At 56.1% G+C, this 57671-nt stretch carries 52 protein-coding genes and 1 pseudogene (2 of these 53 cut by a window edge); 28 read left to right on the top strand and 25 right to left on the bottom strand.

What is annotated here, in order from left to right:
* The 4 genes and pseudogenes from BM347_RS15595 to BM347_RS15580 all read right to left on the bottom strand — a co-directional run.
* A protein-coding gene (locus BM347_RS15595; protein WP_093917426.1) for a DUF2339 domain-containing protein crosses the window boundary here: on the bottom strand, window positions 1–385 show its beginning. Its footprint begins 2678 nt before the window's first position; the window shows 385 of its 3063 coding nt (coding positions 1–385); it begins with the start codon at window positions 383–385; the stop codon falls past the left edge of the window.
* Window positions 386–632: 247 nt separating this feature from the next.
* A pseudogene (locus tag BM347_RS15590) lies at window positions 633–1122 on the bottom strand (transposase); the annotation flags it as partial.
* On the bottom strand, window positions 1092–1328 hold the full coding sequence (locus BM347_RS15585; protein ID WP_093917425.1) for an FAD-binding oxidoreductase: 237 nt from the start codon (window positions 1326–1328) through the stop codon (window positions 1092–1094). The pseudogene BM347_RS15590 and the gene BM347_RS15585, both read right to left, overlap by 31 nt.
* 24 nt (window positions 1329–1352) lie before the next feature.
* Complete coding sequence (locus BM347_RS15580; protein ID WP_139226515.1) at window positions 1353–1706, bottom strand: FAD-binding oxidoreductase; 354 nt, start codon at window positions 1704–1706, stop codon at window positions 1353–1355.
* A gap of 592 nt (window positions 1707–2298) precedes the next feature.
* Between BM347_RS15580 and BM347_RS15575 the strand changes: the two genes are divergently transcribed.
* Window positions 2299–2739, top strand: coding sequence for a hypothetical protein (locus BM347_RS15575; protein ID WP_093917423.1), 441 nt, complete (start codon window positions 2299–2301; stop codon window positions 2737–2739).
* A 112-nt stretch (window positions 2740–2851) separates the two neighbouring features.
* Window positions 2852–3325 carry a Dps family protein gene (locus tag BM347_RS15570; protein WP_093917422.1) on the top strand — a complete coding sequence of 158 codons (474 nt, stop codon included), beginning with the start codon at window positions 2852–2854 and terminating at the stop codon, window positions 3323–3325.
* 30 nt (window positions 3326–3355) lie between these two features.
* Here the strand turns inward: BM347_RS15570 and BM347_RS15565 are convergent, their stop codons facing one another.
* The 3 genes from BM347_RS15565 to BM347_RS15555 all read right to left on the bottom strand — a co-directional run bounded on the left by BM347_RS15565 (window position 3356) and on the right by BM347_RS15555 (window position 5006).
* The gene (locus BM347_RS15565; RefSeq protein ID WP_093917421.1) at window positions 3356–3601 is read right to left on the bottom strand and encodes a DUF1289 domain-containing protein; all 246 of its coding nucleotides are present in this window, start codon (window positions 3599–3601) and stop codon (window positions 3356–3358) included.
* A gap of 152 nt (window positions 3602–3753) precedes the next feature.
* Window positions 3754–3945, bottom strand: coding sequence for a hypothetical protein (locus tag BM347_RS15560; RefSeq protein ID WP_093917420.1), 192 nt, complete (start codon window positions 3943–3945; stop codon window positions 3754–3756).
* A gap of 158 nt (window positions 3946–4103) precedes the next feature.
* Entirely contained in the window at window positions 4104–5006 is a 903-nt protein-coding gene (locus BM347_RS15555; RefSeq protein WP_093917419.1) for a hydrogen peroxide-inducible genes activator, read from the bottom strand.
* 103 nt (window positions 5007–5109) lie between these two features.
* Between BM347_RS15555 and BM347_RS15550 the strand changes: the two genes are divergently transcribed.
* Both BM347_RS15550 and BM347_RS15545 read left to right on the top strand, forming a co-directional pair.
* Entirely contained in the window at window positions 5110–5553 is a 444-nt protein-coding gene (locus BM347_RS15550; protein WP_093917481.1) for a Dps family protein, read from the top strand.
* Between the two features lie 62 nt (window positions 5554–5615).
* Window positions 5616–6485, top strand: a complete 870-nt coding sequence (locus BM347_RS15545; RefSeq protein ID WP_093917418.1) for an MBL fold metallo-hydrolase — start codon at window positions 5616–5618, stop codon at window positions 6483–6485.
* 85 nt (window positions 6486–6570) lie between these two features.
* Here BM347_RS15545 and BM347_RS15540 read toward each other — a convergent pair whose 3' ends face one another.
* The 6 genes from BM347_RS15540 to BM347_RS15515 form a co-directional block, all read right to left on the bottom strand.
* Entirely contained in the window at window positions 6571–7494 is a 924-nt protein-coding gene (locus BM347_RS15540) for a surface lipoprotein assembly modifier (protein WP_093917417.1), read from the bottom strand.
* A complete protein-coding gene (locus tag BM347_RS15535; RefSeq protein WP_093917416.1) occupies window positions 7491–9332 on the bottom strand; it encodes a glycosyltransferase family 2 protein in 1842 nt (613 codons plus the stop codon). Before BM347_RS15535 ends, BM347_RS15540 begins: the two co-directional genes overlap by 4 nt.
* Window positions 9329–10900: a cellulose biosynthesis cyclic di-GMP-binding regulatory protein BcsB gene (locus BM347_RS15530; protein ID WP_093917415.1), complete on the bottom strand. Its 1572-nt coding sequence runs from the start codon at window positions 10898–10900 to the stop codon at window positions 9329–9331. The genes BM347_RS15535 and BM347_RS15530 overlap by 4 nt, the downstream gene beginning before the upstream one ends.
* A gap of 73 nt (window positions 10901–10973) precedes the next feature.
* Complete coding sequence (locus BM347_RS15525; protein ID WP_093917480.1) at window positions 10974–12185, bottom strand: NAD-dependent epimerase/dehydratase family protein; 1212 nt, start codon at window positions 12183–12185, stop codon at window positions 10974–10976.
* Between the two features lie 352 nt (window positions 12186–12537).
* Window positions 12538–13662, bottom strand: a complete 1125-nt coding sequence (locus tag BM347_RS15520; RefSeq protein WP_093917414.1) for a Hint domain-containing protein — start codon at window positions 13660–13662, stop codon at window positions 12538–12540.
* A 119-nt stretch (window positions 13663–13781) separates the two neighbouring features.
* Complete coding sequence (locus BM347_RS15515) at window positions 13782–15068, bottom strand: ATP-binding protein (protein WP_093917479.1); 1287 nt, start codon at window positions 15066–15068, stop codon at window positions 13782–13784.
* 310 nt (window positions 15069–15378) lie between these two features.
* Between BM347_RS15515 and BM347_RS15510 the strand changes: the two genes are divergently transcribed.
* From BM347_RS15510 to tviB, 4 genes are all read left to right on the top strand, one after another.
* Window positions 15379–15783, top strand: coding sequence for a BLUF domain-containing protein (locus tag BM347_RS15510; protein WP_139226513.1), 405 nt, complete (start codon window positions 15379–15381; stop codon window positions 15781–15783).
* 183 nt (window positions 15784–15966) lie between these two features.
* Entirely contained in the window at window positions 15967–17502 is a 1536-nt protein-coding gene (locus BM347_RS15505) for an alkaline phosphatase D family protein (protein WP_245764296.1), read from the top strand.
* A 192-nt stretch (window positions 17503–17694) separates the two neighbouring features.
* A complete protein-coding gene (locus BM347_RS15500; protein ID WP_093917412.1) occupies window positions 17695–18705 on the top strand; it encodes a GDP-mannose 4,6-dehydratase in 1011 nt (336 codons plus the stop codon).
* A gap of 22 nt (window positions 18706–18727) precedes the next feature.
* On the top strand, window positions 18728–19999 hold the full coding sequence (gene tviB / locus BM347_RS15495; RefSeq protein WP_093917411.1) for a Vi polysaccharide biosynthesis UDP-N-acetylglucosamine C-6 dehydrogenase TviB: 1272 nt from the start codon (window positions 18728–18730) through the stop codon (window positions 19997–19999).
* On the opposite strand, the gene BM347_RS15490 is transcribed toward tviB, so the two are convergent.
* Together BM347_RS15490 and BM347_RS15485 are read right to left on the bottom strand one after the other, a co-directional pair.
* Window positions 19988–21367, bottom strand: coding sequence for a phosphomannomutase (locus BM347_RS15490; RefSeq protein ID WP_093917410.1), 1380 nt, complete (start codon window positions 21365–21367; stop codon window positions 19988–19990). The two genes, tviB and BM347_RS15490, sit on opposite strands and share 12 nt — an antisense overlap.
* A 16-nt stretch (window positions 21368–21383) precedes the next feature.
* On the bottom strand, window positions 21384–22064 hold the full coding sequence (locus tag BM347_RS15485; protein ID WP_093917409.1) for a hypothetical protein: 681 nt from the start codon (window positions 22062–22064) through the stop codon (window positions 21384–21386).
* Between the two features lie 508 nt (window positions 22065–22572).
* Between BM347_RS15485 and BM347_RS15480 the strand changes: the two genes are divergently transcribed.
* Both BM347_RS15480 and BM347_RS15475 read left to right on the top strand, forming a co-directional pair.
* Window positions 22573–23868: an AAA family ATPase gene (locus BM347_RS15480; RefSeq protein WP_093917408.1), complete on the top strand. Its 1296-nt coding sequence runs from the start codon at window positions 22573–22575 to the stop codon at window positions 23866–23868.
* Between the two features lie 3 nt (window positions 23869–23871).
* Window positions 23872–25002, top strand: a complete 1131-nt coding sequence (locus tag BM347_RS15475; protein WP_093917407.1) for a ParB/RepB/Spo0J family partition protein — start codon at window positions 23872–23874, stop codon at window positions 25000–25002.
* Between the two features lie 115 nt (window positions 25003–25117).
* Here BM347_RS15475 and BM347_RS15470 read toward each other — a convergent pair whose 3' ends face one another.
* The gene (locus BM347_RS15470; protein WP_093917406.1) at window positions 25118–26179 is read right to left on the bottom strand and encodes a tyrosine-type recombinase/integrase; all 1062 of its coding nucleotides are present in this window, start codon (window positions 26177–26179) and stop codon (window positions 25118–25120) included.
* 218 nt (window positions 26180–26397) lie between these two features.
* On the opposite strand from BM347_RS15470, the gene BM347_RS15465 reads away from it, so the two are divergent.
* The 3 genes from BM347_RS15465 to BM347_RS15455 all read left to right on the top strand — a co-directional run bounded on the left by BM347_RS15465 (window position 26398) and on the right by BM347_RS15455 (window position 28620).
* On the top strand, window positions 26398–27288 hold the full coding sequence (locus BM347_RS15465; RefSeq protein WP_093917405.1) for a DUF1403 family protein: 891 nt from the start codon (window positions 26398–26400) through the stop codon (window positions 27286–27288).
* Window position 27289: 1 nt separating this feature from the next.
* Complete coding sequence (scpB, locus tag BM347_RS15460; protein ID WP_093917404.1) at window positions 27290–27880, top strand: SMC-Scp complex subunit ScpB; 591 nt, start codon at window positions 27290–27292, stop codon at window positions 27878–27880.
* Between the two features lie 167 nt (window positions 27881–28047).
* Entirely contained in the window at window positions 28048–28620 is a 573-nt protein-coding gene (locus tag BM347_RS15455) for an MOSC domain-containing protein (RefSeq protein WP_093917403.1), read from the top strand.
* Between the two features lie 43 nt (window positions 28621–28663).
* On the opposite strand, the gene BM347_RS15450 is transcribed toward BM347_RS15455, so the two are convergent.
* Window positions 28664–29551, bottom strand: a complete 888-nt coding sequence (locus tag BM347_RS15450) for a DMT family transporter (protein WP_175498603.1) — start codon at window positions 29549–29551, stop codon at window positions 28664–28666.
* A 424-nt stretch (window positions 29552–29975) separates the two neighbouring features.
* Between BM347_RS15450 and BM347_RS15445 the strand changes: the two genes are divergently transcribed.
* Window positions 29976–30767 carry an HAD-IIB family hydrolase gene (locus tag BM347_RS15445; RefSeq protein ID WP_093917402.1) on the top strand — a complete coding sequence of 264 codons (792 nt, stop codon included), beginning with the start codon at window positions 29976–29978 and terminating at the stop codon, window positions 30765–30767.
* A 12-nt stretch (window positions 30768–30779) separates the two neighbouring features.
* Window positions 30780–32000, top strand: a complete 1221-nt coding sequence (locus BM347_RS15440; RefSeq protein ID WP_093917401.1) for a glycosyltransferase family protein — start codon at window positions 30780–30782, stop codon at window positions 31998–32000.
* Here BM347_RS15440 and BM347_RS15435 read toward each other — a convergent pair.
* The 3 genes from BM347_RS15435 to BM347_RS15425 form a co-directional block, all read right to left on the bottom strand.
* Entirely contained in the window at window positions 31993–33744 is a 1752-nt protein-coding gene (locus BM347_RS15435) for a sugar phosphorylase (RefSeq protein ID WP_093917400.1), read from the bottom strand. The two genes, BM347_RS15440 and BM347_RS15435, sit on opposite strands and share 8 nt — an antisense overlap.
* Before the next feature lie 148 nt (window positions 33745–33892).
* On the bottom strand, window positions 33893–34696 hold the full coding sequence (locus BM347_RS15430) for a CpsD/CapB family tyrosine-protein kinase (protein WP_139226511.1): 804 nt from the start codon (window positions 34694–34696) through the stop codon (window positions 33893–33895).
* 8 nt (window positions 34697–34704) lie between these two features.
* Window positions 34705–36219 (bottom strand): GumC family protein, encoded by a 1515-nt coding sequence (locus BM347_RS15425; RefSeq protein WP_093917398.1) that lies wholly within the window; start codon window positions 36217–36219, stop codon window positions 34705–34707.
* A gap of 330 nt (window positions 36220–36549) precedes the next feature.
* Here BM347_RS15425 and BM347_RS15420 point away from each other — a divergent pair, with 330 nt between their 5' ends.
* Window positions 36550–37251, top strand: a complete 702-nt coding sequence (locus BM347_RS15420; RefSeq protein ID WP_093917397.1) for a sugar transferase — start codon at window positions 36550–36552, stop codon at window positions 37249–37251.
* Window positions 37241–38179 (top strand): glycosyltransferase family 2 protein, encoded by a 939-nt coding sequence (locus BM347_RS15415; RefSeq protein WP_093917396.1) that lies wholly within the window; start codon window positions 37241–37243, stop codon window positions 38177–38179. The genes BM347_RS15420 and BM347_RS15415 overlap by 11 nt, the downstream gene beginning before the upstream one ends.
* Here the strand turns inward: BM347_RS15415 and BM347_RS15410 are convergent.
* Window positions 38170–39135, bottom strand: coding sequence for a NodZ family protein (locus BM347_RS15410; protein WP_093917395.1), 966 nt, complete (start codon window positions 39133–39135; stop codon window positions 38170–38172). The two genes, BM347_RS15415 and BM347_RS15410, sit on opposite strands and share 10 nt — an antisense overlap.
* Window positions 39136–39262: 127 nt before the next feature.
* On the opposite strand from BM347_RS15410, the gene BM347_RS15405 reads away from it, so the two are divergent.
* Together BM347_RS15405 and BM347_RS15400 are read left to right on the top strand one after the other, a co-directional pair.
* The gene (locus BM347_RS15405) at window positions 39263–39883 is read left to right on the top strand and encodes a polysaccharide biosynthesis/export family protein (RefSeq protein ID WP_093917394.1); all 621 of its coding nucleotides are present in this window, start codon (window positions 39263–39265) and stop codon (window positions 39881–39883) included.
* A gap of 97 nt (window positions 39884–39980) precedes the next feature.
* Window positions 39981–41135 carry a hypothetical protein gene (locus BM347_RS15400; RefSeq protein ID WP_093917393.1) on the top strand — a complete coding sequence of 385 codons (1155 nt, stop codon included), beginning with the start codon at window positions 39981–39983 and terminating at the stop codon, window positions 41133–41135.
* Here BM347_RS15400 and BM347_RS15395 read toward each other — a convergent pair.
* Window positions 41132–42298 carry a glycosyltransferase family 4 protein gene (locus tag BM347_RS15395; RefSeq protein WP_342742194.1) on the bottom strand — a complete coding sequence of 389 codons (1167 nt, stop codon included), beginning with the start codon at window positions 42296–42298 and terminating at the stop codon, window positions 41132–41134. The two genes, BM347_RS15400 and BM347_RS15395, sit on opposite strands and share 4 nt — an antisense overlap.
* A gap of 227 nt (window positions 42299–42525) precedes the next feature.
* Here BM347_RS15395 and BM347_RS15390 point away from each other — a divergent pair, with 227 nt between their 5' ends.
* The 4 genes from BM347_RS15390 (at window position 42526) to BM347_RS15375 (ending at window position 47388) form a co-directional block, all read left to right on the top strand.
* Window positions 42526–43845 carry an HlyD family type I secretion periplasmic adaptor subunit gene (locus tag BM347_RS15390; protein ID WP_093917391.1) on the top strand — a complete coding sequence of 440 codons (1320 nt, stop codon included), beginning with the start codon at window positions 42526–42528 and terminating at the stop codon, window positions 43843–43845.
* A 60-nt stretch (window positions 43846–43905) separates the two neighbouring features.
* On the top strand, window positions 43906–44829 hold the full coding sequence (locus BM347_RS15385) for a glycosyltransferase family 2 protein (RefSeq protein ID WP_093917390.1): 924 nt from the start codon (window positions 43906–43908) through the stop codon (window positions 44827–44829).
* Window positions 44830–44890: 61 nt separating this feature from the next.
* Window positions 44891–46288, top strand: coding sequence for an oligosaccharide flippase family protein (locus BM347_RS15380; RefSeq protein WP_093917389.1), 1398 nt, complete (start codon window positions 44891–44893; stop codon window positions 46286–46288).
* A complete protein-coding gene (locus tag BM347_RS15375) occupies window positions 46285–47388 on the top strand; it encodes an acyltransferase family protein (protein ID WP_245764294.1) in 1104 nt (367 codons plus the stop codon). Before BM347_RS15380 ends, BM347_RS15375 begins: the two co-directional genes overlap by 4 nt.
* Here the strand turns inward: BM347_RS15375 and BM347_RS15370 are convergent.
* Window positions 47372–49453 (bottom strand): hypothetical protein, encoded by a 2082-nt coding sequence (locus tag BM347_RS15370; RefSeq protein WP_175498602.1) that lies wholly within the window; start codon window positions 49451–49453, stop codon window positions 47372–47374. The two genes, BM347_RS15375 and BM347_RS15370, sit on opposite strands and share 17 nt — an antisense overlap.
* 178 nt (window positions 49454–49631) lie before the next feature.
* Between BM347_RS15370 and BM347_RS15365 the strand changes: the two genes are divergently transcribed.
* Both BM347_RS15365 and BM347_RS15360 read left to right on the top strand, forming a co-directional pair.
* A complete protein-coding gene (locus tag BM347_RS15365) occupies window positions 49632–51065 on the top strand; it encodes an O-antigen ligase family protein (RefSeq protein WP_093917387.1) in 1434 nt (477 codons plus the stop codon).
* 97 nt (window positions 51066–51162) lie between these two features.
* Complete coding sequence (locus BM347_RS15360; protein WP_093917386.1) at window positions 51163–52905, top strand: type I secretion system permease/ATPase; 1743 nt, start codon at window positions 51163–51165, stop codon at window positions 52903–52905.
* A 136-nt stretch (window positions 52906–53041) separates the two neighbouring features.
* On the opposite strand, the gene BM347_RS15355 is transcribed toward BM347_RS15360, so the two are convergent.
* Window positions 53042–53896, bottom strand: coding sequence for a universal stress protein (locus BM347_RS15355; protein ID WP_093917385.1), 855 nt, complete (start codon window positions 53894–53896; stop codon window positions 53042–53044).
* A 26-nt stretch (window positions 53897–53922) separates the two neighbouring features.
* The gene (locus tag BM347_RS15350) at window positions 53923–54267 is read right to left on the bottom strand and encodes a phasin family protein (RefSeq protein WP_175498601.1); all 345 of its coding nucleotides are present in this window, start codon (window positions 54265–54267) and stop codon (window positions 53923–53925) included.
* A 285-nt stretch (window positions 54268–54552) separates the two neighbouring features.
* Between BM347_RS15350 and arcD the strand changes: the two genes are divergently transcribed.
* The 3 genes in view from arcD to argF are tightly spaced (at most 27 nt apart) and all read left to right on the top strand, a layout consistent with a single transcriptional unit that may run on beyond the window.
* Window positions 54553–56022, top strand: a complete 1470-nt coding sequence (arcD, locus tag BM347_RS15345; RefSeq protein ID WP_093917383.1) for an arginine-ornithine antiporter — start codon at window positions 54553–54555, stop codon at window positions 56020–56022.
* A 27-nt stretch (window positions 56023–56049) separates the two neighbouring features.
* Window positions 56050–57282 carry an arginine deiminase gene (locus BM347_RS15340; protein WP_093917382.1) on the top strand — a complete coding sequence of 411 codons (1233 nt, stop codon included), beginning with the start codon at window positions 56050–56052 and terminating at the stop codon, window positions 57280–57282.
* Between the two features lie 17 nt (window positions 57283–57299).
* Window positions 57300–57671 carry the 5' end (the start) of an ornithine carbamoyltransferase gene (gene argF / locus BM347_RS15335; protein WP_093917381.1) on the top strand. 630 nt of this gene lie beyond the right edge of the window, so only the first 372 of its 1002 coding nucleotides appear in the window; its start codon is at window positions 57300–57302; the stop codon falls past the right edge of the window.

Genomic DNA, 57671 nt, shown 5'->3' with positions numbered 1-57671 from the left:
GGCTGCCGAAGAGAATTTGAGTCTGAAAAGACGCGCTATCGAGTGAGACAAGTTGTGCTACGGTCAAAAGGCCTGCCACTGCAAGTAGCGAAAAGAATACTCCTCGCCAAATGCCGTAACTCTGCCGCAGCAGTGCTGCGATTACTATCAGAGACGCCATTTGCCACGACAACATCCACCAAAGAAATCTAATATCGCGGTTTTTATCCGCATCTTCCAAAATACCGCCACCGACGGTTAGCTGCTCTACAAAGCCCGAGTGAATTATTTTAGGTTCGAAATATACTACTCCAAAAAGTGACAGCGAAACGAAAAAAAGAACGAAGAAACCACGGTGAAAGGTGAAGCTAAGTAGTCGCAAAATCTGTGGAGTGTTCGGTGTCATGATATGACCTGTGCAGTGGGGCTTGAGCCGACATTCCCCAAGTGGTCTGCCGTTTGAAAGCAACATCACCTAATTCTGGCCACTGAACAAGTGCTTTTCATCCCGAGCGGCATCTGCGGTCGCGCAAACGCTTTGATCTGAGCGGATCGAGCCGCGAACTCGCAACATCCTGATCCGGCAGCGAAATTCTCAGCGGGTCTGACGGACCTGTTGAACCGCTTTCGTTCAGTTTGGGTCGGGATTGCAGTCACACGCTGGTCGGGGGCGCTCGAAGGCGTTGGACGGTGATGGCGCGGGCGTCAATCTTGATCAACTTGAGTCGCGGGCTGGTGAGCGACCAGCCCAATATTTCCTCGGGCAGTGCGATGCAGCGCAAGAAGGTGGCGAGGTTGTAAGCCAGCGCGTGCAACTGCAGCCGCACCTCGTTGTCGCGGAACCGATTGCACGACAGGCGCGTCCAGCGGAAGGCGTATTTGCCATCCTTGATGTGCTGCTCGGCCGTGCCGCGCTGGTTGTAGAACCGCACCACCCAGTCGGGCTCCACGGGCAGGTTCGTGACGATGAAGCCCACACGGGGCACAACTCATCCAGATGCCACTCGATCTTGGCAATGCCCCGGCGGGCTTATCCTAGGATGCGGCCTGATACTGGAAGTCCTCGAAGAACCGCTTCACCTTGCTCTTTGAGGTGCGTCCCACCGGCCGCGTCAGCCGATGTGCGATGCTAGCGCCAAGAATCCTGTGGTTCGAACCAGCGGCTTAGGCGACAATTTGAAAACGGCAGCGGTGATAACGCCCAGCGTACCTTCCGCGCCGATCAGCAAGTCTTTGAGGTCATAGCCCGCGTTATCTTTGAGCAATCTGGTGAGCGCCTCGATGATTGACCCATCGGGCAAAACGGCCTCGATTCCGATCCCAAGCTCGCGCGTTGTGCCGTAGCGCACAACGTTGGAGCCGCGCGCATTGGTCTAAAGCCCGCCGCCGATCATAGCACTGCCCTGCGCTCCGAAGGTCAGCGGGAATATAAGATCGGCATCGCTCGCAGCCTCTTGCGCGGTCTGTAAGAACACGCCGGCTTCGACAGTTATGCTGCGCCCGCCTGAGGGCACCACGGAGATGCCTAACTTGGCACAGGTTTTAACAGTATCCGCGACCTCTTCCGTTGATTTAGGGCTCACGACGGCCAATGGAATTCCCTCGAACTGGTCCGTCCAATCCTCGCGATATGTTGCCGCAAGATCGCTGTCGCCAGCCATCACATGCCACGGCCCGACGACGTTCGCCAACTGCTGCAAAAGCTCCTCCCGAGCGTCTGCTGTCATTTCAGCAACCATATTCATTAGCTGGCTGCCTCCCACGATGTCCAGTCGATTCCAAAACTACCACGTTACATACTACATTGATTTATCGAACTAAATCTAACATGGTAAATCAAGGCCTTTGAGGCGTCACAGCCGATGGACAGTATCGTTGGTTCTGTCGTAAACTCTATCATAGGACGGAATAATCTGTACTGCTGACATATTTATCCAGCGAGTGCCGCAAATTGCTGGAACGCAGCTTGACCTGACGGCTTGAATTGTTATTTGCGGATCATGTGCGCCTCCAACGCAATCATCGGAGATGCAATTGATCACCCAACGTTTCAAGGCTGCATGATCCACAATGACACCGCGTACAGGATCACCGATTGGGGATATTGACTGCCTTTGCAATCAATCGTCACGCTCTAATACCCACCTTCTAATCCAACGTGCGGCGTCTATCACAGGTTCGCTCGCAGGCCCATATATTCCGAAACTTTGCGACAGACTAAATTTTCGCGCTTGAATATTTGCTAATACCTTATAACTATAGTCGGGAATAAGGGCGGGCGATTCACCTGCTCACCGGAACAAGCGGGCACCCCAGCATATGGCGCAACTTTCTACTCTGCACGTGATGGAGCAAACCGCGTTTGAGCGCCCTGCCCCAACGTTTGATATGACGTCTGGGCAACGCGCAATTCTGAACCAGTTGCGGTTGTCTGCAATGACGTGCCGCGCAGCCGCGCGCACCGACCTGTTTGAGGCATGCGCGCTATTGACCATGGATGGCGAAGACGCGAAGCGCACTTTTGTTGAAACTTTTATCAAATGCCTTCCCGCTGCTGCACAGAAGCAAATTACCTGGTTTGCCCCTGGCACGGCCGAGCTGTCGTTTGACGAATCATGGGTCATGCGCTGCCTGTTTTGCATTTGGGACAACGAAACCAGCAATCTCAGCTTTTTATTAAAGTCGCGGATTACCCCCGCAGACCGTAGATATATAGGTTTTCTGCTCGGTAGAATTTCCGATCAATTCTCTCAGATTTAGAATAATTCTAAAAAGACTTGGCAAACCGATTTTGGCGTCTATGTTAATGGTCAGGCAAGCAAGCTGCCCGCCAGCCAGCCACAAATTTTAACACCAAAATTGGGGTGAGCAGATGACTCAGACCGCAGCAGCGTTGACCACCGACGCGAAAACCGCCATCGCAGATGCATTGAACCAGTCCGTCGCAGAAACTGCCGTGACCACGATGCTTGCGCAAAATTTCCACTGGAATGTTAAAGGCATGGGTTTCGGCCCGCTTCATGATCTTTTCCAGAAGATTTACGAAGACCACTTTATCGGCCAGGACGATCTGGCCGAACGTGTCCGCGCGTTGGACGTCCATGCAGAAGGCACGCTTGCCGGTATGCTGAAGCGTTCCAAAGTCAGCGAACATGATGGGCACGCCACAGACAAAGAGATGATCCGCATCATGATGGAAGCGCAGCAAACGCTGGCCTCTACACTTGCGGGTGCCGGCGAATTGGCGGCCGAACATGGCGACACACTGACCGAAGATTTATGTATCTCGCGCGGTACGACACATGAAAAATTCGCTTGGTTCCTGCGCGCGCATCTCGCGGGCTGATAGAGACCAAGTTGCAAGACTAAATCGCGGCTAGAGAACCTTCTCGGCCGCGATTTTGCGTTTCGCCAGCTTTTTGCGATACGCGGCGTCCCAATGCGTATACTTTCCAAGCCGCTCTTGTTGCGCAGTTAACATTTGAATGAAACCGCTACGGTGTTCATCCTTTTTCAGCGACTTGAACAGCGATTTTTGAGCTTTTGTCATCGAACAACCGATGCAATGGCCTTCGCGTTTGAATTTGCACACATCGATGCAGGGGCTTGGGGTTTTAGCCATGAGACACCTTGCTGATCCGTGATCAAGCTGGGGGGGAAAGGTACAAGAGGGAGATTCTGCGGAGTTCTAGGCGGACAGGCACCGCTTGCCAAGGCACCACAGGGTAAATTGTCCCCTGCCCCGCGTTACTTTACCTCGACCACATGTTTGCATCATTGTTTGCGCTCATCCAGCCAATCAAACAGGGCTTCTAAGCAGGCCGTATCGCACACGCCTTCGCACAGCGCGTCATACATCACTTCGCGTCTGCAACATGTTGGTCTGGTCTCCGGATCCGCCGGATTGAACATCCGCTCGCCCTCGGAACGGTTGCGGAGCACCTGCGTTTGGATGATCTGTACCATATGTGCCTCCGGATTGACTGGGTGCCGGGCGGTCCCAATATGGGCGACGCGGGCGGCATAATAGGAGCAAAGTGTTTTCTTACTTAAATACTCAGATACTATCTTGGTCGACAGGTCAAGACATCTCGCCATTACTGGGGCAAATGTGAGACGGCCCGTTAGCCATCCTGATCAAGCAGCTGCTTTTCATAGGCTTGACGCAACAATACACCAAGCTCTTTGAAAACCGCGGCCCGCGCCGATCCCGGCCTCCAGACAAGGACCACCTGACGGGGGCAGGCATCGGGCAGCGGCGTAAGTTGCACCTGAGCATTGCCAATCACCCCCGCCTGAACAGCGAGATTTGGCAAAAGGGTAATCCCCAACCCCTCGGCCACCATGGCGATCAAGGTGGTCAAACTGGTCGCGGCAAAACTATCCTCGTCTGCGGATATGCGCCCGGGATAGGCCTCCAAAGCATGCCGTTGCAGACAGTGCCCCTTTTCAAGCAGCATCAGTTCTCCGCCCTGGGTCAATGCCTTGACCCCGTCAGACACGGGCCGCCCCGGCGGCGAAACGAGCTGATACCCGTCGTCAAAAAGCGGCAGTGTCTCTAGATTTCCGATCTCAAACGGCAACGCGATCAACAACAGATCAAGCCGCCCAGCGTTCAACCCTTCGATAAGGCTGTCGGTCATTTCTTCGCGCAGATACACGTGCAAATTCGGAAAGGCTTCGCGGATTGCCGGCATGGCACGGGGCAGAAGGTACGGACCAATGGTGGGGATCGCGCCCAGCTTTAGGTCACCGGCGAACGGATTTTTATGGGCCTGCGCTACCATCTCGATCTCGGCTGCGTCCAACAACAAGCGCCGTCCCCGTATGGCCAGCTCTTTACCTACGGGGGTCAGCATGACGCTGCGCCGGGTACGTTCGACCAACTGCACGCCCAGCCGGTCTTCAAGTTCTTTTATCCCGGCGCTTAACGTGGGTTGAGTGACGAAACAGATCTCGGCAGCGCGCGAAAAACTTAACGTATCAGCAACCGCTGTTAGATACCGCATTTGCCGAAGTGTGATCATTGATAGATTTCCTCTATATCAAAGAAAGATATATTCAATTTCTCATATCTATGTCCAGATGCTATCTGAATGTCATCGGAGCAAAGACAAAAGGACAGCAGACATGACAGCTTCAGCACAAAAGAATATCGATGCCCTGAACGACGTCTTGGGGAAAACATTCCGCTTGTATGTTCAAACCCACGGTTACCATTGGAATGTAGAAGGCCCGAATTTCCGCCAACTGCACGCCACGTTTGAACAGCAATATCAAAATCTGTGGGCCGCTCTGGATGAAATTGCCGAACGTATCCGCACCCAAGGGGCCTATGCGCCGGGAACCGTCGCGGCGCTTATGGCGCTTGCTGGACCAGAAGACCCACCTGCGCAATCTGCGGGCGATATGGTCAGCAAACTGATCGCCGCCCATGAGGCCCTTGCCACCACCCTGCGCGATGCCATCGCTGTCAGCGCTGATGCGGGCGACGAAGTTTCCGCCGGTATCTTGACCGACCGGCTGGAATGGCATGAAAAAGAGTTGTGGATGATGAAAGCGGGCACCCGTTGATCCACCCGGCCAAGCCACCAAGGCTTGGCCACCGCGTAACCCAATCAGTATGGAACAAGAATATGATCAATCCAGTCGTAAAAAGTTTCTGGGACGAACCAACCGGTAGTTGGCAATATGTTTTTCACGATCCCGACACCATGAAAGGGGCCGTCGTTGATCCCGTGCTTGATTTCGATCCTCTGGCCGGTGCAACGTCTACCAAAAACGCGGAGCAGATTTTGCGCTATATCCGCGAAACCGGGATTGATCTGGAATGGATCCTCGATACGCATCCCCATGCCGATCACTTTTCCGCCGGGCCGTGGCTGAAAGCCGAAACAGGTGCGAAAACTGCGATCGGCGAAAAGGTAACGGGCGTTCAAAACCTCTGGCAGGGCATCTATAATCTGCCCGATGATTTCCCCACCGACGGCAGTCAATGGGATAACCTGTTCGCCGACGGTGATACATTCATGGTGGGCAACGTGCCTGTGACCGTGATGTTTTCACCCGGTCATACGCTGGCCTCGATCACCTATGTTGCGGGCGATGCGGCCTTTGTTCATGACACGTTGATGATGCCCGACAGCGGCAGCTCGCGCGCCGATTTTCCGGGCGGCAACTCAGGCGAGCTCTACAACAGTATCGCCGCTATTCTGGCCCTGCCCGAACATACCCGCGTCTTTGTCGGCCACGACTATGCACCAGGCCGGCCCGCCGCCTGCGAGGCGACTGTCGCACAGCATCGCGCCAACAATATTCATTGGAAGGACAACCCGACCGAAGCTGAATATCGCGCCGTGCGGGACGCCCGTGATGCGACACTCGCCCTGCCAAAGTTGATGCTTGCCGCCCTACAGGTGAACATCCGAGGCGGCCGCGTCCCCGCACCCGAAGACAACGGACGGTCCTACCTGAAAGTGCCGCTTAACTACTTTGAAAGCAGATAAATCCCGCGGCATACGCCCATTGCCCTGACGCGTTATGCGATTGGGCAATGGGCCTGACCCGCCATCTGGGAGGATTGGCGGATTTCTAATCCCACGACATACGCAGGCCAAGCCCCGCCACCGGGCCGCCATAGGCGCGCGCCGCGATATTTGACTCGTTCCTCTCCCACCCGACATAGGCCGACCCACGCAAACGGTTGGAAAACCGCCGGTCAATTTGCACCTTCGCCGAAATACGTTTGTCCGCACGCGCGACGTTGAACTGGTTGGAAAACGCGCCGTCATAATTACGGGTAAATGCTGCGATACGGCCCGACACAAGGGTCTTCTCCGACAAGGGAAGGCTTGCAATCAAACGCCCCCCGATTTCGTCGTAGCTATACTTGCTTTCGTCAGCGCGGCGCAGTTCGCCATATAGCGTTGCCGCGAGCATCAGGCGGTCCTTGCTGGGACGATATTGGTGGGTCACACCCACGAAAAGCTCCCCTTGATCATAACCTCTCAGCAAATCCTCGTTGTGGTTGCGATGGCCAAAACGCATCTGCGCACGGGTCGTATGGGCCGGGTTATGTTTGTATTGAACCCGCGCGCCGATGCGGGTGCGGGAAAAGGCCAAGGTGCCTTGCGCGCGCGAAAACTTCTGTTTGAAAAACGCACGTGCCTGCCATTTCTTCGCAGCGTCCAAGTTGAGCTGATAGCTGCCCGTAAAGGCCAACGCGACTTTGTCGCTCGTGTCTTCTGACGGGTATGCGCTCGCCTCAAGCCCCACGCCAAACGACAGCACCCGCCCTGCCCCAATGCGATTGCTGAACTTCATCCTCGCGTCCACGCTTGCGACATTCGCAAGGTCCAAACGCTGTGCATCCCCCTCGCCCAGCAATTTGGATTCCACGCCAAACGCCAGATCAGCAACCCCCGTCATCTTGAACTCCGCCGCCGCTTGATTGCCCCAAGACCCCGCGCAAATTGCCAGCGCCAAAGCGCGTAGAATATGAATTGAAACCTTCATGCGACCCTCAAAGGTGTGCTGGGGACGATGTCGCGCTTAAAGGCAATCTCGAGGTTTTCACCCTCGGTTTTGATCAAGATGCTCATCATCGATTCAAGCGTGAAATAGGCGCGCAAAATCCGGAAAATCAGGTATTCAGGCAAGCAGATCACGCCCTTGGGCACGCCGTTCAGGAATGATGATATGACCGCAATGATCGCCGGTGCCCCCGTGGTGACTGCCACGATTGATTGCCACACGAGCGGGCTGTCAGGGTTGAAGCCGAAACCGTATTCGATGCAACCGAACAAGATCAGCGGGACCAACATCGCGCGGCGTCCGGAATTGATCAGCATATAGGGCAAGATCATTTTGCCCCGCAGGGTCATCCAATCCGAATAAATCAGATCACGGCACCGCGAACTGATGTGATAAATCGACCGAAACCACCGCATCCGCTGCTCGCGCATATGGGCATAGGACGACGGCACTTCGGACACATATCTAAGCTTTGGATCCACCACAGAGCGAAAGCCCAATTCTCCGATGCGCAGGGAAATATCGGTGTCTTCGCCGTTCATCCCCTCGACAAAGCCGCCCAGATAGCGCGGGTGTTCTGTACGGTAGACCACGAACATGCCCGGAATACCGACAACCCCGTTCACTGCACCCATGGCAACCGAATAAAACCCGTGCTTAACCAAAACCTCGAGCAAACGCGCCCGGTCAAACAAGGCACCACCCGGCGGCACGGGCACGCCGCCCACCACCCCGACGGTCGGGTCCGAAAAATACGCCATCGCTCGCGTCAGGTTGTCTTCGCCCACCAGAGTATCGGCATCGACCCGCACCAAAAACTCTGTCTCCGTCGCATCCAGCCCGGCGTTCAACGCGTTCGATTTTCCCGGTTTGGGAACGTTGATCACCCGCCCTTTTGCTGCCCTGCAGGCTGCCAATGTCTCGCGGGCGATGCTTTCTGTCTCATCCGTGGAATTGTTATTCATGATCAAAATATGCACCTCGCCCCGATAATGGGCGGCGGCTTTGTCCATGGCCTTGATCGTATTCTCGATGATGTATTGTTCGTTATGGGCGGGCACAATGATGCTGACCGGCGGCCGGAAATCGGCGCGTTTTGCGGTTTTCACATCGTAAATCGCCAGGATATACAGCTGGGCAAACAGCGTTGGCAGGAACAAAAACACACCCGGCCCGATCCCGCCCAGCAAGGTCAGGCGGCGCATTTCTTGGACGATCCACAAATCCATGCTGCCTAAACTGGCGGACACAAGCGCCGCGATCAGCGTCACCACAGCCAGCCGCAGCAGCGCCTTTTTGTTGCTGGTAGGACGATGTTCAATACGAATACGCATCGGCATCCGCCCGCGTTCAAGCAGCTTGAATGAATAGACCGCAAACCCCAGTAGGCCTGACAAGAAGGCGCTGAAATGCAGGGAATAGGCCACGGAAAGCGTATCTTCCAACACGGCATTTGCCAGATCGAAGATCCCGCAAACGAAGCCGTATGTCAGCACCAAATCAAATGCGAACAGCGTTTTGCCTTTCCACCCCGCCGATGAGAACACCGCGAAAGAGATGAAAAACGAAATGATAAAAATGCGCACCGCAACCGCGTGGCGCCCCTCGTAGGGGGAAAAAACGATATCGCAGTTGGGGAACATCACGCTGCCCGTGGGCGTGTTCACCAACCACAGCAACACCGCCGAGATGACGCAGAACACCGCCAGCATCGCTGGGGCGCGCAGCTGCGAGACAGGCCCTGCAAACTTTTTCGGAGCGCTGTCGACCGATACAAATGTGATCTGGTCGCGGTTATCTGTCGCTTCTACCGCAGTCATTGGTCATCCTGCGGCGATTGCGCCTGTGAAAACTGCACCAGAATGCCGGTCACAGGATTAAGCTTTAGCGCCGCAATCGCCGCGTCAGACACAGGTTGCGCAATAATCTCGTCGTCATCTTGATGCGTATAAACAAGCCAGCCGTTTTCGGTGCCGTCGTCCTCAAGGCTCAGCACAGCCAAATCAGCACGACTGAACGGTGTGATGTTGGCCCATTGCGGTGCCTTTTTGATTTTCATCTCTTCAGGCAACACTGCGGCGATCAGCAAGGCGACCGCCTCGGCTTCTGCGGGCGTCAGCGCGGGCACCTCGGGCATGCCGACGTTGGCGCGTTTGGCCAATATCGTGCGCAGCTCGGACAGTTTTCCCAGATAGCTGGGACCGCCACCAATCAGTTGCGCATCCGGTTGCATTTCCGCAATCAGCTCGGGCCCGTTGTTGCACACACCGACCAGCAGTTGCGAGGACGAGGCCCTGACTTCGATCACATTCACCGCTTCATGCAGATCGGCGGGCAATTCAACCGTGGCACCAAATGACGTATCGCCGACTGGCACCTTATCCATCTGCACAACGCGGCCATTCAGCGATGTTGTTACAGTCCAATAGGCATCCGCATCCAAAAACCCGAGCAGCAGGTCGAAATCAAACGTCGCGGGCATTTCATAGGCTTCGTATTCCGTCAGATCATAGCGGGTGCGCCAGCTGACCCGGCGCTGGAACCGACGCAGGCCCGCGTTCGGCCCTGTGGCTGCAACGGCCAATGGCCACTGTTTGGGCGGCTCTACGATGGGGCCTTCTTCAGCGGCCAGGATTTTCAGCTCGGGCGTGGTCAGCACGTTGGCCGCATTCCCCGCGACAAAGTTAACCTTGGTATTACGGCGCACCAACTGCGCCGCTGCGATCATCTGGTTCGTTCTACGGGTCGCCGTAAACCACGGTGACCATCCCACAGTCGCGGCCCCGCTTGACGAAATCATCCGGTCGCGTGCGCTCTCGATCGGGCTATCCAATGCAAGGAAAAGCGCGCTGCTCGGCTCGATCTCGACCGTGGCGACCTGGCTGGTTTCAGCGCTACATCCTGCGTTGGGCCGTTCACCGATCATGCTAAATGAAACCTCGATTTTGTCGCCAGCAAGGTCTGCGGGCGTAAGAATAATTTGGACGGATTTCTTAACCTCGCCCGGGCGCAGCAATACTTCGGCGCGGCGGGTCCCGTTCAGCGAGATGCGCAAGGTGCCTTCGACTTCGCTAAGAACTTGATATGTCGCATCAATTTGAAGGTAACCTTCGGTGGGACGCGTATCGACGGGCAACCCGAATATGGCGTTTTGGTAAGCTGGCAAACCGGACAGAATGATGGGGGTTGCCGTGTCGCCGCGGTAAATCACAGTCTCGTTCGAGCCAAACTTTGATTGCAACGGGGCACTGGTTTCAAACACAAGCTGCGGTCCGTTCACAAGGCCCCTGACGTGGTGCATGCCACGCTGCCAAGCATCAAGATAAGACAGGGTAAATGCTGCGCCCATCAAAACAAACGCCAACAATCCGATGCCGATCAAACGCATTTTTCAATTCCAATCTGGCCACCCGGACCGCAAACATCGACGCTGGACGATGTTTGCGGTCCGGTCCGCTAGATTAAGCGGCCGCCACGGCAGACGAGGGGACCAGGCCGGGACGTTGGTTGTCGGTCCAGGTCGAAACGCATGGGATCATATCCATGCGGCACCGATCTGCGAACCGTTGTGCGATCTGCTGGGTTTCTTCACACAGACCTTGCGCCAAAGTGATTGGCTGCAACCCAAGGGAAATGAACGTTTCGTTGGAAACACGCAGCCCGTTTTCAGCTGCCTCATTGCGCGGATTTTCAACATTCGCTACAGGCGCACCCGTCGCATCAGCCACCAGTCCAGCCAGATGGCGCACAGTGTGTGTTTCGGTCATCTGGTTCAGGATTTTGACTTTGTTACGCTCTTGCGGGGGGTTCTCAACAGCAAGGGCAAGGCATTTCACTGTGTCCTGGATGTGGATAAACGCCCGTGTCTGCCCGCCTGTGCCATGCACCGTCAGCGGATGACCCACCGCCGATTGCATCAAAAAGCGGTTCAAAACCGTACCGTAATCACCGTCATAATCGAACCGGTTCATCAAGCGGTCGTCCAGTTTGGTTTCTTCGGTTTGCGTACCCCAAACGATCCCTTGATGTAGGTCAGTGATCCGAAGATGATCGTTCTTGGCGTAAAATTGGAACAATATCTGGTCCATCGATTTCGTCATGTGGTAAACGCTGCCGGGGTTTGTCGGATACAGAATTTCACGCTGGAAGATCTGTTTTTCATCGCCGGGGATGTAAACCTTCAGATAGCCCTCGGGGATTTCCATGCCGTCATCGTCATAGCCATAGACGCCCATAGTGCCCAGATGAACGATGTGGGTATCAAGGTTCAGGTTGGTGATAGCGGCCAGCAAGTTATGCGTCGCGCCAATGTTGTTATCGACCGTATAACGCTTTTCACTGATCCCTTTCATGGAATATGGGGCGGCGCGCTGCTCGGCAAAATGGATCACTGTGTCGGGCTTAAGTGCGGCCAACAGTGCTTCAAAACGGTCATACTCTAGGGCGACATCGATATGTTCAAAGCCGATGGTTTTCCCGGTGGCCTCGTGCCATGCCGCGATGCGAACATCAATTGGCTGGATCGGCGTCAGGCTGTTCGCGCCGAGATCATCGTCGATTCTACGGCGCGACAAATTATCCACGATGGTGACGCTGTGGCCCAGCTGCGACAGGTGCAATGCTGTGGGCCATCCGCAAAAACCGTCGCCCCCTACTACCAGAACATTTTTCATTTTATGGTCCATCTCATTCTCTTCCCAATTTTAGGTTTGGCCCTTGATTGGCCGAGGGGATGCGTTCGTTCGCATCAGTCATGAGACGCTTTTAGAAGAGGGTTCGCCGCCGAGTCTCGCCCCCGGCTGGCTAGAAAAACGATGCATTTGGCCGTGGGACTATCCCTCCGTATAGGTTGGTTAACCGTTCGCCGTGTGAGAATGGCTGTTTTTGCGAACGGGTGGCTGGTGGAGGGGGCTTTAGCAAGAATCGCCTGTGCCGTCAGCGCGGCACGTATATATCTACGGGTGATACCCGGCCCGCCTAACGAACCCAAGGTAGCGCTTGGCACGCCCCCCTGCCCTCACCAGCTTATTGAATCACCGGCCTGTGACCCAGTTTGGTACTAGGTTTGCACCCGTTTCCAGCCCCCGAACCGCGCAACAGCGCATTCGCCTCGCGTCGGCTTATGGGGCAGCGCACATAGGATCCAAAGCCGCGATCAGGGTCAGTCAGGATCGCTGGGCGTACCATACCCACGGTCAGTTTCTGCATCGCGGTCAACACTTCCATCGCGACACGGCCCGGATAAAAGCTTTCGACCAAGGCACCATTTGCGGTGATGATCTCGTGATTTGGCAATAGTAGTGTGTGATAGGTGATCGCTCGCATCCCGCGCATCTTACGCACCCCTGGTACCCCCACAAACCCAAGCGCGGGGGCAAGCACTTCGCGATCGCCATCATGCAACAGAATACGATGCTGGGGTGACACAATGAGCCGGTGCCGCGGCAACCCCGGGCCAAGCGCGTCTGGCTTAAACTCAATCGGTTGCTGTGGGTGATGCTCCCCAACGGAAAAGCTGAGGGTGCGTGCGCCTCGCCACTTTAGCGGTTGTGGCCCATTGTCATGGGTCATGATCATATCGCCGGGTGTCAAACTCTCAACCAGGCGGTCCCCATCTGGCGTGGCAATCATGGTCCCCGTAGCAAAGCAAACAAATTCCGTCTGAACACGTGACAGAACCGCTTCACCCACCGGTGAATTCACTGAATTCAGTGTCAGAGACCGGATCGCCTTGGCCTCCATCGCCGCGATATCAGGGCCCGCCTGATATTCAGGCGCGAGAAACAGATTGCCCTGTGTATCCTGCATGATCACCGCAGTGATCGTTGCGGTCGTGCCGTCAGTATAGGTCAGTGTCGCGTTATATATTGATGCGGCGTCAAAGAAATTGGTTTGCAGACCGTTGCCGTCATCCGCGTCAAATCGCAACTGATCATAATAAAAGCTGTTATCACTATCGAGCATTTGGGATTGGCCACTATTGTTGATAGCCGTGACCTCCGTAACGTGATCCCACAGCGGATCACCGACACTACCATAGGTCTCTCCAACCAATATGGCAGAGTTGTCGGCCTCTTCACCGTCATTTTCAACCAGATCGATATCCCCGGTAATTTTGCCAAGGTAAAGCGCATCCCAAGTTAATGCCATGTAAGGTTCCTTCGGGCAGTCGGCCCAAGGAAATAGGCATTGTGTCCTAATAACCTGTGAAATGTAAAATTGGCGATAGTCGTGGCGCTGCGGTGCTCACAACCGGCCACATTAAAACCTCAAAGCGTGATCTCGCTCCAAAGGGCGCTGACCGGGAGGGCATAGTTTCCACCTCCAAACGACAGCTTTTCGCGCCCCAGATAAAAGACCAGCCCAGTGCAGGTTTTACCCCTGCCGGGGCCATCTTTTACAAACCATTGTAGATGCTTGAAATCATCCGAACTGACAGTGGCTGATGCTTTTACCTCGATATTGACCAGATGATTTCCCCCATCGATCAAGATATCAATCTCGCGCTGATCGGCACTGCGCCAATGGTACATCCGGTAATCCGCGTCTTGCAGCGGTAAGGCGCGCTGCAACTCTCCCACGACGAAACTTTCCAGCAGCCCGCCCAAGGCCTGCGGTGTGTTATCAATGTCAAAACTCGTGTCAGTGAAACGCCGCAAGGCGCAAGCGATCCCCGAGTCCACAAAATGATATTTCGGTTGCTTGATCTCGCGTTTGCCTTCGCCCGACGTCCAGGCCCCCAACTTGGTCAACATCGAAAGGCGCATCAGAATATCTAGGTATTGATCCACGGTCACCCGCTGCAACTTGGTCAGCTTGGCCAACGCCGAGGTGTTGATCTCTTGCGCCGTGCGCGCGGCCATTTGATCGATCAGAATGCGCAGGGCATCAGGTTTTCGCACCGGCGTAATGTCAGCCACATCCCGTTCAACCACAGCATCAATGTAATCGCGATACCCGCGCTGGCGCGACCGCAGCGGCAGCGTTCTGGTTTCCGGAAAACCACCCGCCAAAATAAGGTCGATATAGTCGCCACGGGTCAGCGGTTCGGGTTCAGATATCTGGCTAAGGTGTGGCTGCTTTTGCATCCCCCAATCCACCAGACGGCTGACCGGCGCGCTTTTAATCTCGGTCACGGACAAGGGCCAAAGTTTCAGCGTTCGCATTCTGCCCGCCAGCGAATCCGCCACGTCGGTGGTCGTGAAGACGTTGGACGATCCGGTCAGAACGAACTGCCCTTTGCGGCGATCTGTATCGACAACCTTCTTGATTGTCAGCGCCAGTTTCTTGGACCGCTGCGCCTCGTCAATAATCAACGGTGCCGGCCCCAGTTCCTGCATCAAGCTGGCAAACTGCCCTTCCGGGTCCGCCTCAATAGCCGAAAGGATCGCGGCATCATCCAGCGTGATAAAGCGGCCATGCCCGAATAAATCCCTAACGAGAGTCGTCTTGCCTACCTGCCGCGGTCCGATCAGGTTTACCACCCGCGCCGATGCAACCGCTTCTTCCAGCTCGGTCACAAGGTGCCGCGGTAAATATGGCTCTGTCTGTGTCATCGTCGTTCTTTCCAACACTCCGGCGCGCATCATCTGCTTAACAAAGGTGTCACCGTTTGTACATTAATATACCCACCATTTGTATATACAGATAGTCACCATTTGTATATTAACTCAGCCATCAGATATCAACATACCCAACAAAATGGCCCCCACCAAACGCAGCCTAAAAAAATCGACCAGATCAAGATATTTTTGGAACCCTTCCCTGTCCTGCCGCGTTAGCCGTTGAATTCTTATGTTTTTATAACGCGCATTAGCCCACGCATTTTAGCCATCCAGAAGGACAGCAGGACCAGTGATTTATCAAATGATCTACTTCAGCACCGCTGTAGCACGCCTGAACGAAGCGCAGATAAGTGATCTTTTGAAGCAGTCCAAAGCTAACAATGCCCGAGACGGGCTGACCGGGCTTTTGGTTTATCATGATCGCCTGTTTTTCCAGATTATTGAGGGTGACCGCGACAAGGTGGAAGCATGTTATAACCGGATTCAAAAGGATCAACGGCACCGCAAGCTATTCTTGATGTGGGAAGGCGATAGCGAAAAGCGGGCTTTTGATGATTGGAAAATGGCCTATGAATGCGAAGCCACCCATGCATCCAGCCTAAGCATTCAAAAGCTGAAAAAGAACCCGAGCGACGTAACCGGCGGTGACCCATATATCGCCTGTGCCATCCAAAACGTGCTGTCCGATTTCAGAGAGCTGCGTTAATCGGTTTCTCCAGGCTCGAACAGCAGCGGTGACATGATCCATACGATTTGCACGCTTTGAGTTTCGAAGATGGTGGGCCACAGCTTACACATATTATCATAATGCTGTCATAAAACTGTCGACGGAGTGAAACCGTCTGTCCGGATGATCTCGCCTGTTGAAACCATTCAGGAGGCGCAGTTTATGCCACGTATTTCCTTCACCCGCCGTCAGGCGCTTTTGGGCTACGCTGCTCTTGGCACCTCGCTGGCGATGCCGTCCCTTTCGCGCGCCAAATCGCGCCCTATTATCACGCACGGCGTGATGTCCGGCGATGTTGCCCATAATGGCGCGATGATCTGGGGGCGCGCCGACCGCGAGGCAAAGATGCTCGTGGAATGGGCCACAACCGAAAGCATGTCGAATGCGCAGGCGGTCCCCGCTCTGGCCGTAGGCACACCGACGGATTACACAGGCAAGATGGCGTTAACTGGATTGCCCAGTGATCAGGATATTTTTTACCGGGTCACAATGACCGATCTGGCAGATGGCACCATGTCCGAGCCAACATTGGGTCAGTTTCGCACCGCGCCGATGGGCAACCGCGATGTCAGCTTTGTCTGGTCGGGCGACACCGCCGGTCAGGGCTGGGGCATCGACGAAGATCGCGGCGGCATGACCACCTATGCAACGATGCTCGGCCACAACCCTGACTTTTTCTTGCATTCCGGCGATACAGTCTATGCCGACGGCCCCCTAAAGGAAGAGGTGGAACTGGAAGACGGCACCATCTGGAAGAACATCGTCACGCCAGCCAAAAGCAAGGTTGCCGAAACTCTCGACGAATTCCGGGGCCAGCATCTGTACAACTACATGGACCGTAATGTTCAGGCGTTCAATGCAGCGGTACCAATGATCTCGCAATGGGATGACCACGAAGTAACAAACAACTGGTACCCGAACGAGGTGCTTGCCAGTGACGATCGCTATGCGGTCAAATCGATGCAGACGCTTTCCGCGCGCGCGGCCCATGCGTTTCACGAGATGATGCCAACGCGGCAAAATCTGGCAGAACCGATGCGGGTGTATCGCAAGGTGTCCTATGGCCCGTTACTGGACATCTTTGTGATCGATATGCGCACCTACCGTGGTGACAACACCGCCAACACCGAAACAGAAGCCACCCCGTTTCTGGGGGCCGAGCAATTGGCCTGGCTCAAGCGCGAAATGGTGAATTCCACCGCAACGTGGAAGGTGATCGCGTCAGATATGCCCATCGGGATGATGGTACGCGACGGCGATACCAATATGGAAAACGGGGCGAATGGTGACGGTCCGGTGCTCGGGCGCGAGCACGATATCGCCGCGGTGCTTTCTTTCATCAAGACAGCGGAAATCGCAAACACGGTTTGGCTGACCGCTGACGTGCATTACACCGCAGCGCATCACTACTCGCCTGATCGCGCCGTTTTCCAAGAGTTTGACCCTTTCTGGGAATTTGTGTCCGGTCCATTACATGCCGGTACCTTCGGCCCTTCAAGCTATGACAACACCTTTGGCCCCGAAGTGCGTTTTGCCAAGCATCCAGAAGACGGCAAGGCGAACCTGCCCCCCAGCGACGGTCTGCAATTTTTCGGCAAGGTCGACATTGCAGCCGACACAGGCGTAATGACGGTGCGTTTGATGGACAGCGCCGATGTCGAGCTGTGGTCGGTCGAGTTGGAACCGAAGGTCGTCTGAATAAACACCAAACGGGGCGGCCCTTCACGGCCGCCCCTACTTGGATATCGCGCGCCGACCGCTTGTAGTGCAGCGCGCAAGTGCTGACGCGAACACAGGCTCGACAAAGTATTATACTTCGTCGCTTGCACTTTCATTGGCATGTCAGTTCAGCTAGTCATGCCAACGCACTGCAAATCGGATCTACCAACCATGAGAAAAGTATTTATCACCGGTACCGCTGGCTTCATCGGTTTCCACCTTGCCCAACTTTTGCTCGACGAAGGGTTCAAGGTTCATGGTTTCGATGGCATGACCGACTACTATGATGTGACGCTGAAACAGCGCCGGCATCAGATGTTATTGCAGAACCCGCATTTTTCGATGACCGAAGGCATGCTTGAGGATGACGCGCTGATCACGCAGGTCACCGATGATTTTGCCCCCAATGTGATTGTCCACCTCGCTGGCCAAGCCGGTGTACGCTATTCGCTCGAGAACCCACGCGCCTATCTCGACAGCAACCTCGTCGGAACGTTCAACGTGATGGAGGCCGCGCGACGCTTGAAGGTTGAGCATCTGCTGATGGCATCGACGTCTTCGGTATATGGTGCCAACGAAGACATGCCTTTCGCCGAAACGGACAAGGCCGATACCGCCCTCACCTTTTACGCCGCGACGAAGAAAGCGAACGAGGCGATGGCCCATTCCTACGCGCATCTGTGGGATCTGCCGACGACGATGTTCCGTTTTTTCACCGTCTATGGCCCCTATGGGCGCCCCGATCTTGCGCTGTTCAAATTCGTCGACGCGATCCTCGATGGGCGTCCCATTGATATCTACAACCATGGCGACATGTATCGCGACTTTACCTATGTCACCGATCTGGTCCGCGGCATCCGCTTGTTGATCGATACGCCTCCTGTCCGTCCTGACAACCGAGAGGTGCCAGAAGGTGACAGTCTATCGCCCGTTGCACCCTACCGCATCGTGAATATTGGCAACTCTGACAAGGTACGCCTGCTTGATTTCGTAGAAGCAATCGAAGAAGAACTTGGACAAAAGGCCATCCGTAATTACATGCCCATGCAGATGGGCGATGTGCCTGCGACTTGGGCGAATGCGGAACTTTTGAAGAGCTTGACGGGTTACAAACCCCAGACCGATATCAAGGACGGTATTCGGGAATTTGTAGCTTGGTTCCGCGACTATTACGCCAAGTAGTTTTCTGGACGAGGAGTTTGCGATGCCGACCCTGAATGACGCCCCCATCGCCGTGATCGGCTTGGGGTATGTTGGCCTGCCCTTGGCGGTTGAATTTGGCAAGCAGCGCAAAGTCGTCGGCTTTGACATTAACACAGCCCGCATCGCCGAACTGCGCGCGGGTGACGACAATACGCTTGAGGTCGACGCCGCCGAAATGGCCGAGGCCGAACATTTGTCGTTTACCGACCAGCTCGGTGATCTGGCCGAATGTACCACCTTTATCGTCACCGTGCCGACGCCGATTGATGAACACAAACGGCCCGATCTGACCCCCCTCCTCAAGGCGTCCGAGACGATTGGCGAAGTTCTAAAACGCGGCGACATCGTGATATACGAATCCACTGTCTACCCCGGTGCCACCGAGGAAGATTGCGTGCCTGTGTTGGAAAAAACCTCGGGCCTGACCTTCAACCAAGACTTTTTCGCCGGCTATTCACCCGAGCGGATCAACCCAGCAGACAAAACCCATCGCCTGCCCAATATTGTCAAAGTCACTTCGGGCTCCACCCCGGAAACTGCGGATAAGGTCGATGCGCTCTACGCCTCGATCATCACTGCTGGGACGCATAAAGCTCCATCTATTAAGGTCGCAGAGGCCGCGAAAGTGATAGAAAATACCCAACGTGACGTGAACATCGCCTTGGTGAATGAGCTGGCACTGATTTTTAATAAGCTCGATATCGACACCCAAGACGTGCTTGAGGCTGCGGGCACCAAGTGGAATTTCCTCCCGTTCCGTCCCGGCCTTGTCGGCGGCCACTGCATCGGCGTCGACCCATATTATTTGACACAGAAAGCCCAATCTGTCGGCTACCACCCCGAAGTGGTCCTTGCAGGGCGTCGCATCAACGATGGCATGGGCTGCTACGTTGTTGGCCGCACCGTACGCGAAATGATCGCGCGCGATATTCCTATAAAAGGCGCGCGGGCCTTGGTTCTGGGACTGGCGTTCAAGGAAAACTGCCCCGACCTACGCAACACGCGTGTGGTGGATATTGTTCAAGAGCTTGAGAGCTATGGCATCGATGTGGACATTTACGATCCGTGGGTCGATTCGGCCGAGGCCAAGCGTGAGTATGGTTTGGACATGACCGAAGCACCCGAATCTCAAGGATATGATACGGTCATTGTCGCCGTTGCCCATGATCTTTTCCTAAAAGAAAACATGATAACAGGCTACGTGAAACAAGAGGCCGTGGTTTTCGATGTCAAAGGGATACTGCCGCGCCGCATCGGTGCTTTAAGACTTTAACCCAACCATCTGATCGCGCAGTATATTTAGTCCTTGATCTAGTAAGGCTTGCACCGTCTCAGGACGATCGGCCTCGGCATAGAATCGCAGTTCTGGCGCGTTGCCAGAGGGGCGCAGATGCACGGTTCGGTTTCCGGTACAAATCATCCGCAAACCGTCAGTGCGATCAATCGCGGCCTCGGTCAGATCAAACTGTTTCAGGAAATCGGCACGCGCAATATCATCCGCGCTAAGCGCGGCGATGAAACTCTGGGCCGTTTCGGTGGCGATCCCCTGCAAACGGTCTGAAGCGGTGAAACGCGCAGGTTGAGCGGCCACAGCAACGGCCAGACTGCCAGCTGCTTTGGCCGCGACCAAGCTGGCCAGTATAGGCAGAACTGCATCGCGGGTCATAAGAGCAGGCAACGACCCCGCAGGACAGGTTGCCTCATAACCCAACAAAAATCCGCCGTTCGCCTCATAACCGACAACGCGCGCTTTTGTGGCCTCCATCCCGGCGATGACAAAGGGCGACCCGATCTTGGTGCGAATTACATGTTCAAAAACCTGTTCAGCGCCGGAATTTGATGACACAGGCGTGACAGCGACCTGCGCGCCAAGCGCAGTACCCGTTATCTGGCCAAGCACATCACCCGGCACCACATTACCCGCGCCATCCGCGACCAGAGGCCGGTCGCCATCCCCGTCAGTTGATACAATCGCATCCAGCGGATAGTCTCTGGCCCAATCGCGTAGTTGCGCGCGCACATCTTCGGGGACAGCTTCGGTATCTACCGGTACAAAATGCGTCGCCCGGCCAAGCTCCGTGACTTTCGCGCCCAGCTCGATCAGCAGGCGCGCCAATAAATCGCGTCCGACGGCAGAGTGGCTGTAAATCCCGATGCGCATGCCCGCCAATGCTGATCCATAGGCATTGATGTAGCGCGAGATATAGGTCTCTTGAGAACTGGCGTCAGTGATCGGTTTGGGGCCTGCATGGGTGGGCCGCGCGTCTAGACTGGCCAGAATAGCGGCTTCATGGGCTTTGGTGATTTCCCCCGCCGGGGTATAGAATTTGATCCCATTGCGATCGTCTGGAATATGACTTCCTGTCACCATCACCGCGGCACATCCCGCGTTTGTCGCGGCAAGCGCTAAGGCAGGCGTGGGCACCGCACCTGCATCGGTGACCTGAATGCCCATCTCACGTGCAGCGTTGGCAACCATGTTAGAGATGGCAGGCGATGACTCTCTTAAATCCCTCGCAATCCAGATCCCGTTGCCGACAGGGCAGGATGCGATAAATGCCCTGACATGGGCATCGATCAACTCGGGCGTAAGCTCAGTCACAAGACCGCGTAGGCCACTGGTTCCGAATTTGGGGGGCATAATAGGTCCTTGCCGATCAGTCCGTTATAACCACGTCAGCTATATCAGCATCCACGGCCTGCAATGCAGTGAATACACGTTCTATCAGATGACTTTGTACATAGGCACCGTGAAACCTGCTTGGGGCGCGTAGGGTTAGACGCCCCCCTGCCCTATCCATCCGCTTGAGATTATGTAGCCAGCTTCCGTATACCGCTGCGTCTTCTGCATGCAAAATAGCCTGAGCCAAGGCCCATTCCGTACCATCCTCTTGGGGTGGAGCCGGAGCAACCCCACGCACTGGCATCTGCACGACGCGCGACGGTTCTTTTGGCCCTTGCATACGCAGATCGAAATCGGGGCCAACATTAGGCCACTGCGCGCGCGTTCCTTCTAATATGACATCAAGGTCCAAACCATATTCGGTCACCCTGCCCCGTGCCCCTTGACGTTTCACAATAAGCCAGCCGGTTCCTCTGAGTTTCGCCATCTCACGCTTTACGGTACGTTCATCCACAGACCAGAGCCGTGCAATTTCGCGTTGGCCGACCGCCAGCTCATTGCGCGCCCAGTTATAGCGCGCGGTAACAAGCGTGATAAAGCGCAAGACCAACCGGTGATCATGTTTGCTGCCAGCTAGGGCGAACGCACCAAGAGCGGTTATGATATCGTATTTGCGCGCAGACGCATCACGACCTACGGGTTTTGGTGAAAGCATACTGCCTCCGATTGGCACCAAAGTTTATGGCGCTGACTCAATAAGGTGATCTCTTTGTGGATCGTTTCGGCGCAGACAACGTCTATCACGCCACTTTCCTGATTTGCGTCCTAAACTGCGATTCTGTCAAGGCTTGGTTTCAGACGGTACCCAAATTTACTCAGATCAAAAAAGAAAGATCAGGTATTAATGGTATAGGGGGACATCCAAGCCGTCCCCTATAACTTCACTTTTGTCCCCCAATCTGTAGCGGTGGAACGATGCATGTCCCCCTATATTCTGGCACGCTTCGTTCTTTTAGCTTCTAGATTGCGAATCGGGCTGGCCCCGTTTCTCTTCTTAAGAGCTGTAAAGTTAACTTCTAGCATATAATGCTTTTCATTATGTGCAAATTCGGCGTAAATCCCATAGCAGATGAATTTAGCGTTCTCTAGAGGTTCAAGATAGCGTCGCTTTCAATGCCATCTATCTGTTCCCCGCGGGGAACCAGCGGAAGAAAGGGTCCCGGATGTTCACACACGCCGATCTGGCAAGGCTACAAGCTCAGTCGCTTAAAATGCAGGGTTTCATACGACAGCAGACTTATTCACCAGAAATGGAGAAGACACTGCGCCGGTTCTCCAGCTGGGAGGTGGCGGAGCTGATATTCAAGATCAACCCTTCGACCTTGCGTGGTCGGCTGGCTGCCGATCCTTCCCTGCCAGAGGGCCTGGTAGAAGAAGACGGGCGTCAGCGGTGGTATACTCTGGAAGAGATTAACGAGCTGCGGCGCAAGTTGCGGATCAAAAACAAATCCCTCATGCCGCCTCGTCCTGCTGGCAAACGCGCAGTGCGCGCAGCAATTGCTAACTTTAAGGGGGGCGCGGGGAAATCTACCGTAGCGCTGCATTTTGCCCACGCTGCAGCGTTGGATGGGTATCGCGTTTTGGCGGTCGATTTTGACCCACAGGCGACCCTCAGTCATTCAATGGGTTTGTCCGACGTGTCCGAAGAAGTTACCGTCTGGGGGATCATGGCGCGCGATTTGATCCGCGAGACAGAGCGTATGAATGCGGTTCAGGGGGGGGCCGAGAGCGGGACCGCCCTGCCCCAACGCAAGCTGCCGGCTTCTGTTACGGGCATGGGTCTTGATGAACTGCGGGCAACGGATTTCATCAAGCCGACGAGTTGGCCGACGATTGATTTGATCCCGAGCTGTGCGAATGCTGCATTCGTCGAATTCGCGAGCGCCCAGTATCGTCATCTTAACCCTGAGTGGTCCTTCTTTGCTGCAGTGTCGCGCTATCTCGATACCATTCCACCTGATACATATGACGTCATCATCTTCGACTGCCCACCTGCGATTGGATATCAATCCATGAACGCAGTCTTCGCGGCGGACGTGCTCTATGTTCCGTCGGGCCCCGGTTATTGGGAGTACGACAGCACAACCAGTTTCATCGGCCAGCTTTCCGAGGCGTTAGAAGACTTGGGGAAATTCAAGGGCCGCCTGCCCTCTGGCACGGATCCCATAAAAGCTTTTTCTGATATCAGGTTTTTGCTGACGCGGTTTGAGCCGAACAATGATTTACACCGTGCGATGCAGTCGGCGTTTCAGCAAGTATTCAAGCCACATGTCGCGGAGCATCCGGTTGAGATGACCCGAGCGGTTGAGCAATCTGGCCGTTTTCTTTCGTCGATCTATGAAATGGATTACCGTCAGATGACCCGGGAAACGTGGCGGCGCGCGCGCGCATCGTTTGATCGTGCCTATGATGAATTTCGCGACACGCTGGTTGAGGCGTGGGATAAGCTGGAGGATTAATCGATGGTTAAGAAACGCTCTGTCTTTGACATTAATTTCGATCTCGATGAGGAGGGAGAGGCCGGGTTCCCCGCGGGGAACGCCAGTCCTGCGGGTGATAAACCAGCCGCGGATAAAGGTCAGGGGCGCATCTCGCAAAGCAGCGCCCCTACTTCGGGACGGCGTGGTCCGATGGCCAGCGCAATCTCGGAAACGCTAGAGGCGACGACCGAGCGTGCGAACGCTGAGGCCGCCATTCGCGCCGAGAATGATGCGCTTGCCCATGAGCATGTTCGGTTGAAAAAACTAGGGCTCATTACGGATCTTGTCCAAACGCAAGATGTTCATACGGGCAAGCTGACCCGCGACCGGTCCGCGAATATCGACCCTGAGCTGGCAGAGCTAAAACAGTCGATTAAGGCTGTGGGTCTGTCCAATCCGATCCGTGTAGAGCAAACGGAAGGCGGCTATGAATTGATCCAGGGCTATCGCCGTCTTACAGCCTTTCGCGAGCTTGCAGCTGAAACGGGTGACCCACGATATGCGCGGATACCTGCAGCCTTGGTTCCCCGCGGGGAACCGCTAGAAGCGCTATATCGCAAGATGGTGGACGAAAACCTTGTGCGAAAAGATCTGTCTTTTGGTGAGATGGCGCAACTCGCTCTTTCATACTCGCAAGATGCACAGTGCGATGTCGGTGATGCGGTCAGCGCTCTTTATGCCTCGGCGCTCAAGCAGAAGAAAACATATATCCGGCACTTTGCCCGTGTGATCGCTGATCTGGATGGCTTGCTAAAGTTTCCCGAGGCTATGCCACGTGCGCTTGGGCTCGACCTATATCGTCTGTTTGAGGCAGATTCTGAAAATGCATCCCGACTGAAAAGCGCCCTTAATACGGACCCGGCGCGTGACGCCGAGGCCGAGCTCGCCATATTACGAGCGGCCCTTGCGGAAAAACGCCCGGTGGCAAAAACGGCTGGGCGCTCCACTTCGAAAACCTCGTTACGATTGGGGCTGCCTGAGGGAGAAATGCGTGTAACAGCATCCGATGGAAAGGTGGAAATGCGTCTGCCAAGAGATTTCTCGGCCGTTAGCAAAGCAAGTTTGCAGCGGGGGATCGAAGCATTTCTGGCTGCGTTGGATCAGAAGGACTAGCCGCTAATCCTGATTGGGGGGCTGCTGGGTAAAGGCAGCCGCCCCCCACCTGAGTTAGTAACCATAGCGCTTTGACGCTTAACCCGTTCCCCAGAGCAGAAAACTGGATAGAGCGTCAAAGCCCTGCAGCCTTTGTCAGATTCACCCGATAGCGATCGCGCCGTCGCTGATAGCGCCGTGTCATCTCGGCAGAAGCATGGCCCAGATGCTTTTGCACATGGCGCTCGTCGACTTCGGCGCTAGAGGCAAGACCGGCACGCAGACTATGACCCGAAAAAAGAGCTGCACGCTCGGCATCCGGCAGGTCGCTGCGAATACCAGCATCCAGCACCGTTTGTTTGATCAGTCGTGCCACGTGTTTGTCAGACAGGCGCGCCTCAAGGGCGCGGGTGCCGTCACGGGAGGTTCGGACGAATAGCGGACCAAATTTGATCCTGGCGAAATGCAACCATTGTTCCAGCGCGTGAACAGGACAGGTTTGCTCGGATGAGCCGCGGCCAATCTCGACCTCGCGCCAACCGGTTTTGCCGCGTAGAACCAGAACCGCACCTTCGCTTTCAATCTCAACCCAGCCACCACTATCCGGCGTATCATTGCGGGCAAAGTCGAGGCTGACTATCTCGGACCGGCGCAGCCCGCCAGCATATCCGATCAGCAAAATTGCGCGATCTCGAAGCCCGCGTAAATCAAGGGGCAGGGTGGCAATCATGGCAAGGATGTCCTGGGCCAGCACTGCTTCCTTCTGAACAGGCGGGCGCGCATGTTTCCGGCGGATGCCGGAAAGAACGCTGGCGATGTGTCGGTCCTTGCGGTCGAGGATGAACCCTCGTTGTTGATACTGCCAAGCAAGCCCGGAGAGGCGACGTTCAATCGTCGACACAGAGAGGGCAGGGGCCTTAGTGTCCGGGGCTGCGCAATTGGCGATATAAAGCCCGATGAGTTCGGGGCTGGGTGGCAAAGGTTCTGCGCCACGTCGGCGGCACCAATGCGTGAAATGCGCCCAGTCCGCTTTGTAGGCGGCATTGGTATTTTTCGCCGTCGCTTGGCGTGCATAGTCGCGGGCGGTACTTACCAGTCGGTCGAGGGTACCGGAGCCAGCAACCTGGGCGGGCAGGGCGACCTCATCGGTTTTGTCGTGTTCGCGTCCAGAGGGGCGCTTTTCGGATGATTTGCTCATGATTCTGAGCTTAGTCAATTTATGTCCGATAATGCAAACTTATTGGACATAATGAAGCGGCACGGATCGCGGCGCTTTATGATCGTAAATATTATTAAAAGCGCCGGGTGTTCGGAGTAGTTTATATGAAGGCAGGTGCAGAGAGATCGCCATTTTTATGAGGGCGGTTAAGGCAGTATTGTGTGGTTAAAAGCGCCGCAGTAGAATAGCGTTGGCACATGAGTAGTCGACCAGCACCCACCTTTGACGACCCCGATACCTTGCCCAAACTGCCAGCGTGGGTGACCTCGGGGAGGGCCCAAACCTCTGATCATGTCGCGTTTCTGTCGGGGGCAGCTTTGGCCCATCTTGATGTACTATTGAATTGTGATGATGTCCCGCAGGCCTTGTTGCGGGACCGTTTGGCGCTACGCTCAGCAGAAGCATGTGTCGGGTTTTCGGGCCGTATGGAAAGCATGGCAGACCTACGTGATGAGATACATTTGATACGGCCCGGTGATCTGCCGGGGCCGGCTGGAAAACTCTGTCTGAGTTGGCAGCGCGCCGTTGAAAGAGGCGTTTCAATCAAGGCGTTGTGTCGGGTCGTCCCGGAGCATAATGCGCAACAGCTTGAGAGGTGGCTTGATGCGGGCCGGGTGGCACCCGTTTCGCGCGCCGCAGCCGTTTTGGAGGCCGTTTTGGCAGATGCCCCCCGTAGCGAAACAGCGGGCTTGATCCTCGCGGATGCGGCGTTGGCACAGGCGCTTGGATGGAAACATCTGGTGCCGCTTCTGGCTTTGGGCCTAACTCAAAAAGACTTGCGTAAACGGGGGGACGACCTTCGATTTTCCTGCCATCAGGCGGTGAATAAGGCCGTCAAGGAGGCTGTGCAGATGACACATGATCTGGCTCGGAGAACCAAGCGCTTGAAGTCGGTCACGCCAAAACTGCGGGCTAAAGGGGCAGAGCAAGCAGTTGAATTGTTTCTGACCAGAGACGCGGTAGCGCCGAATGCGCTCGTGTCACTCAATTCGGATCGTGCAGCGCGCCGGTTTTGTGACCGGCTTGTCGATCTTGGCGCAGCGCGTGAGTTGACAGGCCGTGACACGTTCCGGCTGTATGGGGTCTAGTATGGCCAAGCAGCGATCTGAAGGTGATCTTGATCGCGAGCTCGACGGCTTGCCCGCCGAGTTGCGCTGGCGGGAATGGATGCGTCGTATCGAGGCGGTGCTTTTTGCAAGTGCGTTGCCGATGAGCCGCGAGGCACTTGGCCGGGTGGTCGGACAGGGTGTGGCTGTCGACCTTTTGATTGAGGACCTCGCGACCGATCTGTCTGATCGCCCTTATGAAATCGCACGGGTCGCAGAAGGTTGGATGCTGCGAACTCGCCCCACCTATGCGGCCGCGATCCGCCTCGCAGGGGGCATGGGCGATCACGCGCTTGATCTGAATGAGTTCGACATAGCGGTTTTGGCGGCCATCGCGTATTATCAGCCGATCACGCGCGACGGTTTGAAAGACGTCTTCGGCAAGGAGATCAGTCGTGATCTGATCGGCCGTCTGCATGAACGCGAACTGATTGCGAGGGGCCCCAGAAGCCCGCGCCGTGGTGCGCCCTACACTTTTGTGACGACCGAGAAATTCCTAGTGGCGTTCGACCTGCAAAGCTTGAGGGATCTACCAGACCTTGAGCAGTTAGAGGACGCGGGGTTGTCTGGTTAAGGGATAACCAGGTGCCCCTTGCCTGACCGCCATTCTGGATCTGCCGCCCGCCATTTTGAGGGATTTCTATGGCTAGGCATCTATAATAATAGTACGTCTTTGACGATCACCGGCCCGACACAATTGGCGGAACGTATGATCGCGAAGCTAGACGGGGAATTTTCAAGTTGGATACAATCGCACCTAACGTCTCAGAACACGTGACCCTTGCGGAGTGCGAAGCCGCGCTGGATCACATTCTGGCTGCACCCAAAAGCGGTGCCACGATAGGGCAGTTGTGCTTTCGCCCTGATTTTGGCCTTCGGACATTTCCCGACGCACTCGAGCTGACCGTCGATCATGGAATCATTGGCGAAAGATGGACCAAGAAGCCGTGGTTAACCTTGCCTGACGGCGCACCCGATCCCAGAATACAGGTGTCCATTCTTTCGCGGCGGGTCATGGACCTGTGTTGGCGTGATCGCATAAACGCACCCCATCCTGGCGACCCTATTGTCGTTGATATGGACCTAAGCGCCGCTAATCTGCCGGTCGGGGCGCGGCTAAGCGCAGGTTCGGCGGTTCTCGAAGTAAGCGACAAATTCAACACCGGGTGTATCAAATGGAATGAACGATACGGCAACGATAGTTTGCGGTGGATCAACATGCGTGAAAACCGCGATTTTCGTCTGCGCGGTATTCTTTGTAAAATCGTGCAAGACGGAACCGTGACGGTTGGCGACCAGCTGATCAAGCTTTGATACCCGGGATTTAGACAGGAGGCAGAAACCTATCTGGTCGTGGTTATGCCGCCACTTTCCCACGCCACAGAATGAATAGACCCGAAAAAACGATCAAACCAGAACCAACCATCATCGTAGAGCTAAGTTGTTCATTGAACAGGACAACACCCAAAGTGATCCCGAAAAGCAGCCTTGTGTATCTGAACGGGGTTACTGCGGACACTTCACCGGTACGCATCGCTTTCATAAGGCATGAATAGGCTGAGGTTCCGGCCAGAACGACGCCCAACAGATACATACTTGTCCACATGTTTGGTGTCAGAAATGGCAGCCCTCGCCAAACCGAGAAAAATCCGCCTGCCGCGACAATTGCCAAAAAGCCGTACAGTCCAAGGATGGAGGTACTCAGCGCCGCCGGCGCAGCGCGGCTTGCCAAATCGCGCCCTGCAAATCCGATCATGCCGATGACGGCCAAAATCGACAGGGCCGAGAAACTGTCTGTTCCAGGTTGAATGATAACAACGACCCCAATCAAGCCGACGATAATCGCGAACCATCTGCGCCAGCCGACCTTTTCACCAAACACTAATGCGGCGCCTGCAACGACGACCAGTGGGGTCGCTTGCAAGATGACCGTCGCGGCAGACAAGGGGATCAAAGTAATGGCAAGGACGTAGAACAGCCTGCCTGTAATCTCGAATACCACGCGTATCCGCATCGGGAGAGACAGGATCTCGGGGATGAAAAGGGGAGCTTTATTTACACGTAGCACACAGGCGAACACCGTAGCCCCACCCAAGCCAAAGATCACGAGGATCTGGCCAACAGGCAGCGTTGTCGAGGCCGCTTTCAACAAGGCGTCCTCAATGGCGAAAAGCCCCATGGACGCAATCATCCATATGCTGCCGATCAGATTTGCCCTGCGATCAGTTGGGATAGTAGGGATCATACATATTCCAACTCGGGCGTCAGACCGGAAAAAGTTGAGGTTTTAAAATGCTCAGTTGATCGATGCCGCACCCGCCCTGATCTGTCAATCTAGCCCGGTGATTGGGGCGGTGCATTCTGGGGTCCAATTCAACATCGTTTCATCGCATAAGGGGTAGAATGCGCCCCGCCTGGGCTGCGCCACGCATTTGGTATCCGAGGTGGACTGTTCTCTCAAGCTTCCTAATTCAGGCTCTAATATGCTGTGTAGAGCCGGAACTGTGTCTTTTGATATACCTGATAGAAAGGCCGCCAATCTCTCCATAGTATATTGAAACAAAATAATAATAATCGACCTTGCACAACTATTGGGCACTTTTCGTCAATCCGCTTGGAATTGTTGCTTTGGCTGTTGTGCGTTGCTGCCTGAGCGGTGACAATTGACTATGTCACCGATGTTTGCGATCCCGATTTTAGTGTTTACCGATCTCGACGGGACGTTGATTGATCACGCCAGCTATGACGCTTCGGCGGCGGGGCCTGCGCTGGACGCTTTACGCGCCTGCGGCGGCGGGTTGATCATGGCAAGCAGCAAAACCGGTCCCGAAATTGCCCGTATCCGCGACGCGCTAGGCTGGGTCGGTTTCCCCGCCATTGTGGAAAATGGCGCAGGTCTTTTGTCGGCGGGCGAGATGGGGCAGGGGGATGCGGCCCAGTATAAAGCGCTGCGCGGCGTGTTGGATAAGGCACCGCAAGATCTTCGGCAGGGCTTTTGCGGTTTTGGTGACATGAGCGTCGCCGAGGTTGCTGCTGTCACTGGGCTTGCCCAGACGGATGCAGCGCTGGCGAAACAGCGCGCGTTCTCGGAGCCGGGCCTATGGGAGGGCACCGACCCGCAGCTTAAACAATTTTTAAGTTATCTGGCGGGGCAGCGGGTGACGGCGCGCGAAGGGGGCAGATTTCTGACCCTGTCTTTCGGCCAAACCAAAGCCGACCGGATGGCGGATTTGATCGCGGAATTTAACCCCGCGCATACGGTCGCCTTGGGCGATGCACCAAATGATGTCGAGATGCTGCAAGCCGCAGATACGGGCGTGATCGTGGCGAACCCGCACCGGGTGGCGCTGCCTCGTTTACCGGGCGAGGAAACCAGCCGCATCATTCGCACCAAATTGCCCGGACCGCAGGGGTGGAACGCCGCAATCCTTGAACTACTCTTAGAGCTGAAACTTAGATAGGAGCGCGCTGGCATGTCAGACTTTCATCAAAATGGTAATATCGCGACGCTTCACAATCTGCGCACTCGTTCGTTACAGGAACTGACCTACGAGCTGGAAACATTCGCGCAGACCCGCAAGATGACGCTGATTTTGCCCTGCTTGTATTCAGAGCTTGAAACTGATGCGATGCCCAACATTCTGGCGGAGCTTTCCAAGGTGTCCTATCTGCACCGCATCATCATCGGCCTTGATCGCGCCGACGAGGCGCAGTTTCGTCAAGCCAAGAAATTCTTTGAAGGGTTGAACCAGAACCATATCGTGATCTGGAACGACAGCCCGCGGATGCTGGAACTGGGGGCGCGGCTTGATGCTTTGGGGTTGGCACCGTCCGAACCGGGCAAGGGTAAAAACGTCTGGACCGCCTTGGGCTATCTGATGTCCTGCCAGGACAGTTCCGTGATGGCGCTGCATGATTGTGACATCGTAACCTATACCAACGAACTGTTGGCCCGGCTGATTTACCCCGTTGCGAACCCCCATTTCCCCTATCAGGTGGCCAAGGGATTTTATGCGCGGGTGGGGAATAACAGCATGAACGGGCGCGTGACACGGTTGCTGGTCAGCCCACTGTTGATTGCGCTGAAAAAGGTGGTCGGTGACCGCGATTATATCGATTATCTGCGGTCGTTCCGCTATCCGCTGTCGGGCGAATTTGCGATGCGGACGGGAATTTTACCCGATCTCCGCATCCCGTCCGACTGGGGCCTCGAAATCGGGGTGTTGTCCGAGGCATGGCGCAATCTGGCACCGCATTCCGTCTGTCAGGTTGAGATTTGCGATAACTATGATCACAAGCACCAAGACCTGTCTGCCGAGGATGCCTCGGCCGGTCTAAGCCGCATGTCGACAGATATTTGCAAGGCGATTTTCCGCAAACTTGCTGCCGACGGAACCGTGTTTTCCAACAATATTTTTCGGACGCTCAAGGCCACATATTACCGCACCGCGCTGGACCTGCTTGAGGCGTATCACACGGACGCCGTGATGAACGGGCTGCAACTTGACCGTCACAAAGAAGAACAGGCGATTGAGCTTTTTGCCGAAAACATCATGCGCGCAGGCAGCCATTTTCTGGAGAACCTGAGCGAGACGCCATTCATTCCCGCTTGGAACCGGGTGCATTCTGCCGATCCGGGGTTTTTGGCAGATTTGCATGCAGCCGCAGCGGCGGATGAGGCCGAATTTAGCTAGGGTGGTTGGTGATCCAGCGGCACTGATAGGGGGCCAGCGATATGGTCTCGATTTCGGGATGCAGGGCTTCACCTGACAGCAGATCAATCCATGTCTCGTCTTCGATCATATTCAGCGCCGCCCCTTGGATCGTGACAGTTTCATCGCTGACATTGTGCAGGGCAAAGATCGATTGCCGCCGGTCCAGGCTTTGCCGCCAGAGGGCGAAAATCCGGGCGTCTTCAAGGTTAACTGTGAATTGCGTGGCATTGGGGTGAAAGGCGGTTTGGCGGGCGCGCAGCTGTAACCGGTCGGTCAGGGCGGTCATCACGGCAGCTTGGGGGCTGGCCGGATCGGCAAGCAAGCTCTGAAGCGTGGGATAATTCCAGCGGTGGCGGTTGATGGCGCGGTTCATGCCCCGATGTTCAACGCCCGCATGATCGTTTGGTGTGGCAAGCAGCGAATGGATGTAGAACGCAGGGATCCCTTCGAGGGACATCACGATGGTTTGCGAACAGATGAACCGGTCGAAATGATGGTCGTCGGTGCCTTTGAAGGTGCGGCTCATCGCGTCGTAAAATGTGGTGTTCAGCTCGTAGGGGGATTGCCCGCCATCCGGCAGGGCGCGCATGGACACCAGCCCGCCGAGTTCGCGCACGGTTTCGATGACCTTTTCTTTCTCGCCCTCGGGCAGCAACCCCTCGGCCGGGCGCATTCCGATGCCGTCATGGCTTGCGGTAAAGTTAAGATAGGCACAACCCAGCGGGGCAGGCGGCATGGCGCGCTGCCATTTGCGCAGATATTGGGCCGATCCCGACATCATCGCGTGCAAAATCAGCGGCGGGAGGGGGAAGTTATAAATCGCATGCGCTTCGTCCCGATTGCCGAAATAGCTTAGGTTTTCGCCCTTGGGGACGTTGGTTTCGGTCAGCAGAATGATCTTTTCAGGGGTGTGATCGCACAGCAGGCGCATCAGTTTAATGATGGCGTGGGTCTGGGGCAGATGCACGGATGGGCTGCCCACGACCTTCCAGACAAAGGCGACAGCATCAAGGCGGATGATCTGCACGCCATTGTCCACATGCAGCCGGATGATCCGCAGAAATTCAAGCAAAACCTCGGGGTTGCGGAAATCAAGATCGACCTGATCATGGCTGAACGTACACCAAACATGACGGGGGCCTTTGGTGGTCTCGACCTCTTGCAACAGCGGGGTCGTGCGGGGACGTACCACCATGCTCAGATCGTCGGCGGGATCAGCTTCGAAAAAGAACCGGTCATAGGGCGGTTGGCCCTGCCGATAGGCGTTGAACCAATTGCTTTGGCTTGAGACATGGTTCAGCACCAAATCCGACATCAGCGAGAAATCTTTGGCGATACGGTTAATGTCCGGCCAATCGCCCAGTTGCGGGTGCACCGATCTAAAGTCGGACACGGCAAAACCATCATCAGACGTAAAAGGGAAAAACGGCAGGATATGAACGCTGTTCACGGCCCCATTAAGATACCGTAGCAAGAAATCATGAAGCAAATCCAATGGCTTGTATGCGCCATCAATGATTGAATTGCCGTAGGTGATGATCAGTGCGTCTTTTTGGGACCAAAGATTGTTGCCCGGCGCGCGGCCCCGTTTGCGGCGCGGAGCCTGCGCGGGCCAAAAGGCATCTACAATCAGACTGGCAAGCACATTGGCGTCTTGATCAGGATAGATGTCCTGAACAAGACGCGCGATTTTCACGCTAAGAGGCGGTGTCTTGTCTGTCATGAAGGGGTTGCCTGATTACTGCATTGCGCCGTGATCTTAACCAACCCCCGCAAAATGCAAAGCGTTTCAACGGGATCGGGCCGGGATCAAGGGGCTTGCTTGGGGCAGAAGGCCTAACGATTGGGCAGTTTAGGTCGTCATGTGTTGATTACTCATATCCGCCATAGCCAATACCGGCCCCTTGATGGCGGCATTTATTCAGAACCACGCCCAGCATTTCCGCCTGACCAGATAACTCACGTTCACATTGGTCGATCTCTTGGGTTGTTGTCACCTCGGCTGCGGCGACGATCAGGACGCAATCGACGTGGTTGGCAATGGCCATCATATCGTGGCTCTGCAGCATAGGCGGGGTGTCAAGGATCATGACCTCGGGGGCATAGGTTTTCTGGATGTCATTCAAGGCAAGGGGCAGGTAGGGGCTGGCCAATACAGGTGCGGCGTCGGTGGCCGGGACGCTGTTGGTTGCGATGGCAAGATTGTCCCCCACCCGCAGCGCGACCGCGCCAAAGGGCCGATCACCGCGCAAAAAATGTGCCAGATCGATGGGCGGGGCGACCCCCAGCATATCGGCCAAGGACGGTCTGCGCATGTCCATTTCCAGCAGGATACTGCGGCAATCGCGCCGCCGTTGCAGGCTGAGTGCGAGGTTCAAGGCGAGGGTGCTTTTGCCGCATTCCGCCGTGGGCGAGGTGATGGCGATCCGCCGCCAACCCTTGTCGGCCATATAGCGGATCAAACGGCTGCGCAGCATATCATAGGGCATGGCATCAACCCCGGAATTATGGGCGAAAATACGCTGTGATGACAGGTGATCAGGGTCAAGCGTACAGGGTGCCAAAGCATCCCAAGCAGCATGAAATGCAAGGGTTTCTTGCACGGACGGGATGGGTTTGAGACGAGGGTTAACAGGTGCCCTTGGTGGATCGGGTAGGGGGCGTGAAACATTCACCTTGGGGGTTATCCTTGTGGCTTGGGCAGGCCGGTGATGGCATGGGCGCTGCTGGCTGCGGTGGCTTCATAATAGGTTTGAACGGCCCAAAATCCGACAGGCACCCCGGCCAAAAGCATCATTGCCCCGCCAAGTGTCAGCCAGCGATGCCACCGCTTTTCGAGGCGGCTATGTTGATAGGGCAGGGTCGCAAATGGTGTAATGCCCAAGGCACCGCTGATGTCAGCGGGGCGGTGAATGCGTTTGCTGAAATGATCTTTGAGCGCGACAAAGACCAACCCAAATGCCAACCCAATCGCAAGGCCGGCGACCAAGGCTATAAACTTGCTTGGCCCCTGAGGATAGAGAGGTGGCACGGCGGCTTCAAACAAGGAAACATGCTGGCCCTGGCGAAGGGTCTCAATCATCGTTCCGGTTTGGGCGCGGACTTTGTTGGCTAGGGCGTGGTCATGTTGCAACCGTGTATTGGCTTGTGCGCGTTCCAAATTACCGAGGGTGATTGCGTTGGATGGCGTCGTTTTGATCGACGCCGACAGCGCCGCCATTGTGGTCGTGATGCGGGTTTTGCGCGCATCCAGTTCGGCCAAATCCGCATCGATCTCTGCGCGCTCGACCTCATAGCTGGTTAGTGGGTTGGGTGCGGTGCCGCTGGCTGGCCGTATTCTCGCGCGCAGCCCTTTGACTTGGGACATTAACATTTTGACCCGTGGGTTGTTGGGCGACAGCAAGGCCGATTGGGTCGCGAGCTCTTCTTCGAGCTGGGCCAGTTGCACGACCTCGTTGGATGGGGACAGCTTGGCCATTTTTGCGGCAAGTGCGTTTTGGCGCTGCTGCACCTTGGCTTTATGATCTTTCAGGGTGCCGATTTGTCGTTCGACCTGCAGCAGGCGTTCCTGAGCAGTGGTTTGCTGGCTACGTCGAAAGGCGAGATTGTCCGGCAAACTGTTCGAGTTTTGCTGCCGAAAGGCAAGAATTTCAGCGTCTTGAGCGGCGAGTTCAGTCTCGAGCCGTGCGACGTCTTGGGTGAAAAAGGCCAATGTTTTCCGCGCGGTTTGGGTGCGCGTGGCAACGTCTTGTTGCAAAATCATCTGGGCAATATCATTGGCCACATCCGCGGCCAGATCGGGGGAGGAACCCTTGAATCTGATGCTGACAAGCGGGGCGGCATCGCGGCCCGGCGCGTGGGCCATCACAATCCTAGTGCGCAAATCGCGGATCAGATCATGGGTGGAAAGGCGTGGCGTGTGGTAAATTTCGTGGCGCGCGGCAAGTTGCAAAAGACTGTCGCGGGCCAGAATGCGTTGCAGGCTAAGCTCTAGCTGCGCAAGGGCCTGCAGGCGTACGGTGGAGGGCGCCAGATCGCCGGGTATCTGTTCGGATTCCACCAAAATACGCGCGGTGGCGACATAGACCGGGCTGCGTAACCCAATGATGGCCGCGGCACCGGCGAGCCCCAACATGCCAGCAACCAAAACCCAATGCAGTTGCCGCAACAGCCGGGCCATATGAAATCGGATATCCATGCCCTAGCGCAGCGTCGACGCGACGGCTTGGGCGGCAAAGGGCAAGGACTGCTTTTTCGTCATTGGCATCGCGGCTTTCAGTGCGGAAAAATGTGGAAAAGGGGTTCACCAATTGCGCTTTAGTTGGGTCGCATAGTGTTAAATCGTGGTTAACGGCCTCGAGCCTTTTGACCCTTCGTCGGCTGATTGGTAGTGGCCCAGATTTACTTGGTTAATTTAACCTTGTGGTAACCGTGATGGCCTTAGCCGTTTCGCAGCGATTCACTAAAATGATGCCCCAGTTTGCGGAAACTGCGCAATCGCGAGGGGCGAAACAGGAGGGCCTGCGATATGATATTTCACGACTTTGACACAGCAGCAGGGCCGTTCAACATTACCCGCGCTCAGCCACTGGAACCTTACAAAATTGATGATGGTGGCCCAATCAGCCTATACCGCAATGGCGGCAAACGTTTGTTTGATCTGCTGGTTTGTCTGGCCATTGCACCGCTCGTGCTTGCGCTTGTGGCGACATGTGCGGTGATGATTTGGTTAACCGGCCATCGCCCGTTTTATTCCCAGTTCAGGATCGGGCTGAATGGCAAGGTTTTCAAGATGTGGAAGCTACGTTCGATGGTTAACAACGGCGATAAAGTTCTGGCCCGGCATCTGGCACGTAATCCGGCTGCAATACTGGAATGGCATTGTTTTCAAAAACTGAAAAATGATCCCCGGGTGACCCGTTTGGGGGGCTTTCTGCGACGCACGTCCTTGGATGAGCTGCCGCAGATATGGAATGTTATAAAGGGAGAGATGAGCCTTGTCGGCCCGCGCCCGATGATGATTAGCCAGGAGCCGCTTTACCACGGCCGAGACTATTACAATCTGGTGCCGGGGATCAGTGGGAACTGGCAGGTATCGGCGCGAAATCAGGCGGACTTTGTTGATCGGGCGGCCTTTGACAGCGACTATTCAGCGACGCTGTCCTTGCGCGGTGATCTGGGAATTCTGGCCAAAACCGTCGGCGTGGTTCTAAAGGCCAATGGCCACTGAAACGGGCGCCGACGTAACGGTGATCATCGTCAGTTATAATACGGCAAAGCTAACGCTTAGGGCGATCGAAACCCTATATGCCAACACGCGTGAAACGTCATTCGATTGCGTGGTGTTCGACAATGCGTCCGGTGACGGGTCAGCGGCGTTGATCCGCGCGGCCTTCCCTCAGGTTCAGGTGATTTCATCGGATCAGAACATCGGATTCGCGGCGGCAAATAACCGGGTCGCTGCGGCTTTTGATACGCCATATCTGCTGCTTTTGAACCCCGATACTGAAACCCATCCCGCCGCGCTTGATGAACTGATCAGCTTTGCGAAATCGCGGCCAAACGCGGGTATCTGGGGCGGGCGGACTGTTTTTGCCGATGGATCGCTGAATATCTCGTCTTGCTGGGCTGTTCCATCCCTGCGCAGTCTGTTCTTCCGGGCGTTTGGCATCGCGCGGTTGTTTAAAACGTCAGCGTTTGTGAACCCCGAGGCCTATGGTGGCTGGTCCCGCGATTCTATTCGAGAGGTCGATATCGTCGTAGGATGTTTTCTGCTGATTGGCCGCCCTCTTTGGCAGAGACTGGGTGGTTTTCAGCGCAAATACTACATGTATGGAGAGGACGCCGATCTGTGCCTGCGCGCGCGCGATCTGGGGTACCGCCCCTGCATTACACCCAATGCTCAGATCACCCATCATGTCGGCGCGTCCACGGCGCGGAATGAGGAGAAAACCATAGCGGTGATGAAGGCGCGGGCGTCGATCTTGCGTGATCATTGGCCGAAATGGAAGGTGGGGCCGGGGATTGCATTGATGTGGCTGTGGGCCGCCCTACGGTATCTGGGGTCCCGTGCGTTTACAAAATCACGACGCGCCTCTGCGGAGCATTGGCGCGCGGTCTGGGTCCGGCGCGCCGAATGGCTGCGTGGTTATGCATAGGCCTGGATCTGTCGTTTCGCGATGACAAGCGGAGAGTAGCGGTCAACGTCATGCAATTGCGCAAGGGTCATGTTTCCGAGATACGAGGCGGTCACCGAAAAGGTCGAGTGACGCGAATAAATCAAATGATCGCAGCGTGACAAAAGCCACATGTCAGTCAGGGCGTTTTCGGCCTCGTGCACTTTTTCAATATCGGATATCGGCCAATGCAACCTGCTGGCGTCCTTCGGCAGGTACTTTTCTATATGCTGCACATTGGGGAATTCCGACGCGATTTGCGTCTGAACATGCGCGTTATCGGTGGCCAGAAATATCGTGGCGTCTGGCATTTGAGCTAACTTTTGCCTAAGCGCCGCTTTGATGGGCCCTAGCGGAATTTTACGATCCGTATAGCGGATGTGAACACCGATACTGGGCGTGGTGAAAGTCGCCGCCGCCGCGTCGACCTGTTGTAAAATCCGGAGATTTGGCGTGAAGAACTGCGCAAGATATCCCGCGATGATATCTTTTTCGGACCTTGTGGCGAAATTGTGGTCGTGGCGCAGGTGCCGGGAGATCCGTTTGAACTTTGGCAGATAGGACCAGAACACCGCGACGTTTTCGGGTGCGTCAAGACGGCCGAGGTCCACGCAAAATTTGCGATAGGCAACGGGGTTTGAATGGCTGCGCGGGGCGAATTTTTCTATCATCTCTTGCGGTGTCAGGCCCAGATTTCCGGCCCAAATCGCGGGCGTGACCGAGGTCGTTATCGCGTCATAGGTTTCGCATTTCTGGGTGATTGGCGTTTGAAATAGAAGCGGGTAGGCGTTGGTGCCGACGGGGGCATAGCTGCCGTCGCGCCAATCGATAATCGGGGTCCGCCCGGTCAGATCAGCAAAGGCAAGGCCGCAGACGGCGGAAAGAATCCGGTTGCCCAAGCCGCCTTTGCCCTTGATCAACAATATTGGTTTTACCATTGCCCGCCCAGTCTTTTTCCCCTGCGCAAGCCGCGCTTGGGGTCAGGATCATGGTTAACCATTTACATTTCTTTAACCGCTAAAGGGCCAAGCTAAGGCAATCACAATCAGGTTCCGGGGAGAGAAAATGCGCCGCTTGAGTGCTTGGAAAACAGACAATCTGTGCCGGATCGCTTTACTGTGCATTGGGATGGTTCTGGGTGCCAGCAGCCTGACTGCGCAGCCCTATCATATCAGGGCGGGTGATGTTTTACTGATTGAAGTGTTGGAAGATCCCGAATTGAACCGGTCCGTTTTGGTAACGCCGGATGGCCGCATTTCGGTGCCGATGGCCGGAACGATGCGCGCTTCAGGCCAACCGATTGAGGCTATTCAACGTGGATTGGCCGGTCGGCTGGACGCCGCGTTTACCAATCCTCCGACCGTGTTCGTATCGGTCCAGCGGTTGGCAGATCCCCGTTTGGAAGCGGGCGTGATGACCCAGCCCAAGTTGATTTCAATCTATGTCATGGGCGAGGCAAACAGCCCGGGCATGTTGAAAGTCCCCAAAAATACCAACGTCTTGCAAGCTTTTGCCGCGATGGGTGGGTTCACCAAATTTGCGGCGATTAAACGTATCCAACTGCGCCGCGCGGCGACGATTATCCCGCTGAACTATCGACAGATTGAAGCAGGCGCGCAAGAGGCGCATATGCAACTGCGCGAGGGCGATGTGATCGTTGTGCCCCAAAGACGGCTGTTTGAATAAGGGCAGCGCCGTGGGCGGGTGCGTCTTGCAGTGCTGCGCAGTCGCGGTCTTTTGCACGTTATTCCCTGCGCTGGCGCAGGCTGCGGGATTGGGAGGGATGGCGGTCGAAACCTCGGTTGATGTTCAGTCAAATCCGCAGCTCGACGCGGCGCAGTCGCAGCGGCGCGATCAGGCTGGTACCGCATTCAGCTTTGGCGGGCTGAGCGAAACCCGCAGTCAGAAATTATCGTTAATGGGGGGTTTAGCGCTGCGCGGGTCGGATGGGCCGGGCGGTGACGACGTGGCAAACGGAGTCGTCGATCCGTTCCTTGCCATGCAATATGATCGTCAGGCGCGCGACGCGTCGCTCTCTCTTGCTGCACGGTTTCAAGAGACGGATCTGGTGCAAAGCGGCCCCGGAGAGTTTGGGGGCACATTCGAGTCCGGAACCGCAAAACGGCGCAGCTTCGGCGCAGAGATCGACCTGAAACTGAGAGAAAACGCGCGCCTCGGATTTGGTATCTTGGCGGTTGTGCAGAAAACCGATTTTGTCGACGGGACGGCGGTCGGGCAGGGCGGGCAGGCGCTCAGCGGAACTACGCGACACCGTTTGGATGTGCGGGCTAGGTTAGATCTGGACGCGGCCCATCATGTGTCGGCCACACTAGGTTACCGCGTTTTCCGTCAGGAGGCTGCGCCGGGTAGCCGCGAGAGCTTTCACCTTGATGGTATTTATCAGATCGATCGGCCATTGGGGCCGTTTTCGGTCAGGATGGGTTATGTCAGGGCAGAGGCCGGACATCGGGTGAGCGGGGCGGTGGACCGTGTGTTGGCGCTGCCCAACGGCAAGCTGCACGCTGGGATCGGTGCCGCGCGCGGTGCGACAGGTGGCCGATATGTAACGGGGCATTTGGACTATAAAGCCGCGTTTGGCCGGGGGGAATTTGAAGCTCGTTTGCGCAGAAAGCTGGCCAGTAGCGATCAAGATGACAGCGAACAAGTCAACACGGCAATCGCGCTTCGCTATCGGATAGAGGGGACGCCGGTGGATGGCATCGCTGTGCAAATCGACTGGGAGGAGGCAAAGAACCCTCTGTCAGGGTTAACCACGATCAGCCGTATTTTCGCGATTTCATATGTCCGATCGCTGAGCCGCAGAGCGCAGTTCACCGTCGGCCTGCGTCGGCGAGACTTGCGTGACAGTGTCAGTGGTACGGGGCGATCGAATGAAATATTCATGTCGTTCACCCGCAAATTCAGCCCGCGGTTCTAGGGCCGTTTTTCAAACAACCGGGCGTAGGCGGCCAAGAGATTGGGGACTGAATGCGCCCAGGACAGCTGATCAAGCACCCGTTTACGGCCCAGCCATCCCATATCCCATCGCATTGAAGTCTTATCGATCAGCACCTCGATTTTGAGCGCGAAATCAATGGGATCGTTCGGCTTGGCATAAAGCGAAGCAGGCCCGGCAGACACGCGCCCCTCGGTCAGGTCAAACTGTACCACGGGTTTTTCGAGTGTCATATATTCCATCACTTTGTTCATGGTGGAAACATCATTCATAGGGTTTTTAGGGTCAGGGGCCACGCCGATATCGATGGCGTTCAAGGCATCCACAAGGGCGCGGTCATAAAGCGGACCTGCAAAGGTAAAGCGATCCTCTAGCCTGCGTCGCGCCACGTCGCGGATCATATCGCGATGTGCGGGGCCAAAGCCGATAATCAGAAAGTGAACATTTGCGCGGGCTTTGTTAACCAGATAATCGGCCGCCCGAACAAGCAAATCCATGCCTTCTTGCTGCCCGATGACGCCGACATAGCCGATCAAGGTTGCGGCCCCTTTGCGGTAGGATTGATCCCCGGTGGCGGGCAGAAACGTATCGGTTTTTGGTGCGGACCTGACCGTAAACACATCAGAGGGATACATGCGACCGCGGGCGATTGCGATGGCGCGAAAGCTATCATTCGTGGCGATTGCAACATCGGCGGTGTTGAATGTCATACGCTCAAGCAGCCTTATCAGATAATAGAGAAGGCCGCGTCTGCCAAATTTTGCCTCGAATAGTTCAGGGCTGACGTCGTGATGATCAAAGACATAGCGCACGCCGCGCTTCCGGTACCACCGGGCAAGCAGAAACACCAAATCTGGCGGGTTGCACCCCTGAATGGCGTCAAAGGGGCGTCGTTCCCAGATTGTTTCGGCAAGTTTGAACCAGTGCCAAAGGGCGTGCCCGTATTCGCGCGCATAGGCGAAAATGCCTGAATGCGCCTCGAAGGGTTGAGGGTAGCGATAGATATGTACGCCTTCGATTTGTTCATATTCTTGATCCCATCCGCGCCCCATGGGGCAGATAACGGACACCTCATAGCCCGCGTTTTGCAGGGTTGTCGCCTCGAGCCAAACGCGGCGGTCTAGGGGCACTGGCAGATTTTCCACGACGATTAAGATATGTCGATCTGGATGGTCCGTCATATGTCCAACGTGGCTGGGGCAGGGTCCGCCTATTGGGGGTGGAAGACATAAATTTTCGGTAAACCTGCGGCGAGTTATTCTTAAACTGTCGGAATGGGGCCTGCGTTTGACGGCTGATTGCCGCGAAGTTGACACATCTTCGCGGTGTCTTGCCCGCGTTGTCCGCCTTCTTAAATGCCAAGAGAAAACCCATGCACATCGAAGAACAGAATGCGCCTAAAACCAGTCTGGCGACGCTCACCCTTGCGGGTATTACGGTCGCTTTTGTGCTGGTTGTCATGTTGGGCGGATGGGCCGCGCGCACGAAAATTAGCGGTGCTGTCATTGCGCGAGGTCAGGTCGAAGTCGCGGGCAAGCCAAAGATTGTCCAAACGCTGGATGGCGGTATCCTTGCCGAGATTTTGGTGGCGGACGGGGATCATGTTGCAAAGGGTCAGGTGCTCGCGCGACTGGATTCGACGCAGTTGCAAATCAATCTGGACATGGCGCGCACCCGCTTGGCCGCGGCGCTGACCTTGCGCGCGCGGTTAGAGGCAGAGCGCATGGGCGCGGATGATTTGGTGTTTGATTACGCCGATCTGCCAATGCCGGCCCAACATCTGGGTGACGTCATTCGCAAGGCTGAAGACCGCCAGCGGGACATATTCGAGGCCCGGCAAGACATGCGCAGAGGGATGGAAAAGCAGATGCATGGGCATTTGGCGGATTTGGATACGCAGGCGCAGGGGATTTCGGGACAGATGAAAGCGCTGGAACGGCAGCTTTCATTCGTGCAAAGCGATCTGGCCAGTATCAACGCGCTGCTGGCCAAGGGGTTGTCGCGCCGTGATAAATTGACCGAGGCCTTGCGCCGGCAAGCGGCGTTGCAGGGCAATCTGGCGGAACGGCAGGCTGAATTGGCGAGCGTGAACAACCACCGCCGTGAGATTGCGATAAATGCCGATCAAGAGGAACGCGCGTTGCAGGAGAAAACGGCGACAGACCTGCGCGAGCTCTTCGTTGAGATTGAGGAGCTGACCTTAGCGATCGTCACGCGGGAGGCGCAGTTGCAGCGGGTGGAATTACGCGCCCCGGCAAATGGCATCGTACATGAATTGCAAATGACCACATTGGGCGGGGTAATCCCTGCGGGGGGGACGCTGCTGCATGTGATCCCACAGGATGCTGGCCTAGCATTTGAGGTGCGCGTACCGCCGCGGGACATTAACAAAGTGCGCCGTGAACAGCCGGCACAAATCGTAATGACGGCCCTTGATCCGCAGAAAACCCCGAAACTTGCCGGGCGGGTGGCGGCTGTGTCGCCTGAAACCATCACGGATCCGATAACCGCCCAGCCTTTTTATCGGGTGGCTGTACATATCGCGCCCGAGGAGCTGGGCCGTTTGCCCCATGTGGAAAAACTGATCGCTGGCATGCCGCTTGAGGTGTTCTTGCAGACCCGCGAGAAAACCGTTCTGAGCTATCTGACGGAACCTTTGATGGCGCAGTTGAGCCACGGTTTTCGGGAGTAGAGGTCGTGGTGAATTTCACGCGTTAAGGATTAATTAACCGCGGCGATGCCCTAAAAGGGGATGGCTAGCACAGATCAACCTTTTGTCATCACCGTCGTGATCCCGCATTTGAACCAACGTCTTGGGTTATTTCGATGTTTGGAAGCGCTGGACGCGGGCCATCGCCGCGCGGATGAAATTATCGTTGTGGACAATGGGTCAGTGCGCCCGCCCACTGAGATTTGCAACCAGTTTGCGAACGTGCGGCTGCTGCACCAACCGGCACCGGGTCCGGGACTGGCCCGCAATATGGGCGTAGAGAACGCGGCCGGCAACATCATTGCTTTTATCGATGCCGATTGCATTCCAAGTCCGGGATGGTTGGCCGCCGCGCAGGATTTTATGAAATATGAGTCCGCTCAGATTATCGGCGGCGACGTGCGCATCGCATGTGAGAATCCTAAATCGCTTACGATGGTGCAGGCCTATGAGAGCATCTTTGCCTATCGCATGGACCGCTATATTTCGCGGCAAGGGTTCGCCGGAACCGGGAATTTGGTCATGCGGCGCGGTGTTTTTGACCGTGTCGGCCCGTTTGCGGGGCTGAAAAAAGCCGAAGACCGCGATTGGGGGCAGCGGGCGAGTCGTATGGGCTACGAAATACATTTTGCCCCTGACATGCGGGTGTTTCACCCCGCGCGCCCGAACTTTGCCGCGTTGCAGGCAAAATGGGACCGTCAGATATCGCATGACATGGGGCAGGGTACGGGGTGGCAAGGCCGGTTGAAATGGACCGTCAAGGCGCTGGCCCTTGCCGTGTCGCCCGTTGCCGAGATTCCGCGCATTGCAACCAGCAAACGGATCAAAGGTCTGGGCAACCGGGCCAAGGCGTTTATCTGCCTCGCAGGCATTCGGGTGCATCGGTCGCGGCGGATGCTACAGATGCTAACGCGTGGTGATGCGGGTTGCTATCTCTCGCGGTGGAATAGATCAGATGCGGGGTGATCCATCTGCGTTTGACGTGGCGCTTATCAGCCCCACAGCGCCCAAGCCGGGCTAAGGGATTATGCTGCGTTCAGCCGGTTTGATCTTTTCAGGTAACGTCGCAAGCGCTGCCTTGATGATGGTGCGCACCTTGCTGGTGTCCCGGTTGATCAGCCTAGAGGATTTTGGCACCGCATCGGTTTTTCTGCTGGCGGTGGCCCTGGTCGAGATGGTGTCGGCCCTGGGGTTTCAACAGCAAATTGCACAATCGGCCAATGGCGACGCGCCAGAGTTTCAATCGGCGTTGCAAGGGTTTTCCGTGCTGCGGGGCGTCGTGATCGCTGGCCTGTTGGTGGCCCTTGCCGCCCCGCTGGCGTCGTTTTTCGCGATCCCGCATGCGCTGTGGGCGTTGTATCTGATTGCGATCTTGCCGCTCATGTCTGGCTGCGTCCATTTCGATGCGTATCGATTTGGTCGGCAAATGGCCTATTGCGCATCGGTGTGGTTGAGTGTGCTGCCACCCGCCGTGTCGTTGTTATCTGTGCTGCCGCTGTTTCATCTTTTTGGCGACTTCCGGGTGCTGGTTTATGCGATCATGGTGCAGGCGGTGCTATCGCTGTTGATTTCGCATATGGTGGCAACGCGGCGCTATCGCTTGCGGCTTGATGCCGCTTTCATCCGGCAATCCTTCAAATTTGGGTGGCCGTTGATGATCAGCGGTACCTTGATGTTTTTGGTATTCTACGGGGAAAGGGGCATCATTGCGCGCCATTTCGGCCTTGAGATGATGGCGATCTTTTCCATGGCGCTTTCGCTGACCTTGACGCCTGCGCTGGTTCTGACACGCAGTACGATGGGCTTTTTCCTGCCCCAGCTGTCAGCAGCCCTGGGGTCAAGCGGTTATTCGGGCTTGGCGGTTGTCATCTTGCAGACCCATCTGCTTTTGGGCTGCGTCATGGTCATTTGCGTCGCCTTGTTTGGCGGGCCGTTCCTGATTGCGGTGCTGGGGCAGAAATATGTTGCGGCACTGCCTTTGTTGGTGTGGCTGGCATGCCTGATGGCATTTCGTGTGTTCGCGGGGGGATGTGCGATTGCCGCCCTTGCGGCCAGCCATACGAAAAACGAGATACTTGCGAATTTCGTACGGGTGTCGCTGCTGCCTGTTGCGTGGATGATCGTACGAGGAGGCGGCGATGTTATGACATTGATCTGGATCGGTATCGTAGGAGAGGCGGCAGGGTATGCGATCGGTCTGGGCTTGGTGCTGGGCCGGCAACATCTGCCTTTGCGGCCATTAATACTGCCGCTGGCATCGGCAATGGTTCTGTTGATCTCCGCCTGCGCGCTGCAGGCTGAAACAGAATGGGGGATGAGCGCGGGGGTTTTGGCGGTGCTACTGGCACTGACGCTGCTCGGCATGCCGCAGCTGGCGACCTATCTGCGCAAGAATACCGCCACCGGTTTCACGGTAAAACCATGAGCAGAGCCGCGCGTGACACCCTTGTCACAAGTATCATGAGGCGCGCTGGTACCCCTCTGCGAGATGTGGCGCAGGGACGTGATAACAATTTCAACCTGGTTCGGTTTTGTGCGGCGACGGCGGTGCTGGTGTCCCATGCTTGGCCCGTAGCACTTGGGCCCGAGCAGATCGAGCCGCTTAAATCCGCGCTTGGGCATTCTTTGGGGCAGTTGGCTGTCTATGTGTTCTTCGCGCTTTCAGGGTTCTTTATCACGGCCAGCTTTGAGCGGTCGATGTCGCCGGCTGTGTTCATCACGTTGCGTGCTGCGCGGTTGTTTCCCGGCCTTGCTGTGTCGCTGGTTTTTGTGGCTTGCGTTATCGGGCCGCTGGTGACGATCTTGCCTGCAAAAGACTATTGGACAGACGCAGAAACCGGCATGTTTTTCTTTCGCAACATGGGGTTGGTCTGGCCGCAATACACCTTGCCGGGGGTGTTCACAGGCAATCCCTATCCGACAGTCGAGGGATCAATATGGACATTGTCGCACGAGGCCGCGTGTTATTTCTTTGTGTTGATCTTGGGCGTAACCGGCATATTGGCCCGGGGTGGTGTATTGTTTTGCGTGCTGATCCTTTATGCCGCCTTTTATGCGGCCCCGGTCGAGTTCCACCACAGAATTGTGCAGTTGCAATGGCTGTCTTTGCCGTTTGTCGTTGGCATCGCGTTTTGGAAATGGCGTGGTTGGCTACGGCTGTCCCTGCCGGTCTTGGCGGGGCTATGCGTGTTTGCCTATCTTGGCAGAACGACGCCTTTTGCCTATCCGCTCATGATCCTGGCGCTTAGCTATGGGGCGTTCTGGTTGGGTTATGCGCCGTCGGGCCGCGTCAGGCTGTTCAACCGGTTGGGCGACTATTCTTATGGCATCTATATTTATGCCTTTCCGTTGCAGGGTTTGGCGGTTTGGCTATGGGGAGCCGGATCACCAATGGCAAATATTCTGCTGTCGTTCCCGATGGCACTGATCTGTGCGGTGGCATCGTGGCACTGGGTCGAAAAGCCCGCGCTTGAGAATGCGCGGGCGGGGGCTGTTAAATGGCCCCGATTCAAGCGGTTGTGGTGATGGCCCCGATGCGCGACTGTCCGGCAGTGATGGCGTTCCCCATCAGGTCAACTCGGTAGGCCGCCCGCCCGACAGGTATGACCGGCAGAGTGGTTGCCAGCGCCGGGGTATAGTCGCCGCCGCCTGTGTCAAACCCAAGGTGGGATCGATTATCAGCAAAGGCGGTGGCGGTTCCCGTGCTTTCGCCTGCCGATGCGATTTCTCCCAGCCAAGAAACCGGGCTGTAATCTGCTGCGTTGTTCGACCCGTTTGCAACTGCGTTATGCGACCACCCAACCTTGTAGCGAACTGGCCAGTTTCCTGTGTTGCCTCCCTGGCTTGCGAATAGATCGCTTTTGATGTTCAGCAGTTCAAAGAGGTTAAAGCTGACATGGGCGGACTTGGCGACGTTCACCGCACCGTCAAGATACATTAAATTGATGCGCTCTCCGATGATGCTATTATGTTGAAACACAACGTTTTCGGCAGGGTTGGCGTCACTATCCGCATTCAGGCGGACGGCTGCATTGCTGCTGCTCCCCCAGCTTTCGACGATATTGCCGACAAAGGCCAACCCGCGCGGGCCGATGGGGGCGTTGATGTTGATGATCGGATTCAAGGTCGATCCGTTCGAAAAGACATTCCACCCTAGGAAAATACCTTCCATCGCTGGGCGGGCGCTGGTGGGCGCGCGCCAGGTGAATTCGGGCAGGTTGGAACAGCCTGCCGCTTGATAGGTGATCGTGCCAGCGCAGCGGTCACAGCCGATCGCAGTGACCATTGTGGCCTCGGTCGAGAAAAAGTTGCCTTGCTGCGGATCGCCCCCTGCACCGGTCGCGCAATTACGTTGAAAGAACCGCCCGACGCGGTAGACCCAAGCACCGTAATAGCTGGTGTTATTGGCGTCCCAAATGCAATTTTCGGTGACGAACAGATGGCTGGGCGATGCGGCACCGCTGTCTAGAAATACCACGCTCTCCCCGGTTTTACGTAGGGTCAGATCGCGGATTTTCAGCTGGGTCGGGATGGCGTTGAACTTGCTGGTGCCCCCATCCGTCAGAACCGTGCTGCCCCGTTTTGCGGGATCGGCGGCTTCGATGATCAGGGGCACGTGGGTGCTGGCGCCCTGACTTTTGAAGGGGGTGAAATCATGGACGCCTTCGACCAACCTGATGATGCCGCCGCCGGTATCATTGGCCCGCCCATAGGTGTTTGTGTTGAACGTGCGAATGGCCACGCAAGCTGCCACGATAGTGGCAAATGGGGCAGCTGAAGCCGTTGCCGCGTCACTGGCAACCGCGCCGGTGGCGTCATTACCGGCAAGCGCATCGACATAGGCGAAAGCGGTGCCATATGCGCCGGTGCGGTCGTTCAGCAGACGCAAGGTGGTCAGATTGGGCGACGGGTAGGCATCCGCGTCCGTTGAAATCGTAAACGGATCGCCGACCCAAGGGTAAATCACCGCATCAATCGTTAGCTCCGCGCCTTGGGTCAAGGATGTCAAATCCATGTCGGTCGCAAAATGCGGGACATGCAGCCCGGAGGCGTCGAAATGGGCCGAGGTCATCGAAGACACGATCTGCGTTACGCTGGTCACCCCATCACTTGCAACGAACGCCACCGCAGCCACCGGCTGGCCCAGTCTTGCAAAGCCATGGGCCACGGCAAGACGCAAGGTGTGGACGGGTCCGCTTGCGTGCTCGCGGTCATGGTTTAGCCACATCGCCACCGGCTTGGGGTAGGCGCGGGTGCTGGTGTTGGTGACACCGCTGATGCTGTCGCCCGCGTAAATGAAATCAGATAAGGCGATTTCGTCATCTGTCAGGGTTTCATGGTCCGGATAAGGTTCACGGATCCGGGAAGAGAGGGTAACTTGGTCGGTCTGTGTGGCCGGATTGCCGGACCCGTCAAAGCCTTGTCTGGTAACGACAAGGGGGGGTGTCGCGGGGCTTAGAGCGGTAGCTCGCGGATGAACAGCGCGCCAACCGTCGGTCAGAATATGTGAAACGTTTGGGACAGGGGCTGCCGCGTGGTCGCCCGTCGGCGTTTGTCCCAGATGCGTGCCGATCCCGATTGTCATTTGCATGGCAGACCTTCCCGTTACCAATTCTTCAAGATTGCCCGGTATATCAGCGGCTCTGCGGGCGTTGCGCGGGCAGGCGTTTGGCCGGCGGGATGGTTAATCTTCACCGTATTTTAAACTTGACAGGTTTCATTAAAGGGCAGGCGCGGTGCGTGGTTGCGGCAAGGGCAGGATGTAGTGGATGAGCATCGCGGACAGTGAATTTTCGCGCAATTTTAATGGATTATATGACCCGGACCTGCGGCGGCGCAGTTCTGTTGGTGTTGTGATTGGCATCTTTCTTTTGCTCATCCTTTTGCCGATCGGGGTTAACATCGGGCCGCTTTACCTCAGTGGAACGCGTCTTTTCCTGATCGTGGTGATCATACCGCTTGCGGTGAATTTGATCCGGGGGCGATACGGGCCATTTATCGCGACTGACGTGCTGTTTGCGCTTCATTTTATCTGGATGAGCCTGGCATTAGGGGTGAACAACCCCGATCAAGCCGTGCAAAACGCTGGTGCGACGGGGGCTGATTTCCTTGGTTCTTATTTGCTGGGCCGGGCCTGTATCCGTACCCGCGATGACTTTCTAACGCTGATCCGCGCCATTGTTGCGCTGATTATTATTTGTCTGCCGTTCGCTGTGATTGAGGCGGTTACCGGGATATCGCCGCTGATTGAAATGGCCGGGCGCATTCCTTTTGTGTCTGCACCGCTTGACCTGTCCATCGATAGGCGGTTGGGGCTGGAGAGGGTGCAGATGGGATTTGAACACCCGATCCATTGGGGGGTTTTTTGTTCGGTTGGGACGGCGATTTGCCTTGTGGGATTGCAAGCGACGTTAACCTTTTTTTCCCGTGTACTGCTGACAGTTTTGATCTGCCTCAGCGCGCTATTGGCGCTTTCCAGCGGGGCAATCCTGTCTGTCGCAGTGCAGATTGGGTTAATCCTATGGGCCGCAGTGTTTCGTTCGAACCCCAAGCGGTGGCTAATTTTGCTGGTTGTCATGACCCTGTGCTATGGCGCTGTGGATCTTTTGTCGAACCGCACGCCCCTGCGCGTTTTCATGAGCTACGCAACCTTTTCCGCTGACAGTGCGTATTGGCGCGCCACCATTTTCGAATGGGGTATGGTTAACGTCTGGGCACAGCCCATGTGGGGCTTGGGCCTGAATGATTGGGTACGCCCTATCTGGATGCATACGGCCAGCATCGACAATTTTTGGCTGCTGTCGGCCATGCGGTATGGCATCCCCGGCTTTGCCTTTCTGGCTGGGGGCTATGGCTACGCCGTGTGGCGTATCGGCATGCGATCCTTGCGCGAGGATGACGCGCTCTGGCCCTTGCGACGGGCGTGGGTGTTCTGCTTTGTTGGTCTGACGTTGGCGCTGGCGACTGTGCATGTTTGGGGCACGCTTCACGCGCTGGTGTTCTTTCTGTTCGGGTCAGGCATGTGGTTGTTCCCGCACAAGGTTGCCGCGGTGCGCCAGCCAAAAATCTGGTATGTTCCTGAACGCCGGCTGCCCAAGTTCAGCAGAGCAAACCCTGTACAATATACGCAGTCGCTCAGCGTGGATTATGCCGGGGCTGAGGGGCACGAGATGCCCGCTCGACCCGGGACTTTATCCAGTTAGCTAAAGTTTTCCGCGCATAGATGGGGCGGACTTTCAAAAGCGAAAGGTTTTTCCCCTAGCATCGGGCCGACCCAAATTTGTTTCAGGAGCAACTGTAATGGCGGCGGTGGATGCGTCAAATAAATACGCCGCGGCGTTGCGGAGGCAAAAACCGGGCGTTGGATTTGTCCTGATCCTCAGTGGGATTATCAGCATTCTGATGCTCACCGGGTCAATTTATATGCTTCAGGTATACGACCGCGTTTTGTCCAGCGGCTCTGTCGTGACGTTGACGGGCCTTTTTGTGATCGTCGTCATTTTATATCTGTTTTTCGGCGTATTTGATCTACTGCGCCAACGCATTTTGTCGCGCATTGGCACGCGCCTTGAATGCGACCTTGGCCGCAGTGGGTTCTTGGGGCAATTTCAAGCAAAACAAGGGGCAAATAACAACGCTACTGACCCGCTGCGCCACCTGTCTGGGATTAGTCAATTTTTGTCGGGGCCTACGGCGGGTAACTTGTTCGATCTTCCTTTTGTGCCCGTGTTTTTGACAGTCTTATTTATTGTCCATCCGCTGCTTGGTTTTATCGTGGTGGGCGGTGCGGTTGTTGCGGGGGTTTCTGCATGGGTTGCCAGTGTCATCGCCGGCCGTTGGCAAGCGCAGCGCAATCAGGGGGCCGCTCGCCAAGCGGAGTTTACCACCGAAGCCGTGCGCAATTCCGAAGCAGTGATCGCCATGGGCATGGAAAATAATCTGGCAGCCCATTGGCAAAAAATGCAGTTGGCCAGCCTGAAAACTCATCAAAAGGCGGCGCAAGGCAGCGAAATCCTTGCGTCTTTTTCCAAGACATTCCGCTTTCTTCTCCAGTCCTCCATTCTGACGGTGGGCGCAGTTTTGGTGCTGCGTGAAGAAATTTCCCCCGGCATGATCATCGCCTCCTCGGTTTTATCGGGCCGCGTTCTGGCCCCGATCGATCAGGCCATTGGGCAATGGCGGGCGATTGCCCAAACGCTTTATTCGCATCGCGCTTTACTGGAATTTTTTGAAAACACCACTGTTCGAAATGGCACCATTGAACTACCCAAACCCTCTGGCCGGTTGACCGTCAAATCGTTGACAAAGTTCGCCGCCGGGGCCAGCGCGTCAAGGCAGGAGCTCCTGTTGCAAAGTGTTAGCTTCAGCCTTGAACCGGGTGATGGTTTGGGCGTGATCGGCAAATCAGCGGCGGGCAAATCGATACTTGCGCGTCTCTTGGTAGGGGCTTGGCAACCAGACCGGGGTGAGGTGTGCCTTGATGGGGCCGGTTTTGATAAGTGGCCCGCGGGTGCGGTTGGCCGTCACATCGGATATCTTCCTCAAACGGTGACGCTTTTGCCGGGAACAATTGCTCAAAACATCGCGCGCTTTGACAGCGACACAACTGATGCCGATATAGTGGTGGCGGCGCAGCTTGCCAATGTACATGACCTGATCTTGCGCCTGCCAAACGGCTATGCAACCGAAGTGGGAGGTGCGTCTGGATCACCGTTGTCCGGGGGGCAGATCCAGCGGATCGCGCTGGCGCGGGCGGTCATTTTCAAGCCGGCGTTGATCGTATTGGATGAACCGAACGCCCATCTTGACGGGGCAGGTGATACCGCCTTGGAAGATACGATTAAGCAACTGCGCGCGGCGGGCAGCACCGTCGTTGTGATGGCCCACAGGCCAAGCGCAATCGCGGCCGTGAATAAGATCTTGGTCCTTGATCAAGGCCGCATGAGCAAATTCGGCGAAAAGGAGAAAATCCTAGGCTCGGCACCGAGACCGCAAACCCCGCGGCTGCGTCAGCAACTTTCCAATCACGTAAAACAAGGCTGATCATAGGCTGATTTAGCCAAAGTGCAGTGGGGGTCAGCAGCTATCACACTGTTCACGTCGTCAGCTGAAAGGGCAACGCTCTAACGAGCACTCAGCCGCAACAACATGACTAGGTGCTCGCGCAATACCATGTGGATCAGTGTGCCAAAAACACCGGCAGATCTGTCTGTTCGACCAGCGTGCGGGTGGTCCCGCCAAAGATGGCTTCCCGGGTTCTGGAATGGCCATAGGACCCCATCACAATCATATCGGCACCGGATTCCTTGGCATGATCGAGAATGCAGTCCCCGACGGGTTGACCGCCGCTGGGATATTGCTGAACGGTGACGCTGCAGCCGTGGTGCGTCAGCCATTTCGCGAGGTCGATACCGGGGTCTTCACCTTCACCAAACTCGGTCATAACCGGGTCAAAGGTTCCGATAATCACTTCGTCCGCCTGACGTAGCAGCGGCAATGCTTGCTGGACGGCGCGCGCGGCTTGTAGCTGCGTGTTCCAGGCAATGAAAACCCGTTTGGGATGCGGCAGAACAATCCCTTTTGGATCATTCAGCAGAACGCCAACGGGGGACTGAAGCAAGATGCCGTAAAGCGCCTGTTTGAAAAGCGTTTGCGTGGTACGCAGCCCCTCGTCGATCCAGGCCATATCGCAAAGCATCGCGCGCCGGGCAATATGGTCGGCGATGGCGGCAGGTTCAGCGGCAACCGTGGATACATCGCCGGACACCTCATGCTGTTGAAGCAGGTTTTCAACCTCGGTCTCTTTTGCACGCAGCGCGGCTTTGGTGGCGTTAACCTCTTGCTGCCACTGAGGAGAAATATCAGGGGTGCCAAAGGGTTCGACGCTTACGGCATAGTAAGAGAACACCGGCATTTCGCCCACGATGACGATGGCAGCATGGGCAGGAATTGCGCGGATCACCTCAAGCTTTTGCGCCAAGGTAGCGAGCGATGTATCGGTGCCGATCACCAAGAGGATTGTGCTATTTTTCATGTTGAGTCCTGTGTTGGTATGGCGGTTCAGACCGGCACGGTATGGGCTTGGGGCTTGTCCATCAGGCTTTTCCCGATGTCGAGCAGCCTGGCGTATTCAGCGGCATAGTCATCCATCGCCTTTTGGAAAAACGCGGTTTGTATTTTCTGGACGTCGGTTATTTCCTTTGCCTTCAACAGCTTTTGCTGGGTATCCACGTCCTCTTTGATCCGGTCGGCGGTAAAGTTCAGCATCTCATTGCCCATCTCAATCATCGCCTCCATCCAATCAGCCCCGGAAATCGAGGGCGCGTGAAGGCCGTTTCCCTGCATGGATTTCATCAGTTTGACCATTGAAGGGGCGAGATCAGTTGGCTTTTCCGTCGTGCTCATAGCGTGTCCTTTCAGGTTCATTTGAAGTTGAAGCGATTCTAGCAGTTCGCGCGCGCTGCGGATTGACCTGCATCAATCACCGGTCTGTCGCCTGACAACCGGGCCTAAACCCGCCCATGGCCCCAAAATTTTTGCGCTGATTGACGAAGATCAAGCCGCTGCAGTGTCCGTTCTGACAAATCTGTTTGCAGCAAAGCGCGCCGAGTCGGCGGACGGGTGGCACCATGTTCAGTGCCACTTGAATACAGCAGGGGGTCCACCCCCGCGCATCAAAGGAGACAACCGATGACAGCACAAACGGACGCAACCGACGTACAAAACGGTGCGCAAGCGCAGGGCAAACTGGGGCTTATTCCGCTAACGGCTTTGGTTGTGGGGTCCATGATCGGGGGCGGTGTTTTCAGCTTGCCGCAGAACATGGCGCGCGGTGCCTCGGCAGGTGCAGTGACCATCGGTTGGCTGATCACCGGGATCGGGATGCTGGCGCTGGCCTTTGTTTACAGGAACCTGTCCACGCGCAAACCAACCCTTGATGCAGGGCCGTATTCATATGCGCGCGCAGGGTTCGGCAATTTCATCGGGTTCAACAGCGCGTGGGGTTACTGGCTTAGCGCGTGGCTGGGGAACGTATCTTATGCCGTGCTGATCTTTGGTGCGCTGAGCTATTTCTATGCGCCCTTTGGTGAAGAGGGAAACACCTGGCAGGCTATTGTGGGTGCTTCGGTTGCATTGTGGCTGGTCCATGCGCTGGTGCTGATGGGTGTCCGGCAAGCTGCGATCGTCAATACAATTACCACCATCGCCAAATTGGGGCCGATATTTCTGTTTATCGTGCTGGTTTTCGTGGCGTTTAATATGCCCACCTTTGAATTGGATTTTTGGGGTACGCAGACACCTTCACTGGGCAGCATCACGGCGCAGGTCCAAAGCACGATGCTTGTCACGCTTTGGGTGTTTATCGGCATCGAAGGGGCCAGCGTCGGATCGGCCCGCGCGGCCAAACGCAGTGATATCGGCAAGGCGACGATCCTCGGGTTTGTCAGCGTTTTGCTGGTCTATATGCTTGTGTCCTTGCTTTCGCTTGGGGTGATGTCGCAGCCCGAACTGGCGCAACTGCCCGCAGCGGCGTCGATGGCGTATGTACTGGAATCCGTGGTTGGCCCGTGGGGTTCTGTGGTGGTGCGCATCGGTTTGGTGATTTCGGTGGCAGGTGCCTTCCTCAGCTGGACATTGCTGGCTGCGGAAATCCCATTCCGCGCCGCGCAAGAGGGGATGCTGCCCGCGTTCTTCGCGGTTGAGAATAAGAACGGATCGCCCTCTGGCGCGCTTTGGATCACCAATATCTGCGTGCAGGTTGTGCTGGTCGTGACGCTTTATGCCAACTCGACCTACCTCGCGCTGTTCTACATCGCCTCGACTGCCATTCTGGTGCCTTACGTTTTCTCGGGGGCCTACGCTCTTAAGCTGGCAGTGACCGGCGAAAGCTATGGGCCGGGCGAGGGGCGCGGCATGGATATGGCGATTGGCGGTCTGGCAACAGTCTATGGCGCGTGGCTCGTCTATGCGGCAGGGCCGGCCTATCTGCTGATGTGTGCGATCCTCTATGCGGTGGGTATCCCGTTTTACATCTGGGCGCGTAGTGCAAACCGCGAACGCGCCTTCACCGGAGCAGAGCTTTTGACCGCGTTGGTGCTGGTCGGTGCGGCTGTCGTGGCAGCCTACCTGATGTGGATCGGCACCATTAGCGCGCTTTGACCTTACGATAATAAGAGGACCGTTCTCATGGAAAACTTTGGCAAGCTCGGTGTTTATTCGGAAACAGGGAAGCTGCATCAGGTGATCGTCTGCCGGCCCGGTCTGGCCCACCGCCGCTTGACCCCAGCGAACTGTCAGGAACTGCTGTTTGATGATGTGTTCTGGGTCAAGCAGGCCCAGAAAGACCACGATGTTTTCACCCACACGATGCGCAGCGAAGGTGTCGAAGTATTGGACGTCAACGATCTGCTGGCCGAAACGCTGGAGCTTCCTGATGCGCGCGATTGGGTGCTGGATCATCGGCTAACGCCGGAACAGATCGGCGTCGGTATGATGTCAGAACTGCGCGCCTGGATGAACGAGCTGTCGGGGGCCCAGCTGGCCGAATATCTGCTTGGCGGGCTGGCCACCGATGATTTGCCGTTCAAGCCATCCGGCCTGTTCGGCAGCTACTTAGGCACGCATGGATTTATCCTGCCGCCGCTGCCAAACGCGTTGTTCACCCGCGATAATTCAGCTTGGATCTATGGCGGGGTGTCCGTCAATCCGATGCATTGGGCGGCGCGACGCCCGGAGACATTGCTGAACACGGCGATCTATAAATTCCATCCCAAGTTTGCCGACAAAACCACGATCCATTGGGGCGATCCGACTGCCGATCACGGTCTTGCCACCGTCGAGGGGGGGGACATCATGCCGGTGGGCGATGGTGTTGTGCTGATAGGTATGGGCGAACGGTCATCGCCACAGGGTGTTGGGCTGCTGGCCGAAGCGTTGTTCGACACAGGTGCCGCGCGGCGGGTTCTGGCCTTTGCCATCCCGAAATCCCGTGCCGCCATGCATCTTGATACGATTTTCACACTCTGCGGCGGCGATGTTGTGACCACCTTTAAGGAAGTGGCCGATGAACTTGTTTGCTACGATATCCGCCCCGGTGATGGCCCATTACCTTTGCAGTTTCGCCATGATCCACGGCCCATCTTTGACATCGTGGCCGAGGTGCTTGGCTATAAAAAGCTGCAGATCGTCCCCACAGGCGGCAATACCGCCGAGGAACGCGCCCGCGAACAATGGAACGACGGCAACAACGTGCTGGCGCTGCGCCCCGGCGTGGTCATTGGTTACGACCGCAACGATGACACGAACGCCGCGCTTAAGGCGGCCGGGATCGAGGTACTGGCCATTCCCGGTGCCGAACTGGGGCGCGGACGCGGCGGCGGCCACTGCATGAGCTGCCCGACCATGCGCGACCCTGTTTAAGCGGAGAGGAAACCCCAATGGCATACAATCTGAAAAACCGGCATTTCCTGACGCTGCGCGATTATTCCCCGCGCGAGATTTCGTTCCTGCTCAAGCTTGCCGCCGATCTGAAGGTCGCGAAATACACGGGCACCGAAGTGCCAAAGCTGCAAGGCAAGGATATCGCACTGATCTTTGAAAAGGACAGCACGCGTACCCGTGTCGGGTTTGAGGTCGCTGCCTATGATCAAGGCGCGCGGGTCACGTATCTCGGGCCCACGGGGTCGCATATTGGTCACAAGGAGTCCGTCAAGGATACCGCGCGGGTTCTGGGCCGGATTTACGATGCGATTGAATATCGCGGCTTTGGTCAAGATATTGTCGAACAGTTGGCGCAGTATTCCGGCGTG

The organism is Sulfitobacter marinus, assembly GCF_900116285.1.
Lineage (GTDB): Bacteria > Pseudomonadota > Alphaproteobacteria > Rhodobacterales > Rhodobacteraceae > Sulfitobacter > Sulfitobacter marinus.
The sequence above is the reverse complement of the archived record's forward strand: the minus strand, read 5'-3'. Positions and strand labels throughout refer to the sequence as shown.

What these genes read in the sequence shown, in the direction of transcription:
- BM347_RS15580 (WP_139226515.1), bottom strand. Translation starts at nt 1,706, where the DNA reads ATGACAGCAGACGCTCGGGAGGAGCTTTTGCAGCAGTTGGCGAACGTC.
- BM347_RS15575 (WP_093917423.1), top strand. Translation starts at nt 2,299, where the DNA reads ATGGCGCAACTTTCTACTCTGCACGTGATGGAGCAAACCGCGTTTGAG.
- BM347_RS15570 (WP_093917422.1), top strand. Translation starts at nt 2,852, where the DNA reads ATGACTCAGACCGCAGCAGCGTTGACCACCGACGCGAAAACCGCCATC.
- BM347_RS15565 (WP_093917421.1), bottom strand. Translation starts at nt 3,601, where the DNA reads ATGGCTAAAACCCCAAGCCCCTGCATCGATGTGTGCAAATTCAAACGC.
- BM347_RS15560 (WP_093917420.1), bottom strand. Translation starts at nt 3,945, where the DNA reads ATGGTACAGATCATCCAAACGCAGGTGCTCCGCAACCGTTCCGAGGGC.
- BM347_RS15555 (WP_093917419.1), bottom strand. Translation starts at nt 5,006, where the DNA reads ATGATCACACTTCGGCAAATGCGGTATCTAACAGCGGTTGCTGATACG.
- BM347_RS15550 (WP_093917481.1), top strand. Translation starts at nt 5,110, where the DNA reads ATGACAGCTTCAGCACAAAAGAATATCGATGCCCTGAACGACGTCTTG.
- BM347_RS15545 (WP_093917418.1), top strand. Translation starts at nt 5,616, where the DNA reads ATGATCAATCCAGTCGTAAAAAGTTTCTGGGACGAACCAACCGGTAGT.
- BM347_RS15540 (WP_093917417.1), bottom strand. Translation starts at nt 7,494, where the DNA reads ATGAAGGTTTCAATTCATATTCTACGCGCTTTGGCGCTGGCAATTTGC.
- BM347_RS15535 (WP_093917416.1), bottom strand. Translation starts at nt 9,332, where the DNA reads ATGACTGCGGTAGAAGCGACAGATAACCGCGACCAGATCACATTTGTA.
- BM347_RS15530 (WP_093917415.1), bottom strand. Translation starts at nt 10,900, where the DNA reads ATGCGTTTGATCGGCATCGGATTGTTGGCGTTTGTTTTGATGGGCGCA.
- BM347_RS15525 (WP_093917480.1), bottom strand. Translation starts at nt 12,185, where the DNA reads ATGAAAAATGTTCTGGTAGTAGGGGGCGACGGTTTTTGCGGATGGCCC.
- BM347_RS15520 (WP_093917414.1), bottom strand. Translation starts at nt 13,662, where the DNA reads ATGGCATTAACTTGGGATGCGCTTTACCTTGGCAAAATTACCGGGGAT.
- BM347_RS15515 (WP_093917479.1), bottom strand. Translation starts at nt 15,068, where the DNA reads ATGACACAGACAGAGCCATATTTACCGCGGCACCTTGTGACCGAGCTG.
- BM347_RS15510 (WP_139226513.1), top strand. Translation starts at nt 15,379, where the DNA reads ATGATCTACTTCAGCACCGCTGTAGCACGCCTGAACGAAGCGCAGATA.
- BM347_RS15505 (WP_245764296.1), top strand. Translation starts at nt 15,967, where the DNA reads ATGCCACGTATTTCCTTCACCCGCCGTCAGGCGCTTTTGGGCTACGCT.
- BM347_RS15500 (WP_093917412.1), top strand. Translation starts at nt 17,695, where the DNA reads ATGAGAAAAGTATTTATCACCGGTACCGCTGGCTTCATCGGTTTCCAC.
- tviB (WP_093917411.1), top strand. Translation starts at nt 18,728, where the DNA reads ATGCCGACCCTGAATGACGCCCCCATCGCCGTGATCGGCTTGGGGTAT.
- BM347_RS15490 (WP_093917410.1), bottom strand. Translation starts at nt 21,367, where the DNA reads ATGCCCCCCAAATTCGGAACCAGTGGCCTACGCGGTCTTGTGACTGAG.
- BM347_RS15485 (WP_093917409.1), bottom strand. Translation starts at nt 22,064, where the DNA reads ATGCTTTCACCAAAACCCGTAGGTCGTGATGCGTCTGCGCGCAAATAC.
- BM347_RS15480 (WP_093917408.1), top strand. Translation starts at nt 22,573, where the DNA reads ATGTTCACACACGCCGATCTGGCAAGGCTACAAGCTCAGTCGCTTAAA.
- BM347_RS15475 (WP_093917407.1), top strand. Translation starts at nt 23,872, where the DNA reads ATGGTTAAGAAACGCTCTGTCTTTGACATTAATTTCGATCTCGATGAG.
- BM347_RS15470 (WP_093917406.1), bottom strand. Translation starts at nt 26,179, where the DNA reads ATGAGCAAATCATCCGAAAAGCGCCCCTCTGGACGCGAACACGACAAA.
- BM347_RS15465 (WP_093917405.1), top strand. Translation starts at nt 26,398, where the DNA reads ATGAGTAGTCGACCAGCACCCACCTTTGACGACCCCGATACCTTGCCC.
- scpB (WP_093917404.1), top strand. Translation starts at nt 27,290, where the DNA reads ATGGCCAAGCAGCGATCTGAAGGTGATCTTGATCGCGAGCTCGACGGC.
- BM347_RS15450 (WP_175498603.1), bottom strand. Translation starts at nt 29,551, where the DNA reads ATGATCCCTACTATCCCAACTGATCGCAGGGCAAATCTGATCGGCAGC.
- BM347_RS15445 (WP_093917402.1), top strand. Translation starts at nt 29,976, where the DNA reads ATGTCACCGATGTTTGCGATCCCGATTTTAGTGTTTACCGATCTCGAC.
- BM347_RS15440 (WP_093917401.1), top strand. Translation starts at nt 30,780, where the DNA reads ATGTCAGACTTTCATCAAAATGGTAATATCGCGACGCTTCACAATCTG.
- BM347_RS15435 (WP_093917400.1), bottom strand. Translation starts at nt 33,744, where the DNA reads ATGACAGACAAGACACCGCCTCTTAGCGTGAAAATCGCGCGTCTTGTT.
- BM347_RS15425 (WP_093917398.1), bottom strand. Translation starts at nt 36,219, where the DNA reads ATGGATATCCGATTTCATATGGCCCGGCTGTTGCGGCAACTGCATTGG.
- BM347_RS15420 (WP_093917397.1), top strand. Translation starts at nt 36,550, where the DNA reads ATGATATTTCACGACTTTGACACAGCAGCAGGGCCGTTCAACATTACC.
- BM347_RS15415 (WP_093917396.1), top strand. Translation starts at nt 37,241, where the DNA reads ATGGCCACTGAAACGGGCGCCGACGTAACGGTGATCATCGTCAGTTAT.
- BM347_RS15410 (WP_093917395.1), bottom strand. Translation starts at nt 39,135, where the DNA reads ATGGTAAAACCAATATTGTTGATCAAGGGCAAAGGCGGCTTGGGCAAC.
- BM347_RS15405 (WP_093917394.1), top strand. Translation starts at nt 39,263, where the DNA reads ATGCGCCGCTTGAGTGCTTGGAAAACAGACAATCTGTGCCGGATCGCT.
- BM347_RS15400 (WP_093917393.1), top strand. Translation starts at nt 39,981, where the DNA reads ATGGCGGTCGAAACCTCGGTTGATGTTCAGTCAAATCCGCAGCTCGAC.
- BM347_RS15390 (WP_093917391.1), top strand. Translation starts at nt 42,526, where the DNA reads ATGCACATCGAAGAACAGAATGCGCCTAAAACCAGTCTGGCGACGCTC.
- BM347_RS15385 (WP_093917390.1), top strand. Translation starts at nt 43,906, where the DNA reads ATGGCTAGCACAGATCAACCTTTTGTCATCACCGTCGTGATCCCGCAT.
- BM347_RS15380 (WP_093917389.1), top strand. Translation starts at nt 44,891, where the DNA reads ATGCTGCGTTCAGCCGGTTTGATCTTTTCAGGTAACGTCGCAAGCGCT.
- BM347_RS15375 (WP_245764294.1), top strand. Translation starts at nt 46,285, where the DNA reads ATGAGCAGAGCCGCGCGTGACACCCTTGTCACAAGTATCATGAGGCGC.
- BM347_RS15370 (WP_175498602.1), bottom strand. Translation starts at nt 49,453, where the DNA reads ATGCAAATGACAATCGGGATCGGCACGCATCTGGGACAAACGCCGACG.
- BM347_RS15365 (WP_093917387.1), top strand. Translation starts at nt 49,632, where the DNA reads ATGAGCATCGCGGACAGTGAATTTTCGCGCAATTTTAATGGATTATAT.
- BM347_RS15360 (WP_093917386.1), top strand. Translation starts at nt 51,163, where the DNA reads ATGGCGGCGGTGGATGCGTCAAATAAATACGCCGCGGCGTTGCGGAGG.
- BM347_RS15355 (WP_093917385.1), bottom strand. Translation starts at nt 53,896, where the DNA reads ATGAAAAATAGCACAATCCTCTTGGTGATCGGCACCGATACATCGCTC.
- BM347_RS15350 (WP_175498601.1), bottom strand. Translation starts at nt 54,267, where the DNA reads ATGAGCACGACGGAAAAGCCAACTGATCTCGCCCCTTCAATGGTCAAA.
- arcD (WP_093917383.1), top strand. Translation starts at nt 54,553, where the DNA reads ATGACAGCACAAACGGACGCAACCGACGTACAAAACGGTGCGCAAGCG.
- BM347_RS15340 (WP_093917382.1), top strand. Translation starts at nt 56,050, where the DNA reads ATGGAAAACTTTGGCAAGCTCGGTGTTTATTCGGAAACAGGGAAGCTG.